General features: G+C 58.6%; 48 protein-coding genes and 1 other RNA gene. 18 read left to right on the forward strand and 31 right to left on the reverse strand.

Annotated elements, in window-relative coordinates; translation table 11 throughout:
* From groEL to CL546_RS06360, 3 genes are all read right to left on the reverse strand, one after another.
* A partial coding sequence (gene groEL, locus CL546_RS06350; protein WP_290493751.1) for a chaperonin GroEL occupies positions 1–885 on the reverse strand: 885 nt, incomplete at its 3' end.
* Between the two features lie 105 nt (positions 886–990).
* A complete protein-coding gene (groES, locus tag CL546_RS06355) occupies positions 991–1,281 on the reverse strand; it encodes a co-chaperone GroES (protein ID WP_063521059.1) in 291 nt (96 codons plus the stop codon).
* Between the two features lie 199 nt (positions 1,282–1,480).
* Positions 1,481–2,182, reverse strand: coding sequence for a HugZ family pyridoxamine 5'-phosphate oxidase (locus CL546_RS06360; RefSeq protein WP_290493752.1), 702 nt, complete (start codon positions 2,180–2,182; stop codon positions 1,481–1,483).
* 119 nt (positions 2,183–2,301) lie between these two features.
* Between CL546_RS06360 and CL546_RS06365 the strand changes: the two genes are divergently transcribed.
* From CL546_RS06365 to CL546_RS06410, 10 genes are all read left to right on the forward strand, one after another.
* Positions 2,302–3,063 (forward strand): SDR family oxidoreductase, encoded by a 762-nt coding sequence (locus tag CL546_RS06365; protein WP_290493753.1) that lies wholly within the window; start codon positions 2,302–2,304, stop codon positions 3,061–3,063.
* 134 nt (positions 3,064–3,197) lie between these two features.
* Complete coding sequence (locus tag CL546_RS06370) at positions 3,198–3,494, forward strand: MGMT family protein (protein WP_290493754.1); 297 nt, start codon at positions 3,198–3,200, stop codon at positions 3,492–3,494.
* A gap of 92 nt (positions 3,495–3,586) precedes the next feature.
* Positions 3,587–5,131, forward strand: coding sequence for an AmpG family muropeptide MFS transporter (locus CL546_RS06375; RefSeq protein WP_290493755.1), 1,545 nt, complete (start codon positions 3,587–3,589; stop codon positions 5,129–5,131).
* Between the two features lie 84 nt (positions 5,132–5,215).
* The gene (locus CL546_RS06380; protein ID WP_290493756.1) at positions 5,216–6,166 is read left to right on the forward strand and encodes a GGDEF domain-containing response regulator; all 951 of its coding nucleotides are present in this window, start codon (positions 5,216–5,218) and stop codon (positions 6,164–6,166) included.
* Positions 6,167–6,241: 75 nt separating this feature from the next.
* Positions 6,242–7,126, forward strand: coding sequence for a ketopantoate reductase family protein (locus CL546_RS06385; RefSeq protein ID WP_290493757.1), 885 nt, complete (start codon positions 6,242–6,244; stop codon positions 7,124–7,126).
* 69 nt (positions 7,127–7,195) lie between these two features.
* Positions 7,196–9,166, forward strand: coding sequence for a TonB-dependent receptor plug domain-containing protein (locus CL546_RS06390; RefSeq protein ID WP_290493758.1), 1,971 nt, complete (start codon positions 7,196–7,198; stop codon positions 9,164–9,166).
* Entirely contained in the window at positions 9,166–9,753 is a 588-nt protein-coding gene (locus tag CL546_RS06395) for a cob(I)yrinic acid a,c-diamide adenosyltransferase (protein WP_290493759.1), read from the forward strand. Before CL546_RS06390 ends, CL546_RS06395 begins: the two co-directional genes overlap by 1 nt.
* A 156-nt stretch (positions 9,754–9,909) precedes the next feature.
* Positions 9,910–11,265 carry an ATP-binding protein gene (locus tag CL546_RS06400; protein ID WP_290493760.1) on the forward strand — a complete coding sequence of 452 codons (1,356 nt, stop codon included), beginning with the start codon at positions 9,910–9,912 and terminating at the stop codon, positions 11,263–11,265.
* On the forward strand, positions 11,262–11,945 hold the full coding sequence (locus tag CL546_RS06405; protein WP_290493761.1) for a response regulator: 684 nt from the start codon (positions 11,262–11,264) through the stop codon (positions 11,943–11,945). Before CL546_RS06400 ends, CL546_RS06405 begins: the two co-directional genes overlap by 4 nt.
* A gap of 302 nt (positions 11,946–12,247) precedes the next feature.
* Positions 12,248–12,556, forward strand: coding sequence for a hypothetical protein (locus tag CL546_RS06410; RefSeq protein WP_290493762.1), 309 nt, complete (start codon positions 12,248–12,250; stop codon positions 12,554–12,556).
* A gap of 83 nt (positions 12,557–12,639) precedes the next feature.
* Here the strand turns inward: CL546_RS06410 and aceF are convergent, their stop codons facing one another.
* The 5 genes from aceF to CL546_RS06435 all read right to left on the reverse strand — a co-directional run bounded on the left by aceF (position 12,640) and on the right by CL546_RS06435 (position 21,156).
* A complete protein-coding gene (gene aceF / locus CL546_RS06415; protein WP_290493763.1) occupies positions 12,640–14,403 on the reverse strand; it encodes a dihydrolipoyllysine-residue acetyltransferase in 1,764 nt (587 codons plus the stop codon).
* A 52-nt stretch (positions 14,404–14,455) separates the two neighbouring features.
* Positions 14,456–17,128: a pyruvate dehydrogenase (acetyl-transferring), homodimeric type gene (gene aceE / locus CL546_RS06420; RefSeq protein WP_290493764.1), complete on the reverse strand. Its 2,673-nt coding sequence runs from the start codon at positions 17,126–17,128 to the stop codon at positions 14,456–14,458.
* Positions 17,129–17,448: 320 nt separating this feature from the next.
* Positions 17,449–18,297, reverse strand: coding sequence for a hypothetical protein (locus CL546_RS06425; RefSeq protein WP_290493765.1), 849 nt, complete (start codon positions 18,295–18,297; stop codon positions 17,449–17,451).
* Complete coding sequence (gene ampD / locus CL546_RS06430) at positions 18,294–18,860, reverse strand: 1,6-anhydro-N-acetylmuramyl-L-alanine amidase AmpD (RefSeq protein WP_290493766.1); 567 nt, start codon at positions 18,858–18,860, stop codon at positions 18,294–18,296. Before ampD ends, CL546_RS06425 begins: the two co-directional genes overlap by 4 nt.
* Before the next feature lie 43 nt (positions 18,861–18,903).
* Entirely contained in the window at positions 18,904–21,156 is a 2,253-nt protein-coding gene (locus CL546_RS06435) for a DUF1631 domain-containing protein (protein ID WP_290493767.1), read from the reverse strand.
* Between the two features lie 232 nt (positions 21,157–21,388).
* Here CL546_RS06435 and CL546_RS06440 point away from each other — a divergent pair, with 232 nt between their 5' ends.
* Entirely contained in the window at positions 21,389–22,726 is a 1,338-nt protein-coding gene (locus CL546_RS06440; RefSeq protein ID WP_290493768.1) for an alanine/glycine:cation symporter family protein, read from the forward strand.
* A 111-nt stretch (positions 22,727–22,837) separates the two neighbouring features.
* Positions 22,838–23,701: a carboxylating nicotinate-nucleotide diphosphorylase gene (gene nadC / locus CL546_RS06445; RefSeq protein WP_290493769.1), complete on the forward strand. Its 864-nt coding sequence runs from the start codon at positions 22,838–22,840 to the stop codon at positions 23,699–23,701.
* Positions 23,702–23,822: 121 nt separating this feature from the next.
* Here the strand turns inward: nadC and CL546_RS06450 are convergent, their stop codons facing one another.
* A complete protein-coding gene (locus CL546_RS06450) occupies positions 23,823–24,302 on the reverse strand; it encodes a pilin (protein ID WP_290493770.1) in 480 nt (159 codons plus the stop codon).
* Between the two features lie 503 nt (positions 24,303–24,805).
* Between CL546_RS06450 and pilB the strand changes: the two genes are divergently transcribed.
* From pilB to CL546_RS06475, 5 genes are all read left to right on the forward strand, one after another.
* Entirely contained in the window at positions 24,806–26,512 is a 1,707-nt protein-coding gene (pilB, locus tag CL546_RS06455) for a type IV-A pilus assembly ATPase PilB (RefSeq protein WP_290493771.1), read from the forward strand.
* Between the two features lie 2 nt (positions 26,513–26,514).
* Complete coding sequence (locus tag CL546_RS06460; RefSeq protein WP_290493772.1) at positions 26,515–27,738, forward strand: type II secretion system F family protein; 1,224 nt, start codon at positions 26,515–26,517, stop codon at positions 27,736–27,738.
* 64 nt (positions 27,739–27,802) lie between these two features.
* Complete coding sequence (locus tag CL546_RS06465; RefSeq protein WP_290493773.1) at positions 27,803–28,612, forward strand: prepilin peptidase; 810 nt, start codon at positions 27,803–27,805, stop codon at positions 28,610–28,612.
* A gap of 88 nt (positions 28,613–28,700) precedes the next feature.
* The gene (gene coaE / locus CL546_RS06470) at positions 28,701–29,294 is read left to right on the forward strand and encodes a dephospho-CoA kinase (RefSeq protein ID WP_366603761.1); all 594 of its coding nucleotides are present in this window, start codon (positions 28,701–28,703) and stop codon (positions 29,292–29,294) included.
* A 159-nt stretch (positions 29,295–29,453) separates the two neighbouring features.
* Positions 29,454–29,654 carry a DNA gyrase inhibitor YacG gene (locus CL546_RS06475; protein ID WP_007150462.1) on the forward strand — a complete coding sequence of 67 codons (201 nt, stop codon included), beginning with the start codon at positions 29,454–29,456 and terminating at the stop codon, positions 29,652–29,654.
* Positions 29,655–29,799: 145 nt separating this feature from the next.
* On the opposite strand, the gene CL546_RS06480 is transcribed toward CL546_RS06475, so the two are convergent.
* The 4 genes from CL546_RS06480 to CL546_RS06495 form a co-directional block, all read right to left on the reverse strand.
* A complete protein-coding gene (locus tag CL546_RS06480) occupies positions 29,800–30,741 on the reverse strand; it encodes a Nudix family hydrolase (RefSeq protein WP_290493774.1) in 942 nt (313 codons plus the stop codon).
* A 203-nt stretch (positions 30,742–30,944) separates the two neighbouring features.
* Positions 30,945–32,147 (reverse strand): bifunctional glutamate N-acetyltransferase/amino-acid acetyltransferase ArgJ, encoded by a 1,203-nt coding sequence (argJ, locus tag CL546_RS06485; RefSeq protein ID WP_290493775.1) that lies wholly within the window; start codon positions 32,145–32,147, stop codon positions 30,945–30,947.
* Between the two features lie 214 nt (positions 32,148–32,361).
* Positions 32,362–35,076 (reverse strand): preprotein translocase subunit SecA, encoded by a 2,715-nt coding sequence (gene secA, locus CL546_RS06490; RefSeq protein WP_290493776.1) that lies wholly within the window; start codon positions 35,074–35,076, stop codon positions 32,362–32,364.
* Between the two features lie 171 nt (positions 35,077–35,247).
* Positions 35,248–36,180 carry a M23 family metallopeptidase gene (locus CL546_RS06495; protein WP_290493777.1) on the reverse strand — a complete coding sequence of 311 codons (933 nt, stop codon included), beginning with the start codon at positions 36,178–36,180 and terminating at the stop codon, positions 35,248–35,250.
* Positions 36,181–36,281: 101 nt separating this feature from the next.
* On the opposite strand from CL546_RS06495, the gene CL546_RS06500 reads away from it, so the two are divergent.
* On the forward strand, positions 36,282–36,725 hold the full coding sequence (locus CL546_RS06500) for a hypothetical protein (protein WP_290493778.1): 444 nt from the start codon (positions 36,282–36,284) through the stop codon (positions 36,723–36,725).
* A 180-nt stretch (positions 36,726–36,905) separates the two neighbouring features.
* Here CL546_RS06500 and lpxC read toward each other — a convergent pair whose 3' ends face one another.
* From lpxC to rnpB, 18 genes are all read right to left on the reverse strand, one after another.
* Positions 36,906–37,820 (reverse strand): UDP-3-O-acyl-N-acetylglucosamine deacetylase, encoded by a 915-nt coding sequence (gene lpxC, locus CL546_RS06505; RefSeq protein WP_290493779.1) that lies wholly within the window; start codon positions 37,818–37,820, stop codon positions 36,906–36,908.
* Between the two features lie 110 nt (positions 37,821–37,930).
* Entirely contained in the window at positions 37,931–39,097 is a 1,167-nt protein-coding gene (ftsZ, locus tag CL546_RS06510) for a cell division protein FtsZ (RefSeq protein ID WP_007150913.1), read from the reverse strand.
* Between the two features lie 146 nt (positions 39,098–39,243).
* Positions 39,244–40,479, reverse strand: a complete 1,236-nt coding sequence (ftsA, locus tag CL546_RS06515) for a cell division protein FtsA (RefSeq protein ID WP_007151175.1) — start codon at positions 40,477–40,479, stop codon at positions 39,244–39,246.
* Positions 40,480–40,492: 13 nt separating this feature from the next.
* Positions 40,493–41,269, reverse strand: coding sequence for a cell division protein FtsQ/DivIB (locus tag CL546_RS06520; RefSeq protein ID WP_290493780.1), 777 nt, complete (start codon positions 41,267–41,269; stop codon positions 40,493–40,495).
* Complete coding sequence (locus CL546_RS06525) at positions 41,262–42,185, reverse strand: D-alanine--D-alanine ligase (protein WP_290493781.1); 924 nt, start codon at positions 42,183–42,185, stop codon at positions 41,262–41,264. Before CL546_RS06525 ends, CL546_RS06520 begins: the two co-directional genes overlap by 8 nt.
* Positions 42,178–43,602 (reverse strand): UDP-N-acetylmuramate--L-alanine ligase, encoded by a 1,425-nt coding sequence (gene murC, locus CL546_RS06530; RefSeq protein ID WP_290493782.1) that lies wholly within the window; start codon positions 43,600–43,602, stop codon positions 42,178–42,180. The genes CL546_RS06525 and murC overlap by 8 nt, the downstream gene beginning before the upstream one ends.
* Positions 43,592–44,665 carry an undecaprenyldiphospho-muramoylpentapeptide beta-N-acetylglucosaminyltransferase gene (gene murG / locus CL546_RS06535; protein ID WP_290493783.1) on the reverse strand — a complete coding sequence of 358 codons (1,074 nt, stop codon included), beginning with the start codon at positions 44,663–44,665 and terminating at the stop codon, positions 43,592–43,594. The genes murC and murG overlap by 11 nt, the downstream gene beginning before the upstream one ends.
* Complete coding sequence (ftsW, locus tag CL546_RS06540; RefSeq protein WP_290493784.1) at positions 44,662–45,819, reverse strand: putative lipid II flippase FtsW; 1,158 nt, start codon at positions 45,817–45,819, stop codon at positions 44,662–44,664. The genes murG and ftsW overlap by 4 nt, the downstream gene beginning before the upstream one ends.
* A complete protein-coding gene (gene murD, locus CL546_RS06545; RefSeq protein ID WP_007148363.1) occupies positions 45,812–47,137 on the reverse strand; it encodes a UDP-N-acetylmuramoyl-L-alanine--D-glutamate ligase in 1,326 nt (441 codons plus the stop codon). The genes ftsW and murD overlap by 8 nt, the downstream gene beginning before the upstream one ends.
* Positions 47,138–47,153: 16 nt before the next feature.
* Entirely contained in the window at positions 47,154–48,236 is a 1,083-nt protein-coding gene (gene mraY, locus CL546_RS06550; RefSeq protein ID WP_007150321.1) for a phospho-N-acetylmuramoyl-pentapeptide-transferase, read from the reverse strand.
* Complete coding sequence (locus tag CL546_RS06555; protein WP_290493785.1) at positions 48,236–49,597, reverse strand: UDP-N-acetylmuramoyl-tripeptide--D-alanyl-D-alanine ligase; 1,362 nt, start codon at positions 49,595–49,597, stop codon at positions 48,236–48,238. The genes mraY and CL546_RS06555 overlap by 1 nt, the downstream gene beginning before the upstream one ends.
* Positions 49,594–51,066, reverse strand: a complete 1,473-nt coding sequence (locus CL546_RS06560) for a UDP-N-acetylmuramoyl-L-alanyl-D-glutamate--2,6-diaminopimelate ligase (RefSeq protein WP_290493786.1) — start codon at positions 51,064–51,066, stop codon at positions 49,594–49,596. Before CL546_RS06560 ends, CL546_RS06555 begins: the two co-directional genes overlap by 4 nt.
* Entirely contained in the window at positions 51,063–52,784 is a 1,722-nt protein-coding gene (locus CL546_RS06565) for a peptidoglycan D,D-transpeptidase FtsI family protein (RefSeq protein ID WP_290493787.1), read from the reverse strand. Before CL546_RS06565 ends, CL546_RS06560 begins: the two co-directional genes overlap by 4 nt.
* Complete coding sequence (gene ftsL / locus CL546_RS06570; protein ID WP_290493788.1) at positions 52,781–53,047, reverse strand: cell division protein FtsL; 267 nt, start codon at positions 53,045–53,047, stop codon at positions 52,781–52,783. The genes CL546_RS06565 and ftsL overlap by 4 nt, the downstream gene beginning before the upstream one ends.
* The gene (rsmH, locus tag CL546_RS06575) at positions 53,047–53,985 is read right to left on the reverse strand and encodes a 16S rRNA (cytosine(1402)-N(4))-methyltransferase RsmH (protein WP_290493789.1); all 939 of its coding nucleotides are present in this window, start codon (positions 53,983–53,985) and stop codon (positions 53,047–53,049) included. Before rsmH ends, ftsL begins: the two co-directional genes overlap by 1 nt.
* Positions 53,985–54,425: a division/cell wall cluster transcriptional repressor MraZ gene (mraZ, locus tag CL546_RS06580; protein ID WP_039926899.1), complete on the reverse strand. Its 441-nt coding sequence runs from the start codon at positions 54,423–54,425 to the stop codon at positions 53,985–53,987. Before mraZ ends, rsmH begins: the two co-directional genes overlap by 1 nt.
* A gap of 356 nt (positions 54,426–54,781) precedes the next feature.
* Positions 54,782–55,570, reverse strand: a complete 789-nt coding sequence (locus CL546_RS06585) for an oxygen-binding di-iron domain-containing protein (RefSeq protein WP_290493790.1) — start codon at positions 55,568–55,570, stop codon at positions 54,782–54,784.
* Positions 55,571–55,724: 154 nt separating this feature from the next.
* Positions 55,725–55,878: RNase P RNA component class A (gene rnpB / locus CL546_RS06590), an RNA gene on the reverse strand; the annotation flags it as partial.

Raw genomic sequence — 55,878 nt, forward strand, 5'->3', positions numbered from 1 at the left:
GGTGAGGATGGCGATGTCCTGCAGCATGGCCTTGCGACGGTCACCGAAGCCCGGCGCTTTCACGGCGGCGCACTTGATGATGCCGCGCATGTTGTTCACCACCAGAGTGGCCAGCGCTTCGCCTTCGATGTCTTCAGCGATGATCAACAGCGGCTTGCCTGCTTTAGCCACGTTTTCCAGGGCCGGCAGCAGTTCACGAATATTGGAGATCTTCTTGTCCACCAACAGGATGTACGGGTCTTCCAGCTCGACCTGCATCTTTTCCTGATTGTTGATGAAGTACGGGCTCAGGTAACCGCGGTCAAACTGCATGCCCTCAACCACGTCCAGCTCGTTCTGCAGGGACTGGCCTTCTTCAACGGTGATAACGCCTTCCTGGCCTACTTTTTCCATGGCCTGGGCAATAATTTCACCAACAGATTTATCGGCGTTGGCGGAGATGGTCCCTACTTGCTCGATGCTCTTGGTGTTGTCACACGGAGTAGACAGCGTCTTCAGCTCTTCCACCACGGCGGCCACGGCCTGGTCGATACCGCGTTTCAGGTCCATGGGGTTCATGCCGGCAGTTACGGACTTGAGGCCTTCGTTGACGAATGCCTGAGCCAGCACGGTGGCAGTGGTGGTACCGTCACCGGCTTCGTCGTTAGCCTTGGATGCCACTTCTTTCACCATCTGGGCACCCATGTTCTCGAACTTGTCTTCCAGTTCGATTTCGCGGGCAACGGAAACGCCATCCTTGGTGATGGACGGAGCGCCGAAGGATTTTTCCAGCACCACGTTACGGCCTTTCGGGCCCAAGGTTACCTTAACGGCGTCGGCCAGAATGTTGACGCCCTTGGCCATACGTTGACGCGCTTCGTCACGGAACAAAATTTCTTTAGCCATGTTTTATATACCTCTGCGATTCTTTACCCAGTGATGGGCTGAATGCCCTTGCGGGCGTTCGATGTCTGTCTAGACCGGAAGAGTTATCCGGGCCGTATTCAGCATTTAGCCTTCAACGACGGCCAGAATTTCGGCTTCGCTCATGATCAGCAGCTCTTCGCCTTCCACCTTCACGGTGGACCCTGCGTATTGGCCAAAGATCACCTTGTCGCCGGCTTTCACATCCAGCGGGCGTACATCACCGTTTTCGGTGATCTTGCCATTGCCGACGGCAATGACTTCGCCACGGGACGGCTTCTCGGCAGCGGAACCGGGCAGCACAATACCGCCAGCGGATTTGGTTTCTTCCTCTTCACGGCGAACCAGCACGCGATCATGCAAAGGACGGATGCTCATTTTTCCTTAAACTCCCAGTTAGTTCTTTTGACACCCAAGTCGGCCACAGCGGCCAAACTCGACAGTCTGAATTAGCACTCTCATGAGTGGAGTGCTAATCATAGTAAGGACGCCAGCACAGTCAACAGGAAATACCGGCCATCACCGAGGCTTCCTGAGTCTGCCTGCTGGCCGTGGAATGGGGTCGTAACGGCGGGATTCAAGGGCGGGCGAGGAAAAAATCCTCTGGAGGAGTACGAGCGAGCATCACCAGGGTGTCACGCACTTGCCCGGCGTCTTCCGCCCGGGCCGGGAACGGTAGCCGACGCAACCGTTCGTCATGCCACAGCCACGCCCCCCAGGGGTCCACCGCCAGCATCTGCGCCCCCTGGCCCGGCGCGCCCAGCAAAGCCAGATAGTGATCAATGGCATCGGCGTGATCGTCATTCATGTGGCCAACCATGGCCTGTTCCCGGGCAAGATCCCAGCCCCACGGTTGCACCAGCGCTTCGGCATTCAACCAGGTGGCCCGGGCAAAACCGGGAATCCAGCGCGCCGTCCCCGGGCGCAGCGCCAGAAAATGGAAATCCAGCAGGAGGTACTCGCGGGCGTGAGGAAACACCTGAAAATACCTTTCGCCCTGTGCCGGTGGTACCGCCACTACCTCACCGGACACAGTCAACCGTGTTGCCGCCTGCCAGTCGCTATGCCGTTGCTCCACCCACACCAGTGATGCCGCCGGGTTAGCGGACAGATTGACGCTATGCGCCGCCAGGGCACTAACCAACATCAACAGTCGTCCCTCATGGTCTGGCACCACATTCACTGCAGACGCAAAAGGCGCGCCCTCAGTGTCCACCGTCGCCAGGGCCGCATGACTGTGCTGATAGATAAATGACTGGGCTTCTGCTTCCTGATGCATGTGGGGTCCTGCTCTCCGTTTCCCGTTTTGCGGCGGGCCTGAGCAATCCGGTCATTGGCCTGCCCGCTGCACCTCACCATAATCCGTTGCAACGTGAACCGACAGTGTAAGGAATCACCATGGAATTGAACCAGAAAGTGATTGTTGTGACCGGCGCCGGCCGTGGCCTGGGCCGTGGCATCGCCACCTTTTTTGCTGGTAAAGGCGCCAGGCTGGCCTGCGTGGACCTGAGCCAGGAAGACCTGGACGCTACCGTGGTTGCCTGTGAAGCTGCCGGCGGCGAAGCCCGCGCCTACCTGGCCAATGTGGCCAAAGAGGAAGAGGTGGAAGCCCTGTTCAACAATGTGGTTGCCGATTTCGGCGCCCTGCACGGCCTGGTCAACAATGCCGGCATTACCCGCGACGGGCTGTTGATCAAGGCTAAAGACGGCGAGCTGGTCAGCAAAATGAGCCTGCAGCAGTGGCAGGCGGTGATCGACGTGAACCTGACCGGGGTATTCCTGTGCGGCCGTGAAGCCGCCGCCAAAATGGTCGAAACCGGCGCCGAGGAAGGCGTGATCGTGAACATTTCCTCCCTGGCCCGCCAGGGCAGCTTCGGCCAGAGCAACTACTCTTCGGCCAAAGCCGCCGTAGCTGCCCTGGCCGAGGTATGGGCAAAAGAACTGGCTCGCTACAACATTCGCACCGGAGCCGTGGCACCGGGCACCATCAACACCGACATGCTGGCCGCCATGAAACCGGAAGCCCGCGATCGTCTGGTACAGGCCGTGCCGCTCAAGCGGCTGGGTGAAGCGGAGCACATTGCCCGCAGCGTGGCGTTTATTTTCGAGACCGACTATTTCACCGGTCGCTGCATCGATATGGACGGCGGGTTGCGGTAACAACGCCTGACGCCCAATGCCGAGCGCATAATGCGGCACCCCAAAGAGGAAATCGGCTGACACCGGTTTCCTCTTTTTATTGTGCTCTGCGTTTTTACTTGCAGCTAGAAGCGAGTCGCTGGAAGCTGCCTGTCATGAATCCTGAATTCCGAGATGCCGTTTACCAGATCGTCGCCGCTATTCCGCCAGGACACGTCAGCAGTTATGGCGCCGTGGCAAAGCAGGCGGGCTTTCCCCGCCATGCCCGTTTTGTTGGCCGGCTGATGAGTCAGCTCCCCAAGGACACCCGCCTGCCCTGGCACCGGGTGTTGCGCTCAGACAGGCGAATAGCCCTGGTCGGTACGCCAGCGGGGGAGGTTCAAATACAGCGATTACGCGACGAAAATGTCCCGGTGCTAAGCGATCGCGTGCCCAAACACTATTTCCTCTAGCAGGCTGTTAGCCAATGAACCTGCATCGCCCCCCGCAAACAAAGTGTCTATGATGAGCCTTTCGCCCATCGGCAATACCCGCTAAGAGTCCTATGCCCCCACAATCGACCAGCTGGCAGCAATCCCTGAAGGCCTTCCTGCACCCCCGCGTGGAAACCATGTTCTTTTACGGGTTTTCGGCGGGCATCCCGCTGCTGCTTATTTTTTCTTCGCTGTCGCTTTGGCTACGCGAAGCTGGCGTAGACCGCTCCACGGTGACCTACTTCAGCTGGGCGGCGCTGGCCTACTCATTCAAGTTTCTCTGGGCGCCGCTCATTGATCGCCTGCCTATTCCCGTCCTGACCCGCTGGCTGGGCCGGCGGCGGGCCTGGTTGCTGGTGGCGCAGCTAGCGGTCGCCGCCGCCATTTTCAGTATCTCCCTGGTCGACCCGACCCAGCCCGGCGCCCTGAATATAATGGCGTTTGCCGTTGTGATGCTGGGCTTCACCGCCGCCACCCAGGATATCGTTATCGACGCCTACCGGATTGAATCCGCCGGGGCCGAACTGCAAGCACTGATGTCCTCGTCCTATATCGCTGGCTACCGAATCGGCATGCTCACTTCCGGGGCCGGCTCTTTAGTACTGGCCAGCTGGCTGGGCTCCACCAGTGAGTCCTACAGCTACGCCGCCTGGCAAAGCACCTATGCCATCATGGCGCTGACCATGCTGGTCGGGGCCATCACCACCCTGATCATTCGCGAACCGGAAAACCACCGGCCCTCCAACGCGCAGTACACCAGTCGTCAGTACCTCAAGTTTCTGACCCTGTTCGTGGTGGGCATCGCCGCCTTTGTGACGGTCTACATATTCACCGCCGAGTCCGCCGCCGCCTTCCGCCAAACACTGACTGACGCAGTGAACAACGGTGCCTTGTCCGGCCTGGTGGTGGAAACCCTGCGTCTGGCCTTGGCGATCATTCTGGTCGCTGCTTTGTTAAAAATGCTGTCTCTGACACCGCTCTATGACAGACAGCTGGTACAGGAAAGTTATATCGACCCGGTGAAGGATTTTTTCCAGCGTTACGGCAAACGCCTGGCCCTGTTGTTGCTGGTGTTCGTGGGGTTTTATCGGGTTTCCGATATTGTGCTGGGGGTGATTTCCAACGTCTTTTTTGAAGACATGGGCTTCACCAAAAACGAAATTGCCGGGGTGGTGAAAACCTTTGGGCTGTTCATGACCATCGCCGGCGGCTTTCTGGGTGGCATTCTGGCCATGCGCCACGGCGTCATCCGGGTACTGTACCTGGGGGCCTTCCTCACCGTGGCCACCAACCTGCTGTTCCTGTGGCTGGCCTATGCGGGCCACGATATCCGTATCCTCTATGCAGTGATCTCCGCCGACAATCTCACCGCCGGCCTGGCCAGCGCCGCTTTTGTGGCCTTCCTGTCGCAGCTCACCAATGTGTCCTTCACGGCGGTGCAGTACGCCATTTTCAGCTCGCTGATGACACTGCTGCCAAAAACCATTGGCGGCTATTCCGGCAGCATGGTGGACAACCTGGGCTACCCGGGCTTCTTCCTGCTGGCCAGCCTGATGGGCGTGCCCGTGCTGGGCCTGATCTACCTGATCCAGCGCCACAGCGCCTTTAAAAACTAACCCCAAACACCGCTCATCGATTACTTTTCAATCAATTCGCAAACCGGCTATAGTGGAGACTTACAAAAAACAACAAGAAATCCGATGACCGTCTCTGAACTCGATATCCTGGTGGTAGACGACGCCCGCTTCTCCGCCGCCGTGGTCAACCGCACTCTGGCCACCGCTGGTTATACCAGCATTCGCCACGCCCACAGCGCCCACGACGCCCTTGGCCAGCTGGCTGAAAAGCCAGCCGATCTGGTGGTGGCCGACTGGTTGATGCCCGGCATGGATGGCCTGGAGCTGACCCGCCGCATTCGTCAGAACGATGAGGCCAACAACCGCTATACCTACGTGTTGCTGCTCACCGCCCGTGAAGGCGTGAACGCCCTGCAGCAAGCGTTCGATCAGGGCGTGGACGATTTCGTTTCCAAATCTGCCATGACCGAACAACTGCAACACCGAGTGATGGCCGCCGACCGCATTATCCAGCGCCACAACCGGGTACAGACCGACTACCAACGCATGCTGACGGTGAACCGCCAGCTCAAACGCCAGGCCCTGATCGACCCTCTCACCGGTTTTGGCAATCGCCAGGACGCCCTGCGCGCGCTGGACAGCACACTCAAACACGCCCAGAAACGCGGCGGCGCCGCCTGCATGCTGCTGATGCGCCTGGAAGATTTCGAGCAACAACAACGCCAGCGCGGCAACAAGGTCATGCAGCAAGGAGTATTGGCTTTTAGTCGCCGACTACGCCAGTCTGTACGTCCCATGGATCACCTGTGTCGCCTGCAACAGGATCACTTTGCGCTGATCACCCATCAGCCGCATTTAAGTCACTGTGATCCCACCAGCTTTCGACGCCTTTACGACAGCCTGAATCACCGCGCCTACCAGACCGCTGCAGGCTTTCTCAGCCTGCAAGTCAGCATTGCCCTGACCGCTTCAGCCGGCGGCAACAGCGCTGACGGCATGCTGGAACAAGCCACCCTGGAACTGGAGCAAGCGCTGGCAGAAAAGCGGATCGTCTCCTCTGCGGCGAGTGCCTGACGCAGCAACCATCCCGAAAGCTCTCGCTGAGAAAAACGCTCCATTTCATGGCTCTCAGGGCTTACCATTCCCGCCATGACTGAATCCCTTCCTCACTGGCACCTGCTCGGCGCCGGCAACATGGGCACCCTGGCGGCCTGGTATCTGACCCGTGCGGGCCATACCGTCAGCGTTGTGACTGACAGCCCTGCGCCTCCCCAGCACAAGACATTGATCTTTGCTGAGCATAATGCCTCCCTGACCCTGCCCTGTGTCAGCCCATCGCAATTTCACAGCACCATTACGCATTTGCTGGTGGCCAGCAAAACGCCTTACACGGAAGCGGCTTTACGCCGGGTAAACGGTCACCTGGACAGCATGACCCTGGTGCTGCGCTTCCAGAATGGCATGGGCGCGCTGGATGGCCGCCTTCCCCCTGGCGCGACTATGCTGGAAGCCATCACCACCAGCGCGGTGAAAGGGCAGTCACCGCAGCACACTATCGTGGCTGAGAACACCACCTGGCTCGGCGGCCTGCCGCAACCCCCGGCATGGTTTGAAGGACTGCAGCGCCACTGGCCCAATCTGTGCTGGGAAGCAGACATTCGCTGGGTGCAGTGGAAAAAACTGGTCGCCAATGCGGTAATCAACCCGCTTACCGCCCTGCACGATGTGCCCAACGGAGCGCTGGTTTCCGACCCGTCCTTGCAACAGCAAGCCCGCGCGCTCTGCGCCGAGGCCGACACACTGCTAACCGCTCTGGATTCCCGCTGGCCCGGCAATTCGTTCTCCGCTGTCCTACAGGTGGCCCGCGATACCGCCGGCAACACCTCATCCATGCGCGCCGACCGGCAGCGCGGCGCCACCACGGAAATCGAGGCCATCAATGGCTGGCTGCTTCGCCAGGCACAACGCCACGGCATGGATCTGCCCAGCCACCGCCGCCTGATCGAGGCCCTGAGCGGCCAGGCGCCCACATAAACGCACAGGCCCTCAGCGGCTGGCTCTGGTAAGCTCCCCTGCGTGCAGACCCCATTGTTCGGAGGATGAATGTCCACTCACCACGCCACTCGCTATCCCGCGCTTTTTTTTCCTGCTGCTGTCAGCCTGTTACTCGCCGCCCCATTGCAGGGGATCGCCGGTGAACCCACTGACACAACAAACACGACGGACGCAGCCAGCGACCGTCATGCCCTGGGCACGGTCAAAGTCAGTGGCGCTCGCAATACCAGCCTGGTCGGCGAACTGCCCACCGGCACAGTGGTGATCGACCGGGAAGCCATCGACAGCCTGCCGGCCACCAATCTCGCGGACCTGCTCGACACCGTGGGCGGCCTGCAAAGCAGTCGCCTGTATGGCATCAACGGCAGTAACGCCAGCGTGGATCTGCTCGGTTTCGGCGCCACCGGCAACCAGAACACCCTGATCTTGCTGAACGGCCGCCGGCTCTCCAACATCGACCTGACCACCCCGGAACTGACCGGCATTCCCCTGGCCGCCATCGAACGCATCGAAGTGCTACCCGGTGCCGGGGCGGCCCTGTACGGCAACGGCGCCGTGGGCGGCGTGGTCAACATCGTCACCCGCCGCAGCTACCGCAACAGCGCCGGGCTGGAAATCAACAGCGGCAGTTACAACAGCCTCGGGGGCAACGGCTACGCCACCGGCAACCACGGCAACCTGAGCGGTGCCGTGGCGCTGAGCACCCTGGACAGCGATGGTTATCGAGACAACAACGCCCTGCGTAACGACAGCGCCTTCGCTGACCTGCGCTACCAGCAGGACGGCGTTGAAGCCTATTTCACCGCCAATGGCACCCGGCAGTCCCAGGGCCTGCCGGGAGGCCGCGATCCCATGGAGTTCAACAATGATCCGCAAGGAGCCGAAACCCCCGACGACGACGCGGAGCAGGAAAGCTACTGGCTGATGCCCGGCCTGCGCATCGCCATGGCCGGCAACACCGCGCTCACTCTGGACGCCAGCCGCCGCCGCCAGACCCAGCAATACCGCTACCCTTCCAGCGGTTTCAACGGCGAGTCAGTGGTGGACAGCTACAGCTTCACTCCCAAGCTGGAAGGCCAGACCGCCACCGGCAGTGCCATGCATAACTGGACACTGGGCGTTGATCTGCACGAATACGATTACACCAGCCGGACCAATTTCGGCGATCGGGAACTGGAGCAAAGCCAGCGCGCCTGGTACCTGCACAACCTGGTCAGCCTGACGCCGAAACTCTCGGTGAGCGCCGGCGCCCGCCAACTGGAGAGCACCCTCAGCGGTGAAGGGGCCGACAAGGACCAGGATGGCGAAATGTACGAGGGCGGCATCCGCTACACCTTCACCGGCAACCTGGCCGTGTTCGCCGGCGCCCAGCGCAGCGTACGCATCGCCAATGTGGATGAACTGTCCCCGTTCAACCCGCCCATCGATCCGCAAACCGGTCACAGCTACACCACCGGCGCCAGCTGGTCTCAGGGCCGGCAGCACTCCACGCTGACCTTCTGGCGCGCCGAGATTGATAACGAAATCGTTTACGACCCCATCGCCTTCGCCAATCGCAATCTGGACGACCGCACCGTGCACAAGGGCGTCAGCATCAACTCCCGCTGGCGGCTGGACAAGGACATCACCTTCACCGCCAACGCCAGCGCCCAGCAAGCCCGTTTTGATGGCGGCCCCTTCAGCGGCAACGACGCCCCCCTGGTGCCCGAACACACCATGGAACTGATTGCCGACTGGCAGGCGCTCGCCTGGCTGTCCGCCCAGATCAGCCACCGCTACGTGGGCGACCGTCATTACGACGGTGACCTGGACAATGCGTACCGCAAACTGGATCACTACCGCACCACCGATCTGCAACTGACAGCCCGCTATCGCAAACTCTATCTCAAAGCTGGTGTCTACAACCTGGAAGACAACGTGAATGCGGACTACGGTAACTACAACCCCGGTAGCAGCAACGCGGTTCTCTACACGTTGCCAGAACGCCATTACCGGGTCGCACTGGGCATGGAGCTGTAATGAGTGATACCAACGGAACCGGAAACCCCGACAAGACCCGTATCAACCGGGTCATCACCCGCACCGGGGATGCAGGCGAAACCGGCCTGGCAGACGGTTCACGGGTGAGCAAGTTTCACCCGCGCATCGTGGTACTGGGCGAGCTGGACGAACTGAACAGCGCCCTGGGCGTGCTGCGCGCCCGAACGCTGGATAGCGATCTGGACGCGGTACTGGGCCTGGTTCAGCAAATGCTGTTCGACATCGGCGGCGAGCTGGCCATTCCCGGCCACCGCGCCATTGATGACCATGACTTGGTGGAAGTGGAATCCCAGGCCGATACCATCAATGCCGAACTCCCCCCACTGAAAGAGTTTGTGCTCCCCGGCGGCCACCCGGATGCCGCCTGGTGCCACCACTGCCGCACCGTGGCACGCCGCCTGGAACGCCACGTTATTGCCTTGCACGAGGCCGACGAAGAGGCGGTTAATCCGGTGAGCCAGGCGTTGATCAATCGACTCTCTGATCTGCTGTTCGTGATGGCCCGGCTCATCAACCTGCGCCACGAACACCCGGAAACCCTGTGGGTACCAAAGGCGGACCGGTAAATGAGTGCCGGACGCCCCATGCTCGACGCCTGACGTAAAAAACACGCTCCAACGGCTTCATGTCCGGCGTAGCCGCATTATGGAAAGATTGTGCAAACCAGCCCACCTCTACCGCTCGCGCGCTACACTGACTGTCCTGACTGACGATGTAGCGCCATGGGCATTCGCAATAAACTGTTTCTGATCTTCCTGGGCACCTTCCTGGTCCTGATTGTGGCGGCCAGCGGGTTCTATTACCTGTCTTTCGTGCGCAGCCTGGATACCTACCTGGACGAACGCCAGCAATCCCAGGTAGAACGGCTGGCCGATCACCTGGGCACGCTCTATCAACAGCAGGGCTCCTGGCAGTTTCTGCGCGACGATCCCCGTCGCTTGAAGCGACTTTACTGGCTGGCCGGTGATCGGGAAGAAGGCAAAGACGACCGCGGCGACCACCGCCACCTGCAACTGCTCGATGCCCGCAAGCGTGTGCTGCTTGGCCCGCCTGCCCCGGAAAAATACCGTGTCGATGTGCCCATTCAGGATAACCACCGCATCGTGGGTTATCTGACTTACCCAGACCAGGAAGCCATTCGCGATAAACTCGACCGCCGTTTCATGGGCCGCCAGCTTCGCTTTGCCCTGTGGATGCTGTGCGTAGGGCTCGGCCTGTCTCTGCTGGTTTCCTGGCTGCTGGCCCGCCACCTGGTGGCACCGATTCTGGCGCTTTCCCGCCATACCGCTGAACTGCAGGAAGGTAACTACGACTCTCGTCTGGCCAGCGACCGCCGGGATGAGCTCGGCACCTTGACCCGTCAGGTTGACCAGTTAGCCGAGCGTCTCGACCAGGGCCAGCAGGCACGGCAACGCTGGTTCTCGGATATCGCCCATGAGCTACGCACCCCGGTGGCGATTCTCCAGGGCGAGCTGGAAGCACTGTGCGATGGCATACGTCCCCTGAATCAGGAAAACCTGAAAGGGCTGGAAAGTGAAGTCGCTCAACTGACCCACCTGATTAACGACTTGCACGACCTGGCGTTGGCCGACGGCGGCAACCTGCGCTATCAGTTCCGCCAGGAAGACTTGAGCAGCCTGGTGGAAGAGGTACTCGACAGTTATCGAGGTGCGTTCGCGCAGCGTGACATCACCTGCAAAATCACTCTTCCCGACCAGGCCGTGATCCAGCAGGATCCCGTGCGGCTGCGCCAGTTACTGGATAACCTGTTCCAGAACAGTCTCAAGTACACCGCCGACGGCGGCGAGTTAGCCGTCTCCCTGAACCAACAGAAAGACGACACCTGGTTGCTGGTGGTGGATGACAGCGCCCCCGGCGTTCCCGACGACGCCCTGCCCAAACTGTTTGATCACCTCTACCGGGTAGAAAGCTCCCGCAACCGCCGTACCGGCGGGGCTGGCCTGGGGCTCGCTATTTGCCTGCGCATTGTTGAGGCCCACGGCGGCACTGTTCATGCAGAGCACAGCCCTCTGGGTGGCGTTCGCATCCTGATATCACTACCGGGAGACACCCAATGAGCCGCATCCTGATCGTGGAAGATGAACCGCGCCTGTCACAGCTGGTGGCGGATTACCTTCATCACGCCCATTACCAGACCGAGCAGACAGACAGCGCCAAGGTCGCCATCACTCTGGCCCGTGAGCAATCCTTTCAGGCCGTGCTGCTGGATTTGATGCTGCCCGACGGAGACGGCATGGAAGTGTGCAAGGCCATCCGCCAGCACAGCAACGTGCCGATCCTCATGGTCACCGCCCGGGTAGATGAAGTGGACCGGCTGCTGGGCCTGGAACTGGGCGCCGATGATTACATCTGCAAACCGTTTAGCCCTCGCGAACTGGTGGCTCGGGTAAAAGCCGTGCTACGCCGCGCCAACCCGGAACCCAGCGGGCAAGCCCATGCATTGCAACTCGATGAAGAACGCTATGAAGCCATCCTCAAACAACCACAGGGCCAGCAGCGCATCGCCCTCACCGCTATCGAATTTGCCCTGCTCGCCACCCTGTCCCGCCAACCCGGCCGCATCTGGTCCCGGGACCAGTTAATGGACGAAATCTATCAAGACCACCGCGTGGTTTCCGACCGCACCATCGACAGCCATATCCGCAAACTGCGCCGCAAACTCAGCGACGGCGACGAACAATCCCATGACTGGATTGGCAGTGTGTACGGCGTGGGGTATAGGTTGGAAACGCCGTAACACCACCGCCTACTTGTAGGAGTTCCCTTCCAGGGGACGAACCTCGCGAAGCGAGGCGCTAGACGGGCGTTCCGCACGATTGATCGCCTTTCGGGGATTCCGTGCTGCGCACGGTTCGTCCCCTGGAAGGGAACTCCTACAGCACAAATCAGGCGTCGTTGCGGTTTTGATTTTCCTTGCAGCCCGTAGCTCGCAGCTAGTAACTGCTTCTTCCACATTTCCTGCATATTCCTTGCACCTTGTTACGCAATACTCTCCCCATCACATTCAAGGACTCAATGGAGTCATAAGGAGAGAGCCCCATGAAAAAAATCGCTATCGTTATTCTTGCCGTTTTTGCCACATCAGCTTTTGCCATGGGTCCCGGTCACCGGGGCGGTGAAAAAATGGTTGAGCACATGACCCAAAAACTGGAATTGACCGACGCGCAAAGCGCCCAGTTGACGACCGTCTTCGAAGAGCAGGGTGAAAAAATGAAAGCCTTGCACGATGAGACACAGGCAAAGATAAACGCGCTACTGACCCCCGAGCAGCAAGAAAAGCTCGCGCAAATGAAGGAAGACCGTAAAGAGCGCCGCGACGACCGCCACGAAAAGCGCAAAGAACGTTAATTCATTAACGCTACACCGCTAACAAAAAGGCCTTCATATGAAGGCCTTTTTAATTTGCGTACGTTGCCTTTTCAGGCCTCTTTTCACAACAACGCCTGGCGCATATCCGTCAACAATCGGCTCAGGTACGTCGTAAACCGCGCCGCCGCTGCACCATCGATGACCCGGTGATCATAGGACAAGCTCATCGGCAGCATCAGTCGCGGCTGGAACTGATTGCCATCCCACACCGGTTGCATATCGGAACGGCTCACGCCAAGAATTGCCACTTCCGGCCAGTTTACAATCGGGGTAAACGCCGTACCGCCAATACCGCCCAAAGACGAAATACTGAAGGTCCCCCCCTTCATGTCGGCAGGTGTCAGTTTGCGGTTACGAGCTTTCTCGGCCAGCTCTCCCATTTCCAGGGCAATCTCCTTGAGGCCTTTCTTGTCCGCATTTTTGATCACCGGCACGACCAGGCCATTGGGCGTATCCACCGCTATACCAATATTGATATAGCCCTTCTCAATCAAGGCTTCCCCACTGTTCTCCAGCGAACTGTTAAAACGAGGATACTCCTTCAGGGCACGGGCGCAGGCAGTCACCAGGAACGCAAGCATGGTGAGCTTGACGCCTTCGCGCTCCAGGCGCTTGTTCTGGCTTTTGCGGAACGCTTCCAGGTCGGTGATATCCGCATTGTCATGCTGCGTCACATGGGGAATGGTCAACCAGGAACGCGTCAAATTCTGAGCAGAGACCTTGCGAAGCTTGTTCAACTCAACCCGCTCGATGTCACCGAACTGACTGAAATCGATTTCCGGCAATTCCACTGCCAACCCACCACCGGCAGGTTGCGGTGCCCCTTCCAACCGCTGCTTCACATAAGCATGCACATCATCTTTGAGAATGCGCTCTTTCGGGCCTGTGGCGGTGACCAGGGATAAATCCACCCCGGTCTCACGGGCCAGCTTGCGCACTGCCGGGCCTGCGTGAACCGGTTTGGACGGGGACCCGCCATTATGAACAGCTTGCGTTCGTGACGGGGAGGCAGATGCTTCTTTCTGCACAGACCTGCCTTGCGGCGGTGCTTCGGATTTTTTGCCTGCTGTCTCTTTTTCTCCGTTCTTTACGCCCTCGGCATCATCGCCTTTGTCACTATCAGATTCTGCCTGCTCTGCTTCTGCCGAGGCTGAACCACCGGCAACAACCAGAGTAATCAGCGCATCACCGGTACCGACCTTGTCTCCGACACTAACGCTGACTGACTCTACCTTGCCGGCCTTCGGAGACGGAATCTCCAGCGACGCCTTGTCCGATTCCACCACTACGATGACTTGTTCTTCATCGAGCTCGTCACCCACAGACACATTCACTTCGATAATTTCAGCGGCATCAATATCTCCAAGATCCGGCACCTTCACCGTTTCCGTACTGCCGCCTGTCTGCTTCTCTGTGTTCTCATCCCTGGCGTTGTCATCCTTGCCGCCGGATGGGGCGTCGTCCGGTGATGCCTTCTCATTTGACGCCTGTTCAGCATCGTTCTTTTCTGTTTTGCTGTCCTTGCTGTCTGCAGGCTCGGATGAGGAAGCCGTCACGCCTTCATCACCCTGCCCACCGTTCTCGCCTTCTTCGGCTTCCAGCTCCATCAGTGCATCGCCTTCCTTGACCCGGTCGCCCACTTTCACACTGATAGCTGCAACTTTTCCGCCCTGCGGCGCGGGCACTTCCACCGTGGCCTTGTCGGACTCAAGCACAATGATAGTGTCTTCGGCGCTAATGGTATCGCCGACTTTCACGCTGATCTCGATGATATCAACAGGATCACTGCTGCCCACATCGGGAACATGAATTTGCGTTTTACTCACACCGTAACTCCTTATAGTGAGATCACTGATCGGTAATCAATGACGGGTGCGATCAATGCATAACCGGATAGGGTTTATCCGTATCAATGCCATACTTTTCGATAGCCTGTTTCACCACTGCAGCGTCAACTTTGCCTTCTTTACGCAAGGCATTCAGAGCTGCCAGCACCACAAAGTAACGGTCGACTTCAAAGAAGTGGCGTAACTTCTGGCGTGAATCACTGCGCCCGAAACCATCAGTGCCCAGCACCGAATACGGGGCTTTCACCCAGGGGCGAATCTGATCCGCAAAGGCGCGCATGTAGTCGGTAGACGCAATCACCGGACCCGCACGACCCTCCAGGCATTTCTCCACCCAGTTCGGTGCGCGATCTTTTTCCGGGTTGAGCATGTCATCACGGTCCATGCGTAGCCCTTCGCGGCGCAGTTCGTTGAAGCTGGTGACACTCCATACATCTGCCGCCACACCGAAGTCTTCACGCAACAGGTCCGCAGCCGCTTCCACTTCACGCAATATGGTACCGCTACCCAATAGCTGAACCCGCGGAGTTTTCTTGGTTTTCGGTTTTCCTTCGCGCAACAAATACATGCCCTTGCGGATACCTTCTTCTGCACCTTCCGGCATGGCACCGTGCATGTAGTTTTCATTCATCAGGGTGAGGTAATAGAACACCTTCTCGTTGTCCTCATACATGCGTCTGAGGCCATCCTGAAGAATCACGGCCAACTCGTAGCTGTAGGTGGGGTCGTAGCTGACACAGTTCGGCACCGTGCCGGCCAGAATATGGCTGTGGCCATCCTGGTGCTGCAGCCCTTCGCCGTTAAGCGTGGTGCGCCCGGCAGTGGCACCCAGCAGGAAGCCCCGTGCTTGTGAGTCCCCTGCCGCCCAGGCCAGGTCGCCCACGCGCTGAAAGCCGAACATGGAGTAATAGATGTAGAACGGGATCAGAGTAAAGTCATGGACGCTGTAGCTAGTGGCCGCGGCCAGCCAGCCGGACATGGCGCCCGCTTCGTTGATACCCTCTTCGAGAATACGGCCTTTCTTGTCCTCCCGGTAATACATAACCTGGCCGGCATCTTCCGGCTCGTACTTCTGACCACCGGACGAATAGATGCCCAACTGGCGAAACAACCCTTCCATGCCAAACGTCCGTGCCTCATCGGGGACAATCGGCACCACGCGCTCACCAATCTGTTTGTCCTTGATCAACGTACTCATCATTCGCACGAAGGCCATGGTGGTGGAAATCTCACGATCACCGCTGCCTTCCAGGAAATTGGCAAACACATCCAGCCCGGGAATGGTCAATTGCTGGCTGGCTTTCTGGCGCCGCACGGGCATATAACCACCCAGCTTGTCGCGCTGCTCTTTCATGTAACGCAGCTCGGCAGAATCTTCTGCCGGGCGGTAATAGGGCACCTCTTCCAGCTGCTCATCGGTGAACGGCATGTCGAAGCGATCGCGGAAATCCTTCAGGCTTTCCAGATCAAGCTTCTTCATCTGGTGGGTCTTGTTGACGGCTTCACCCGCACCCGTGGCATAGCCTTTGACTGTCTTGGCCAGAATCACCGTGGGCCGGCCAGTGTGGTTTACCGCCGCGTGGTACGCCGCGTACACCTTGAACGGATCGTGGCCGCCCCGGTTCAGACGATAGACGTCTTCGTCGCTCATGTGCTCGACGAGTTTCTTCAGTTCCGGGTTCTCGCCAAAGAAATGTTCGCGGGTGTAAGCGCCCCCGTTTTTCTTGTAGGCTTGGTATTCCCCATCCACACACTCTTCCATGCGGCGGCGTAACAGACCTTCGCTGTCTTTTTCCAACAGCGGGTCCCACAGGCGCCCCCACACTACCTTGATCACGTTCCAACCGGCACCGCGGAACACGCCTTCCAGCTCTTGGATGATTTTGCCGTTGCCACGCACCGGGCCATCCAGCCGCTGCAGATTACAGTTCACCACGAACACCAGATTATCCAGCTTCTCGCGGCCGGCCAGAGCCAGTGCGCCCAAGGACTCCGGCTCGTCCATTTCACCGTCACCCAGGAATGCCCAAACCTTGCGGTTGTCCTGCTGGATCAGTTCCCGGTTCTGCAGGTACTTCATGATGTGAGCCTGGTAGATGGCCTGAATCGGCCCCAAACCCATGGATACAGTGGGAAATTGCCAGAAGTCTGGCATTAGCCAGGGATGGGGGTAGGACGACAGCCCCTTGCCATCGACTTCCCGCCGAAAGTTATCCAGTTGCTCTTCGCTAATGCGTCCTTCCAGGTAGGCCCGCGCGTACACGCCTGGCGCCGAGTGCCCCTGAAAGAACACCAGGTCACCCTCGTTCTCGTCACTGGGAGCACGGAAGAAATGGTTGAACCCCACATCATAAAGCGTGGCAGATGAGGCAAAAGAGGCAATGTGCCCACCCAACTCATCGTCGTTATCCATGTTGGCCCGCATCACTGTGGCCAGCGCATTCCAGCGCACCAATGAACGAATACGCCGCTCCATGAACATATCACCGGGGATAGCCGCTTCGTCCTTGGGAGGGATGGTATTGAGATAGGGGGTGTTGAGATGGGTGCGATAAACGCCCTGTTCCTGGGCTTCGTTGGTGATGGCATCAAGTAACCAGGCTGCTCGCTCCGGCCCCTCGCGCTCGACAACCGACTCCAGGGCTTCGAGCCATTCCCGGGTTTCTGCGGGATCAACGTCATCAAAAAAACTGCGTTTTTGCATGGGCATGCGTCCTTTTTCGCGTTGCCTTGCGCCGCTGCAGGATCACTGCAACGGCGCTGAAATAAGCCCAAGGGTGGCTGGGCTTGAGACCTGTGGTCTCACGGCACCGGCGGCTGGGGGCATTTCTGCCAATATCCCCGGTGTTCGTTAATACTAGCGCCGTAGACCGGTTGGCGGTCAAGTTGGCCAGTGACGAAAAAAATCAGCCGACACAATATGTTGGCCATTTTTTTCGTTTGTATCGTTATATTGAGCCCTGTGCCAGAGAATGGAAATTCGACCAACGTCGGCTATCTAGAACTCCTCTCCCACGCTTTAACTCATACCAACATGATCCACAGCGCCGCCATAATCAGCCAGATGGCCACGCAGCGCAGCAACAGACCCTGCAACCCCTCCAGATGGTCCATAGCGGTGTGCAAGGTTGCGGGGCTGGCGTCATGATTTTCTTCCTGTGCCACATTGGCCACGGACAGCAACAACGAGGGTGACGACCGCAGCTGCCACCAGGCGCCGCGCATGCGTTTCATGACTGCAGTAAAATCCCCCGCCAGCGACATACTAACAATAAGCAACTGACGAGCAGGCAAACTCAGCCAATCATCCAGCGTTTGCTGCCAACCGAGGGATTCTGATTCGCGGCAATGGCGCCGCTGACGCTGTAGCCAGGCATGGTTCATGACCACCAGAAACGCGGCCCCAAATCCCAGCAGCACTAGCCAGAAAATCGCCACGAACAAACGCTCCTCCCGGGACAGAATCTGCTCGTTCAATTGCTGGTGGTAGGCCGGGTCACCGGGCACGCCATTAACGGAAAACTCGTCCGTGGCCAGGGCGGCAAACCCCTCCGGGTCATTCATGCGACCGCGCACCAGCAGCTCATCCACATGCCGGAATTCACTATGGCTGCCCAGCAACCATAAAAGCAGCAATGTGCCCAGACCCAGCACCAGTAACTGGCCCCAGAAGCCGGACAACCAGCACGCTCCCCAGGCGATCAGCACAGCGGGCAGCAAGACCGCTACCCACCACACCCGGTTCGATTGGCCGATACGGCTGCCACAGCGCTGCAGCCACCGCTGGTGGCGCTCTTCACCGGCTAACAGGGGCGACCAACCAGCATCCACCCGGCGCAGACCCATCACAATGATCAACACAATAAACTTCATGCCGTTTCCTCCCTGAAATCGGCCAATTGTTCACGGTAACGGCACCAATCAAACGCCGGGCCGGGATCGGTTTTCCTGCCCGGCGCGATATGTTCATGGCCAGTAATACGGGCATCGGTAATAGCGGGATAATGGCGCTGCAGGAGCCGCGTTAACGCAGTAAGGGTGGCGTACTGTGCGCTTTCGTAGGCAATGGTATCGGCACCTTCCAGCTCAATGCCAAGGGAGAAATCATTGCAGTTTTCACGCCCCTGAAACGCGGAGACGCCCGCATGCCAGGCACGTTTGTCACACGGCACAAACTGCAACAGGCTGCCATCGCGGAGAATCAGAAAATGCGATGACACCGTTAACTGGTGGATGGTTTCAAAATAGGGATGATCTGCCGGGTTCAGGCAGTTTTGAAAGAACGCTTCGATATAGCCTCCACCAAACTGGCTCGGCGGCAGGCTGATGTTATGAATCACCAGCAGCGAAATATCCGCCGGATCAGGGCGCTCGTTAAAATTGGGGGATGGGCACCATTGCGCCTGGTCGACACGATGTCCGGAAAGGGTAAGCACCCGCGCAAGCTCCTTTTGCCTGCGCCGGGGCAGCGGTTGCAGGCTAGTGCTGCACGTTGTTGCCCTGCATACGACGCAGATCGCCAATAACTGCTTCCAGAGCCCGGTCAAACAGGGCTCCCTCTTCAATGAGTTTAACAGTCCCGTTATGCAGGGCAACGGCCAAGGTGTAAGCAGAAAACTCCTGCACCTTGATGCCGCGGCGGTTGGTGAACACCATTTTCACCCCGGCACGGATGTTGGCCGCCAGCTTGGCGCGACGCGGCTCACCGTCGTCCTGAATTTCAATCCACTGTCCCGGCGCCAGTTGGCTGCATTTCTTCACCAGGAAATGATTCTCCGGCAATTCCGGCACCGTTTCCGGCTGGGCCGGTTCGGCGGGCTGCTCTGGCTCCACCGCCACCCGCTCCGTCTGCAGGCCCTTGAGCAACTGCTGATGCACATCACGGAATTTAACCAGCAGCTGCTTGGTTTCCACCGCATCGTAGTTAATCTGGCTGAGACCACTGTGCAAGGTCTTCAGCAGTTTCGGGCTGAGATCCTTGAGCTTCTCAAGGGCCGCCTGTTCCCGGTGTTCCAGTACACTCCAGACCACCGCATCGACCACCTTCACCTGCTGCTGCCACAATCCGCTATCATCGCCTTCGCGCAGCCAGGTCAAGTACAACACCTGTTGCCAGCCCTGGCGCAGCAGACGCACGACCACATCAGGCAGCTGCCGCCCGGCCATGCGCTTATCCAGCACCGCCACCACTTCGCTGCGGGCTTGCTCGGCACGAGCCTTGCCCTCTTCTGCCTCGCGAACCCGCTGTTCCACACGATCGGAGCGGCTTTTCTGATTATCGAAGAAGTGCTGAAATTCCTGTAACAGCGAGGAAAACAGGCTTGCATCATCTTCGTAGTCATCAATGATGCGGTGCACTGCCTGGTTAATCCGCTGGTACAGATCGTCCTGAATACCCTGCTGCGGATCCCATTGGCTACCGGCCCGGGCCAGCATGTTCAGCAATAGGCGAGCTTCATGATTGTCGTTGCTAAAGAAGGTTTTATCGATGATCGCTACTTTCAGCAGCGGGATCTGCAGGCGGCCAATCAGCGCCTTGATTTCCGAGGGCAGCCCTTCGTCATCCAGAATGAAATCGAACAGCAGGGCCACCAGATTGATGACATCATCATCAGCCTGATCCAGAGCATGGATGGCCTCGCCGTGCTCATTGTCCAGCAACTCGGACAGGTCGGTTTTCAGATCGGCGCGGTCTTCGCCTTCATCCTCACCGAGGCTACGCTCTACCCGCTGCAGACGGTTCAAAACGCCGAGCAGATCATCAGAACTGACCTGATGCACAGACGCCGCGTTCGCCACCGGCGCGCCATTCATATAAGGCACACCGTTCTGCATAACGGCCATGGCCGCCTCGCTGGCTGCGCCCGGCGCGCCGCCGGACGCCCCCCCACCCGGGCCACCCTGCATGCCACGCATGGTTACCAGCAATTCCTGCAGCAAACCGAACATCTGATCGTTGCTCGGGCCGCCGGCATTCCCCGCCGTCGGTATCACACTGTCAGCGCTCTGGCTTGCCAGTGAGCGGGAACCGGGCTTGCGGGCCGGAGCGATAGGCGCAGACTTCATTTCCGGCAGCACCCCGGCATCAATCAGCACCTTGTTGGCTTCACTGACCAGATAACCGGTTTCCGCCATCACTTCCCGCTCGAACAGCTTGAGGATGATCAGACGGGCCTTGATATCCAACGACAGCTTTTCCAGCCCTTCGCTGAAGCAGGCCACCAGCTGGCGGGGTTCCAACGGGTTGTTGTGTTCATTCACTTCCCGTTTGCTTTCAAACAGGTATTCGATGCGGTGACAGAGGACCTTCAGCTGCTCGTTACAGCCATTTCGAGCCCGGCGGGCCATGTTGTCCAGCGCCACCGAGGTTTCCAGCTCATCCTCGTTAACCAGCGTCAGGGAATCCAGATCTACCGGCGTTTTTTCCAGTGTCTCGGTTTCCGGGGGCCGCGCCAGGATCAGAAATTGATGATTAATGGCCTGTTTGAAGCTGCCCACCAGTCCAGCACGCTGAATGCGCAGCTCGCGCATGGCCTCGAAATAGCGCTCTCGCTCGCTATCAGTTTCCTTCTCGGCCAAGTCAAAGAGCTTGTCATCGGCACCATCCAACATATCCCCGAGGTAGGCAGCGCTGAGGGACAAGTAACGCGCACACACCTTCTCAAGCGGCCGCGGCATACTGCCTGGCGTTGCTTTCCCGGAAACCGGCTTTAGCTGTGTGACCTTGGACATTGCTCCCCCGGCAGGCGAACCCGCGACAGGCTGGGTGAAATACATCAAAAACAGGGTGTGTATGGCACCAACGTTTTAATACTTTAATACGCTACCATGCATCAAGAGTAAGAATTTTGAACTAGTTGGCACTGACAGAATAGTGTGCGAGCACTCACAAACAAAACGCCCCACTTTCCCTACCCCGGAAATTCCCCTAGCCTAAGGCCTTTCGGGGCATTGGACGATAGCCATGGAACAGACGGTAACCATACTCAAACAGATTAGTGGTCTTCTGTGGGGATGGCCGGCGCTGATTCTCATCGCCGGCACAGGCATTTATCTCACCCTCATTCTCGGCTTCCTGCCCTTGCGCCAGCTGGGTTTCGGTTTCCGGCAAATGCTGGGGCCACAGCGCGGGGTGGGCACCATCGGTGCCGGCGCCGCCCTCGCCACGTCACTGTCTGCCACCATTGGTACCGGTAATATTGTAGGCGTAGCCACCGCCATTCACTCCGGTGGCCCTGGTGCCCTGGTCTGGATGTGGCTGATCGCCCTGGTGGGCATGGCGACCAAATACGCAGAAGCGGTCCTCGCCGTCCATTTCCGGGAAAAAGATGCCGCCGGGCAATACGTGGGCGGCCCCATGTATTACATCAAAAACGGCCTGGGCAAGAACTGGCACTGGCTGGCCATCGCCTTTGCCGTCTTCGGCATGATTGCCGGCTTCGGGATTGGTAACAGCGTCCAGGCCAACTCCGTGGCTCACGGACTCAATGACAGCTTTGGTCTGCCACCCTGGATCACCGGCGTCACTCTGGCGGTCCTGGTGGGCATGGTGGTGCTGGGCGGCATGAAACGGATCGCCACCGTGGCGACCTTTATTGTGCCCTTTATGGCACTAGCCTATCTGCTGGCAGGCCTGGTGGTTCTGGCGGATCACGCCAGCGCCATTCCCGATGCTCTGGCCCTGTGTTTTGAAGGGGCCTTCAGCGGCACCGCCGCCGCCGGTGGTTTTGCCGGGGCGCTGGTGAAAGAAGCCATCCGCTTCGGTATGGCCCGGGGGATCTTCTCCAACGAAGCCGGCCTGGGCAGCGCCCCCATCGCCCACGCCTCCGCCAACACGGACCATCCAGCACGGCAAGGCTCCATCGCCATGCTCGGCACCTTCATCGACACCATTATTGTCTGCTCCGTTACCGGCTTGGCGATTGTATCAACCGGCGTGTGGGACAGCGGCGTCAAAGGCGCTCCGCTCTCCGCCATGGCGTTTTCATCCACCTTCGGCGGTGTCGGCAACATCATCGTGGCCTGTAGTCTGGCCGTGTTTGCCTTTACCACCTTGCTGGGCTGGAGCCTGTACAGCGAGCGCTGCACCCAGTTCCTGTTCGGTAACAAGGCAATCATGCCATTCCGGATCATCTGGGTACTGGCCGTGCCGTTGGGCGCCATTGTCAGCCTGAACTTCGTCTGGGCGCTGGCCGACATCATGAATATCCTGATGGCCGTGCCAAACCTGATCGCTCTGTTATTATTGTCCCCCATTGTGGTTCGGCTGAGCCGAGAGTTCTTCGCCAACCGCCCGGATTAACTCCTGACGGTTGACGGCTACAGCCGTCAACCGCCACTGTCACGCCCCACCGCCGTCAGCATTCAATGAGTGCGCGCGGGGCCGCGACCTGTAACCGTATTCAGAGATCCCATGACCTTCAGCGCCAACCTGCCCGACTATATTCGTGACGACATCACCCGCAATGTGACCTTTGCTCTGGAAGAAGATATCCGCGATGGCGATATCACCGCCCAGCTCATCGACGCGGACAGCCGCAGCACTGCCACCATCATTACCCGCGAAGACACGGTCATGTGCGGCACGCCATGGGCCGACGAAGTGTTTCAGCAGTTGGGCGACGTGGACGTTGAGTGGCATGTTCAGGATGGCGACCGCCTCACAGCCGATACCACTTTATGCACCCTGCGCGGCAACACCCGCAAGATACTCACCGGCGAGCGCACCGCCCTGAATTTCCTGCAAACCCTGATGGGCACCGCCACCACCGCCCGCCGCTACGCGGATGCCGTGGCCGGCAGCAACGTCACCATTCTGGACACTCGAAAAACCCTACCCGGCCTGCGCGCCGGCCAGAAATACGCTGTACTCTGCGGCGGCTGCCAAAACCACCGCATCGGCCTCTACGACGCCTTCCTGATCAAGGAAAACCATGTCACCGCCTGCCGCGGCATCACCCCGGCAATTGAAAGGGCACGGGCGTTGGCGCCGGACAAGAAAATCATCGTGGAAGTGGAAACCCTGGCAGAACTGGGGGAAGCGGCTGCACTTAAGCCGGATCAGATTATGCTGGATAATTTCAGTGTGGAAATGTTGAAAGAAGCGGCCGGGATGCCGATTGAATCGGCGCTGGAAGTGTCGGGTAATTTGACCGTGGGTAATGCAGGTGGACTACCCAAAAGCCGGCACTGGTTTTTATCTTCCGGGGCGCTGACAAAGCATGTTCAGGCGGCCGATCTATCATTGCGACTTAGCGCTGAAGATAGAGAAGGGTAACAGCTATTAGTCACCATCAGCGCCAGACACAACAGCACAAGATAATATCAAAAAACCCGGCAAAAGCCGGGTTTTTTGTCAATCCATCGAAGCTACTCTCATAACTTCTATCGATCGTAGTTTACACTCGGCACTCAGCCGGCAGGTACTTAGCTTCAATAGTCGTCGGAGCACCTGCAGCCTGGGTACAAACCCACTCAACAGAGCCCGTAGAATTAGCATTAGAAATGGCGGCACCACCAATCTGAGGAACCATGGCCAACACGTTGTCACCGCCAAGCTGGGCGATACCAGCAAGAGTCACAGTGATAGCGCCAGTAGCACCATCGACAGCAATCGCAGTAATGCGATTAGTCGTCAGGGCCGCTTGATCATTGGCAATTTCAGTGGCATAGGCATTAACACCATTCATGCCGCCATTCGCAAACATTTCGGTCACCCCTGTACGCACGGCGCTCGCAGCGATCATACCTTCAGACACTTGGGCGCGCACTGTGTAATCTTGATAAGCAGGCAGCGCTACAGCAGCCAAAATACCAATGATCGCCACAACGATCATCAATTCGATAAGGGTGAAACCCTGCTGGATTTGCTTCTTCATTTTGATTTCTCCAATCATTGGCAAATTTTTTTGAACCCACCCTAGGCGAGCATCTGTGTGCTTTCAAAGCATGGAGCGTGCCAACCTGATCCTATTGAAGAAATTTTATTGGAAACGGGCTATTTCAAGCGCTCATGGAGATTAAAAACACCAGATAACCAACCGCCGAAGCTCCACCCTGTGACATGGAATGCCACCTCATGACACTCCATGTCACCCATGGCGCCAACAACTGACACCTCCCCCAACCCATTCGCATTGCTGTTGATAATCGTAACCAATGCCATGCACACCAACGATGACCGATACAAGCCCCGTCCGTTTTGGTTTCGGCCCTATGCCCCCGCTCCATACGATCAGGCGAATTGCAGGAGTAGGTGAGAAATCGGAGGCAAGGTACTGATTTTGCGACATCTGGCCTTTCCAGCCACGGGCACACACGGTATGTTAGGAAAAAAGTGTTGGGCGCACCGACCAGACTAAGCATAAACAAGCAGGTTGCCATGACTAGCCAAACCGCCTCATTCAGCGGCTTACCGCACCGATTGATACAACAGGGCCTGTTAGACGCTGACAGCGCTGAGCAAATTCTACAGCAGGCTCGCCAAGAGAAAACCAGCTTGGTACGACAAATTGTTGCCAGCGGCAAACTCACCGCCCGACAGGTAGCCTGCGCCGTGGCGGAAGAGTTCGGGGATCCGATTCTCGACTTGAGTAGCTTTCAGCGCGACAGTCTGATCAAGGATCTGGTGGACCCCAAGTTAATCAACAAACACCATGTATTGCCCCTCTATCGGCGAGGTAGCCGCCTGTTTGTGGCCGTATCAGATCCCACCAACCTTCCCGCCCTGGAAGAAATTCGTTTTAACACCGGCCTAAACGTTGAGACAGTGATTGTCGAAGAGGACAAATTAACACTGTGGATCGACGCGGTAGAGTCTGAGACTGAAGGCGACGCCTTTGGCGATCTGGATGACGGGCTGGATAACCTGGACATCGGCGAAGGAGAAGAGAAGAAGGACGAGACTCAATCCGGCGCAGATGACGCGCCGATTGTTCGCTTCGTCAACAAGCTTCTTCTTGATGCTATTAAGGGAGGAGCATCCGACTTGCACTTCGAGCCCTATGAGAAGACCTACCGGGTACGTTTTCGCCAGGACGGTATTCTGCAAACCGTATCGAAGCCGCCCATCAATATCGCCAGTAAGCTCTCTGCCCGCCTGAAAGTGATGTCACGGCTGGATATCTCCGAGCGCCGAGTGCCTCAGGACGGTCGTATCAAGCTGAAAATTTCCAAGACCCGGGCCATCGACTTCCGGGTTAACACCTGCCCCACGCTATTTGGCGAAAAAATAGTATTGCGTATCCTGGACCCGGAATCCGCCAAGATGGGCATTGAGGCACTGGGGTACGAAGATGACCAGAAACAAATGTACTTGGATGCCCTGCACAAACCCCAAGGCATGATCCTTGTCACAGGCCCTACCGGCTCGGGAAAAACCGTTTCGCTGTATACCGGAGTCAATATCCTCAATACGCCGGAGCTCAATATCTCCACAGCGGAAGATCCGGTGGAAATCAACTTGGAGGGTGTAAACCAGGTTAACGTCAATCCGAAGCAAGGCATGAACTTCTCATCGGCACTGCGCGCCTTCCTCCGTCAGGACCCTGACGTGATTCTGGTGGGGGAAATTCGAGACCTTGAAACCGCTGAAATTGCCGTGAAAGCCGCTCAGACCGGGCACCTTGTACTTTCCACTCTGCACACCAACAGCGCGCCGGAAACCCTGACCCGCCTTCGCAACATGGGGGTACCCTCCTTCAATATTGCCACCTCGGTATTGTTGATTATTGCCCAGCGCCTGGCACGTCGCCTGTGCGAACACTGCAAAACGGCCGTGGATATCCCCAAACAATCGCTGCTTGAGATGGGTTTCACGGAAGATGACATCACTAGCGGGTTTACTGTGTACGGACCGGAAGGGTGTGATAAATGCAAGAACGGCTACAAAGGCCGCGTAGGGGTCTATGAGGTGGTCAAAATCACTGACGGCATCGCACGCATTATTATGGAAGAGGGGAACTCCATTGAAATTGCCGACCAGTGCCAAAAAGAGGGCTTTAACGACCTTCACCGCTCCGGCCTGGTAAAAGCAATGCAGGGAGTTACCAGCCTGGAAGAAATTAACCGTGTCACCAGCGGACATTAATTATGGCGACTAAAGCAGCACAACAAAAATCAGCTACTTTTACCTATGAAGGCCTGGACCGCCAGGGAAAAAAGGTTAAAGGGGAAACCTCTGGGAAAGGCGCCGCTCTGGTTCGTGCAGAACTGCGCAAGCAAGGCATTAATGCAAAAAAAGTAGCCAAAAAGCGGGAAATAAATCTGGGCGGAAAGAAAAAAATAAAGCCCATGGATATCGCTATTTTTACCCGCCAAATGGCCACAATGATGAAAGCGGGCGTACCGCTAGTGCAAGCGTTCGAGATTGTTGCAGATGGCTTGGACAACCCATCGATGAAGGACGTGGTCCTAAAAATCAAGGCGGACGTGGAAGGCGGTAATAACTTTGCCGGGGCACTACAAAAGCATCCACTACTTTTTGATGATCTATATTGCAGCCTGGTGGACGCCGGCGAGCAATCAGGCGCACTAGAAACCATGCTGGATCGAGTCGCACTGTACAAAGAAAAAAGTGAAGCCCTGAAGCAAAAAATCAAAAAAGCAATGAAATACCCCATCGCCGTCATTTGTGTTGCGATTATTGTCACCGCTATTCTTTTGATTAAAGTAGTACCAACATTTAAAGAACTTTTTGATGGCTTTGGTGCTGAATTGCCAGCATTTACTCAGTTCGTTATTGGCTTATCTGAAGCGCTTCAAGCCAACTTTTTTGTAATCATGGTATCACTAATCGTATTCGGCATTGCCGTCAGTGAAACACGCAAGCGGTCTGAGGCTTTCAGGAATTGGATTGACCGTACTTTGTTGAAGCTACCTATTATTGGAGACATTACCTTCAAAAGCACTATCGCTCGCTATGCCCGAACTCTGTCTACTACCTTTGCCGCCGGGGTTCCATTGATTGACGCTCTGGATGCCTGCGCCGGCGCTACCGGCAACGTGGTGTATAGAAAGGCTGTACTGCAGGTAAAAGAAGACGTTTCCACCGGCCAACAACTTCAGTTTGCCATGCGCAGCACTGGTGTTTTTCCGTCAATGGCGCTGCAAATGACCGCCATTGGCGAAGAATCCGGCGCACTCGATGCCATGCTGGAAAAAGTCGCCATCTACTACGAAGATGAAGTAGATAATGCTGTCGACGGCCTGACCAGTATGATGGAGCCTCTAATTATGGCCGTGCTAGGTGTTCTCATCGGCGGCCTGATTATCGCCATGTACCTTCCCATCTTCCAGCTGGGGGCAGTGGTATAACGTGTCCGAAACACTCAACCTCCTCTCTTCCAGCCCGACCCTCGTGGTCGGGCTTTGTGCTGTTATGGGGCTGCTGGTAGGCAGTTTTTTGAACGTGGCCATTCACCGCTTGCCATTGATGATGGAGCGGAGCTGGAAGCAGGAAGCCCGTGAAATTCTGGACCTACCAGCTGAAAAAGATGATGGCATTTTCAACCTGGTGACACCGCGCTCGCGCTGCCCGAAATGCAGCCATGCGATCAGCTGGTATGAAAACATTCCCGTGTTTAGCTGGCTGGCCCTGCGCGGCAAGTGCAAGGGCTGCAAAACGCCAATCAGCAAGCGCTACCCCATTATCGAACTTGTCAGCGGTGTGCTCGCCGGGCTCTGTGCCTGGCATTTCGGGTATGGTCCCTGGCTGATGTTTACGCTTTTTGCCACCTGGGTGCTGTTGGCCGCCGCCATGATTGACGCTGACACTACCCTGCTGCCGGACAGCCTGAACTACTGGTTGCTGTGGGCAGGCTTGTTGGCGGCCGTTATGGGCGTATCGCCGGTTTCATTGAGCGATGCGGTGATCGGCGCCATGGCCGGGTATCTTTCGCTGTGGAGTGTTTACTGGCTGTTCAAGCTGATCACCGGAAAAGAAGGCATGGGCTACGGCGATTTCAAGCTGCTGGCCGCGCTGGGGGCCTGGGTCGGCTGGCAATATCTGCCAGTGATTATTCTTTTATCATCGGTGGTCGGGCTGGTCTTCGCGATCGCCATGATGATGTTCAGCGGCGAAAAACGCACGCAAATCCCTTTCGGCCCCTATCTGGCCACGGCCGGGTGGATTGCCCTGCTCTGGGGCGATACTATCGTCAGCTCGTATCTGGGTATGTTTAAACTTTGATTACGCAAACACGCCCCACGCTAAACGCAGGCGCGCCAACAGGCACCGCGTGATGCGTGTCGCGTGATGCATGCAAGCGGAATTCATCATGTTTGTTGTTGGCCTCACCGGTGGCATTGGTAGCGGCAAGACCGCTGCCACGGATTATCTTGCTCAACAGGGCATCACCATCGTGGATGCGGATCTTGCATCACGCGTGGTGGTTGAGCCCGGGCAACCCGCCTTACTCACCATCGCCGAGCATTTTGGCCAGCATGTCATCGCCGACGACGGTGCACTGGATCGGCGGGCACTCCGCGAGATCGTGTTTGCTGACCCGGACGCACTAAAAACTCTCGAAGGGATTACCCACCCTGCCATAGGTGCCGAACTTCGCCGGCAGATCGAGGCGAGCCAATCCCCCTATACCGTTCTGGTCTCCCCTTTGCTGCTGGAAACATCGCAAAAAAACTTGGTAGATCGCATTCTGGTCATTGATGCCTCTGCAGAATTGCAGGTAGAGCGCACCATGGCACGAGATCAGGTGCCAGAAGCACAGGTTGCGGCGATCATGAAAGCGCAGCTGGCACGTAGCAAGCGACTGGATCAAGCGGATGATGTAGTGGAAAATCACGGTTCTTTGGATGCGCTTCACGAACAACTGCAGGTGCTGCATGAGCACTACCTGGCATTGGCAAAATGAATGTCGGGTTACGCCGCTCCGCGGCTCTCTGTGCCCCAGGGTGAACACGACCTACAGCTATCTACTTTTGTAGGTCAGATTAGCCTAAAGGCGTAATCCGACATCAGAACATTTTCACCCCACAATCCCCCGTTAATGGATGGATACGCGTACCCAATCATGACTGACAAAAGCCCGGCCAAGAAAGCCACCCAAACTTACCCCTGCCCACAGTGCAAAAGCCTCACTCGCTGGGACAACAATCCCTGGCGGCCGTTTTGTAGTGAACGCTGCAAGTTGATTGATCTCGGGGACTGGGCGACAGAGCGCCACGCAATTCCGGGGGATGACGATGCGCCCGGAGACTTTGAAGAGTTTTAGTAAGCGTTCAACGCAACGGATGAAGTAAAACTCTGCGTTGTTGTCATTCGGATTGCAGAATGTCGGGTTACGCCTCTTCGCCGCTCTCTGTGCCCTAGGCTGAACACGACCTACGCGACAAGAGGCCTGTTTCAGAGAACGCTAATCACGGCCAGAAGGCGCGGATACCCGCCACGCCCACCGCGCCGTGATCACGGGCATTAGCCAAATCCTCCGGCGCGACGCAGCCCAGTGCATAACAGGCAAGCGGCGCTCCCTTCATTAGCAACTCCGCTTGCGGCCAGCCCAATGCAGGCTTACCCGGGTGCGTGGGGGTAGGCAGGACAGGTGAAATCAGTGCCATATCCAGGCCCAGATTGCCCGCCTTATCCCGGGCCGCCTGATCATGCACCGCCGCACTGATGACCCCGTCGAATGCGGGACGCTCATCCAGCTGGGCCAGCGATCTGCCCGGAAAATGCAGGGCAAAAACGCCCAGCGCTTTTGCTGTCGCCACACTCTGCGTATCTTCAGCCCGCAACCAGACTTTTACGCCGCGTTGCTGACATTGCGCCACAACCGCTGCCACCTCGGCATGACCACTCCACTGCCGCAAATACAGCCCTTGCCGCTCCCCGTTCAACCGATCAATTCCGGTCAACAACTCGTGAAGAGTGAGATCTTCCGGCGCGATCACTAACTGCTCAGGCAGCTGCATGGCATTCACCACCGGCTGATTGGCCGCCGGGAAACGCAGGTCCGCCAACTCATCCGGGAAAAACCACTGCACCCGCTGCCCTTCCCGCCCTTCCGGCTCTCCCTGCCAGACGCGAACATCACGAAAATGCAGGGTCACGTGGAGATCATCGTACTGGTGGGCAATCGTCATAAAAGGGGCGGACTCCGCCCCTGCCATACCAAGCTCTTCTTCCAGCTCGCGAGCCAATGCTTCGCTCAACGCTTCACCCTGCTCCACCTTGCCACCGGGGAATTCCCAGCGCCCACCCTGATGCTTATTGTCGGGGCGCTTGCTAAGACAAATACGGCCATCTTCGCCTCGGATGATGGCGGCGACGACGGTAATGGCGGGGGTAGATTCGGTAGTCATGGGCGCCTTGTTCTTGTCAGATTCCTGACCTGAGAGATAAGCCAGCCAGAGTAACGAGAAATGATTTTTGAAAACCTGAAAAGCAAATCGGTTTTGCCTTTCGTAACTCGTAACTCGTAACTCGTGTCAATCGCTTGCAGGCAAGCCCCCACAGCAGAGCTTGCCCGGCGTGTTGCGTGCAGCCTGATGCATGAAGCGGCTTTTTAGGTCCGATACTCCGCATTGATTTTCACGTAGTCATAACTGAAGTCGCAGGTCCACACGGTGCACTGGGCATCCCCGGATGCCAGATCCGCGCGAATGGTAATTTCGGGTTTGGCCATCACAGCCGCGCCTTGTGCTTCCTCGTAGCTATCCGCTACACCGCCCTGTTCTACCAACGGCAAATCACCCAGCCAAACACTGACTTTATCCACATCCAGCGCCGCAATCGGCGCCCGGCCAATGGCAGCCAAAATACGGCCCCAATTCGGGTCCGAGGCAAACAGCGCCGTTTTCACCAGGGGGGAATGGGCAATGGTTTCAGCCACCGCTCGTGCGTCGCTTTCGCTGGCGGCTCCGGTTACGGTAATTTCCACAAACTTGGTGGCCCCTTCACCATCGCGTACCAGTGCCTGGGCCAGTTCAGTGAAGACCTCCTCCAGCGCCCGATACAACAGCTGGCTATGATCATCCAGCGCGGTAATCTCATCCATTTCGGCCTGAGCCGTGCTGATCAACATGCAGGCATCATTGGTGGAGGTATCCCCGTCCACCGTCACCCGGTTGAAGGATTTATCCGCCAGGGCTCTCACCCACTCATCCAGCAGAGACTTGGCAATCGGGGCGTCGGTGGCGATAAAACCAAGCATGGTAGCCATGTTCGGTTTGATCATGCCGGAGCCTTTAGACATCCCTGTAATCGTCACTGGTACACCATCCATTTCTACCCGCCGACTGGTGAGCTTGGGGTAGGTATCGGTGGTCATGATGCCTTCCGACGCCCGCCCCCAGTGATGGGTATCCAGTGCATCCAACGCCTTGGGCAAACCGGAGGCAAAGGCATCCAGCGGAAATTGTTCCCCGATAACACCAGTAGAATACGGCAAGATTTCATCCGCATCGCAGCCTGCCGCTTTCGCCAGCAGCTCACAGCTGGCGAGGCAGTTTTCCAGGCCTTTTTTGCCGGTGCCGGCATTGGCGTAGCCGGTGTTGATCATCAGGTAGCGTGGCGTAGTGGCAGCCAAACGGGACTTGGCTACCTGTACTGGCGCAGCACAGAAACGGTTAAGGGTGAACACACCGCTGACACGGCTACCCTGGGCCAGCTCCAGCACTACCAAATCCTTGCGATTGGCTTTCTTGATCCCGGCTTCCACGGCGGCAAGCCGCACGCCGGGAACTGGCAACCACTCTGACTGTGTCATCACGTTTTCCTGCTATCCATGTATTGAAAGCTTGCTATGAAACAAGCGGCCTGCCAAGCGTGGCGCAGAGCTGCTCCCGGGTTGTTTGTCGGATTACGCCTTACAGGCTAATTCGACCTACAAATTAAAGCGACAAGCCCAAACAAAGAAAGCACCGGCTTTGCCGGTGCTTTTGGTTTTCCTTGCCGTTTGAAGCTCGTCGCTAGCAGCTGCTTTATTCAATCTTACCGTGACACTGCTTGTACTTCTTGCCGGAACCACAAGGGCAAGGCTCATTACGCCCAACTTTACGGCCATCCCGGACCACCGTCTTGGGCTGCTCGCCCTGCTGACGGGGCTGGGCGTCGCCGTCAGTGCCCGGCTCGGCCACGGCCTGCATCTTCATTTTTTCCGCCTGCACGCGCGCTTCTTCCTCGCGCTGCTGCTCAAGGCGTTCCACCTCGTCGTCGCGACGCACCTGGAAGCTGTGCAGCACACGAATCAGTTCGTGCTGGATCTGGTTAAGCAGGCCCTGGAATAACTCGAACGCTTCTTTCTTGTATTCCTGCTTGGGGTTTTTCTGGGCGTAGCCACGCAGATGAATACCCTGGCGCAGGTGGTCCATGCTCGCCAAATGTTCTTTCCAGTGGCGGTCCAGAATTTGCAGCATCAGGTGCTTCTCGATCTTGCGCAAATCTTCGGTACCGATCTCGCCTTCTTTACGCTGGTAATCCTCGTCCATGCGCTCGACCAGCTTTTCGGTCAGGCCCTCGATGTGCAGCTGATTGTCTTCGTTGAGCCACTGGCCAATCGGTGCATGGCACTGGAATTCCGCATCCAGGGTTTTCTCAAGACCCGGGATATCCCACTGATCTTCCACAGAGCCCGGCGCCATATAATCGTGAACCACTTCTGTCACCACGTCGCGACGAATCCCTTTCACGGAATTCACCAGATCCTCGGCTTCCAGAATCTGGTCACGCTGACCGTAGATGACCTGGCGCTGGTCGTTGGCCACGTCATCGTATTCCAGCAAGTTCTTGCGGATATCAAAGTTGCGCCCTTCCACCTTGCGCTGGGCATTCTCAATGGCACGGGTTACCCAGCGATGCTCGATGGCCTCACCATTTTCCAGGCCCAGAGAGCGCATCAGGTTACGGATCTTGTCTGATGCGAAGATGCGCATCAGATCATCTTCCATGGACAGGAAGAAACGGGTGTAACCCGGATCCCCCTGACGACCGGCACGACCGCGCAGCTGATTATCGATACGGCGGGACTCATGGCGCTCGGTACCGATAATGTGCAAACCGCCGGCTTCCATGACGGTATCGTGGTTCGCCTGCCACTCGGCACGGATTTTCTCCGCTTCTGCCTCGGACGGGGTGTCCATGTGCTTGATCTGCTCTTCGGGATTACCGCCGAGCACGATATCCGTCCCCCGACCCGCCATGTTGGTGGCAATGGTAACCGCTCTCGGCCGCCCGGCCTGGGCAATAATTTGGGCTTCGCGCTGGTGGAACTTGGCGTTCAGTACCTCGTGAGCGATCTTGTCCTGCTTCAAACGCTTGGACAGATACTCGGATGCTTCAATGGTTGCCGTACCCACCAGCACCGGCGCGCCCTTGGCCACCGCCTCGGTCACTTCCTTGACGATAGCGTCGAATTTTTCCTGCAGGCTCAGGTACACCAGATCATTGGCGTCAATCCGCACCATGGGTTTATTAGTGGGGACCACAACCACATCCATGCCGTAAATCTGGCGGAATTCCAATGCCTCGGTGTCCGCAGTACCGGTCATGCCGGACAGCTTGTTATACAGACGGAAATAATTCTGGAAGGTGGTAGAAGCCAGCGTCTGGTTTTCCTGCTGGATATTTAGCCCTTCCTTCGCCTCGATGGCCTGGTGAATACCTTCGGACCAGCGACGCCCCGGCATGGTACGACCAGTGTGTTCATCTACGATCACAATCTGGTCGTTCTGTACGATGTAGTCCCGGTCGATATGGAACAGGGCATGGGCTTTCAGCGCCGCATGCACATGGTGGAGCAGCGCCAGATTATGGGCTGCGTACAGGCTTTCACCCTGCTCCAGCAACTGGTTGCTGACCAGTAGCGCTTCAATCTTCTGATGACCCGCCTCGGTCAGTTCAACCTGGCGCTGCTTTTCGTCAACAAAATAATCACCCTCACTCTCTTCCGTCTCTTTTTCCAGCTGCGGCATCAACTGGTTCACCGCCTGGTACAGCTCGGAAGAGTCCGCCGCCGGGCCGGAAATAATCAGTGGCGTTCTCGCTTCATCGATAAGGATGGAATCCACCTCATCGACGATGGCGTAGTTCAATCCGCGCTGAACCCGGTCTTCCAGGCGGAACGCCATGTTGTCACGCAGATAATCGAAACCGTATTCGTTGTTGGTTCCGTAGGTAATATCCGAGGCATACGCGGCACGTTTCTGCTCGGTGGGCTGTTGAGACAGAATAATGCCCACAGACAAGCCCAGGAATTCATACAGCGGGCGCATCCAGTTGGCATCACGCTCAGCAAGGTAGTCATTCACGGTGACCACATGCACGCCTTCACCGGAAAGCGCATTGAGATACGCCGGCAGCGTTGCCGTCAGGGTTTTACCTTCACCGGTACGCATCTCGGAGATGCGACCTTCATGCAGGGAGATCCCACCCATCATCTGCACGTCGAAATGGCGCATCCCCATCACCCGGGTAGAGGCTTCGCGGACTACCGCAAAGGCTTCGGGCAACAATTCATCCAGGGTTTTGCCATCTTTAAAGGCCTGCCGGAAAGCGATCGTCTTGTGCTGCAGGTCGCCATCGGTAAGCTGCCCCATCGCTTCTGCGTGGCTATTAATGGCGTCGACCAGCTTTGCCATTCGCTTGATTTCACGATCATTCTTGGTGCCGATGATTTTTTTTACGATGGTACCCAGCATAAAACTTCCGGTTCAGTAAAAGTCAGGACAAACAGCCCGATGGCGGCAAGGTTATTCCCCGCAAGGTGAGCCATTCTAAACACAATAGGATTGAGAGATAAGGTGGTATTCGCCGTAATCAAGGCCCGACAACGAAAAACGGCCCCATCGGGCCGTTTTGCATTTTCAGTTTTAGCGACGGGCGCGGTAAATATAAGGCTGCGGGTTCACTTGAGCGCCGTTCTTGAGCACTTCGTAGTGCACATGCGGGCCCGTGGAGCGGCCGGAGCTCCCCACCTTGCCCACAACATCACCGGTTCGAACAATTTCACCCGGCTCAACCAGCAACTCCTTGGCGTGCCCATAACGGGTGGACAAACCGTTACCGTGGTTGATCTCAACCATTTTGCCGTAGCCGGAACGCTCACCGGAATAAGTCACGACGCCGGCACCGGTGGCCACAATCGGCGTGCCCTCTTTGCCCGCGAAGTCTACCCCCTTATGCCAGGCCACGCGGCCAGAAAAAGGATCCGAACGGCGGCCAAAACGGCTGGACATCCAGCCCTTGGTCAGAGGGCGGCCAGACAGGTAGGTCTGATCTTCCAATTGTTTATCAGCCAGAAGATCTTCCAAGATATCCAGCTGCCGCTCACGGCGCTCCAGTGTGGCCGTCATTTGATCCAGCGCGCCCATAAAGGAAGGCAGCTCATAGCTGGCCCCTTCTTCTGGCGATTCCGGGCCACCGACACCGGGCACACTGCTGAAATCGAATTCGTCACCGCCGATATCGGCCACTTCCACCAGCCGCTCACCCAGTGCATCCAGACGAACCAGCCGGGCCTGGGCCTGGGCCAGCTTGAGCGTCAAAGCCCGAAACTGCTCTTGGCTCTGCTGATCCAGCTGGGAAAGGACCTGCTGCTGCTGTTCCAGCTGACCTGCGAAACGCTCCGTCATCACCGGAGTAAATTCAGGCTGACCGCCCACTCGATAGGCCAGAAGATAGGCGCTAACGCCAATAATCGCGGGAAACACCACCAACGCCACAGCCAATAACCAGGGCCAATGGCGAGGAACGGGCAGTGTGCGCGAATGGCCGCGCTTGCTGTTAAGGACTATGATGTTCATAAGATTTCGTAACGCACCGGCTAAAAGTCAGTCAATTCAAAATGTTACGCAATTTTTTATAAATTTTTTTTACAATCTGCAGGCTAGTCTAAGTAAAACTCATGAGCAAGACAACGTCGCCCAAAGCCCTTCTCGCCCTGCTAAGCGGTCACCCCGCTTTGTCAGCCCTGGCGAAAGAAGCCCGGAAGACCCCTGCCCAGGAGCAAAATGACCCCTTGCATTGCCTGCCCCCGGCCCTGCGTGAGCGAGTCACCCTGGTAGAAGACCAGCATCGCTGGCTGGCCATCGCGGAAACCAGTGCTACCGCGCAACTGCTACGCTTCCATCTCCCGAAACTGCAGCAGGCCATGCCTGGGCAACAAATCAAGATCGTGGTGGGCGGCAAGCGCCAACCCATGTCAAGCAATAACCATGCCAGTAAGCCGGCAGGGCCGCATTTGGCCCAGGAAAGCGCTCGACACATCGAAGCTGTGGCCGAAGCCATTGAGGATGACGCGCTAAAAGCGTCATTGCAGCGGCTCGCAAGCCGCGGTGAACCCGATTGAGGAACGCTAACCGTTCTATCTCTCCACCCTTGAAACGAAAAGCCACCTGACTGCGGGAGACAGCCAGGTGGCCAACAGGGCTTCGACGTACAGCCGAATCGCTTCGGCCAGAGTCAGCCATCCTTCCGGGTCATCCTGACCCGAAGCGGCCAACCACTTTCTTTACGACTTTGCCGCCACTTATTCTGCTGCCAGAACAGGGCGCATATAGGACACAGGCGCATCGGTGGCATCTTCAAATGTCACCACCTCGTAGGAATCCTCCTGACGGAGAATTTCCCGCAACAGCGCATTGTTGAGTGCATGGCCGGATTTGTGGCCGATGAACTCGCCAATCAGGCTGTGGCCTAGCAGATACAGGTCGCCAATGGCATCCAGCATCTTGTGTTTGACGAACTCGTCGTCATAACGCAGGCCGTCTTCGTTGAGGATACGATACTCGTCCACCACGATGGCGTTATCCACGCTGCCACCCAGGGCCAGGTTCTGGCTGCGCAGAAACTCAATATCGCGCATAAAGCCAAAGGTCCGGGCACGGGCCACTTCTTTCACGAACGAGGTCGTGGAGAAGTCGATACTGGCCAGCTGGTTACGATCTTCAAACACCGGGTGATCGAATTCGATGGAAAAAGTCACCTTAAAGCCGTCAAAAGGCACGAATGTCGCCGTTTTGTCGCCTTCACGCACCGTCACTTCTTTCTTGATGCGGATGAACTTCTTGGCGGCCTCCTGCTCCTTGATACCGGCAGATTGCAACAGGAAGACGAACGGACCGGCACTGCCATCCATGATCGGCATTTCCGGGGCGGACAACTCCACAAAGGCGTTATCAATCCCCAGGCCCGCCATGGCGGACAGGAAGTGCTCTACCGTACCCACTTTCACGCCATCCTGAACCAGCGTGGAAGAAAGGGTGGTTTCGCCCACCGCGTCCGCGGCAGCCTTGATCTCCACCACCGGGTCCAGGTCCACACGCCGGAACACGATACCGGTATTCACCGGTGCCGGGCGCACGGTCATGTAGACCTTTTCGCCGGTGTGAAGCCCTACGCCAGTGGCGCGGATCACGTTTTTTAGCGTTCGTTGTCTGATCATCAGTCTGTCACACAGCTGCGGGTACCCTTGAGGATACCGCTTTCCTCAACACAAAATTAGGGCGCGATTATACTGGAACACCCCGATTTTGCACCAATCTCGCCAGACCGTTAGTCGGCCTGGCGGCGCAGGAAGGTCGGAATATCAATGAAATCCAGATCTTCTGCGGTGCTTACTGCCTGCTGGCCACGGCCACCGGCAGCCTGCTGGGCGGCGCGTTTACGCTCCACAGCCGGGCGATCCAGGTCGCTGTAGTCCACCCGTCCGTCTGCCGCGACAGGGGTCTGACGGCCACGTACCACTTTTAGTTCCTGTGCCGCCGCGCCCAGGCCAGTGGCTACCACGGTAACACTGATGCTTTCGCCCATATCCGGGTCGATAGCGGTACCGATGATCACGTTGGCATCATCACTGGCCAGCTCGCTGACGATATCACCCACTTCAGAGAACTCATCCAGAGCGATGGACTCGTTAGCCGTGATATTGATCAGGATACCCCGCGCGCCGCGCAGATCCACATCTTCCAGCAGCGGGCTGGAGATAGCCGCCTGGGCCGCTTCTGCCGCCCGGCCTTCGCCGCTGGCAGTACCGGTACCCATCATGGCAGTACCCATTTCGCTCATCACGGTGCGCACGTCAGCGAAATCCACGTTGATCATGCCGGGTCGAACGATCAGGTCCGCAATCCCTTTCACCGCGCCCTGCAGCACTTCATTGGCCGCCTTGAAGGCGTCCAGCAGGCTGGTGGAGCCACCGAGAACCGCTTGCAGCTTCTCGTTGGGGATGGTGATCAGGGAGTGAACGTGCTCTTTCAGCTCTTCAATCCCTTGCTGGGCAGAGCGCATGCGCTTTTTGCCTTCGAAGGGGAACGGCTTGGTGACCACGGCCACGGTCAGGATGCCCAGTTCCTTGGCAATTTCAGCCACAACCGGCGCGGCACCGGTACCCGTGCCACCGCCCATGCCGGCGGTCACGAAGACCATATCTGCACCATCCAGCAGCTCGGCGATGCGATCGCGATCTTCCTGAGCGGACTGACGGCCGATTTCCGGGTTTGCGCCGGCACCCAGCCCCTTGGTCACCTGGCTACCCAGCTGAATCACGGTCTTGGATGAGGCATTACGCAGGGCTTGGGCGTCGGTGTTGGCGCAGATGAAATCCACCCCTTCCACACCGGAACGCACCATGTGATCCACGGCGTTACCGCCGCCACCACCGACACCTACCACTTTGATTACCGCACCATGCGGTACGCTGTCTTCCAGTTTGAATTGCATGGTTGATCTCCCGTTGTTGCTTCCCTGTTTACTACTCATTACGTCGAAGTGTTCCGGTCATCTTGCCGCGGCCCGGAACCACCGCTTGCGCTCAATTTGACGCTTCCCGCGTGTTGCCTGATGCGTGAAGCGCGCTGCGACTCTTGTTAAAAATTGCCTTTGAACCAGCTCTTGATACGCTCTAGCCAGTCCAGCTCACCCCCGCCGGCCTGGGCCTTGGCGCTGGTGCCTTCCTTCTCCATGCGCTGGCCATACAACAGCAGCCCCACGGAGGTGGAATAAATCGGGTTCTTCACCACGTCGATCAGCCCGGAAATGCCCTGTGGCGCGCCCAGGCGCACCGGCATATGGAAGATTTCCTCGGCCAGATCCACGGCCCCTTCGATCTTCGAGGAACCACCGGTGAGCACGATGCCACCGGGAATCAGATCCTCGAAACCGGAGCGGCGAATTTCTGCCTGCACCAGGGTGAACAGCTCGTCGTAACGGGGCTCCACCACCTCCGCCAGGTTCTGGCGGCTGAGGGTGCGCGGCGGGCGGTCGCCCACGCTGGGCACCTTGATGGTCTCGTCCGCGCCGGCCAGCTGGGTCAGGGCGCAGGCGTACTTGATCTTGATTTCATCCGCATGTTGCTTGGGCGTGCGCAGAGCCATGGCGATATCGTTGGTCACCTGGTCCCCGGCGATGGGAATGTTGGCCGTGTGACGAATGGCGCCTTCGGTGAAGATGGCGATATCCGTGGTACCACCGCCGATATCCACGATGCAGACACCCAGTTCACGCTCGTCTTCAGTAAGCACGGCGTGAGCACTCGCTAACTGCTCAAGGATGACGTCATCGACTTCCAGGTTGCAGCGCCGCACGCATTTCTCGATGTTCTGCACCGCATTCACCGCACAGGTCACCAGATGCACCTTGGCTTCCAGGCGCACCCCGCTCATACCGATGGGCTCGCGCACCCCTTCCTGGTTGTCCACCACATATTCCTGTGGCAGCACGTGCAGGGTTTTCTGGTCCGCCGGAATGGCCACCGCCTGAGCGGCGTCGATCACCCGGTCAATATCCGCCTGAGCCACTTCCCGGTCACGAATGGCGACGATGCCGTGGGAATTGAGGCTGCGCACATGGGAGCCGGCGATGCCGGCGTACACCGTGTGGATATGGCAGCCCGCCATCAGTTCGGCTTCTTCCACTGCGCGCTGAATGGAACGCACGGTGGCTTCGATATCCACCACCACGCCCTTTTTCATGCCCCGTGACGGTTGCGAGCCCAGCCCGACGATTTCCAAGGTGCCATCGGCTGCTGTCTGGCCGACGATGGCAACCACCTTGGAGGTGCCAATATCGAGTCCGACAATCATGTTTTCTGTTGCTGTCGCCATGTCACCTTTTCTCCTAACTTTGCTGCTCGCGCCAGGTCACTGCCATGCCGTCCGCATAACGCAGATCGACCCGAGCCACCTGGCGGCTATCCGTGCTCAGCACGCCACGATAAAGCCGCACAAAACGGCGTAATTTGGTGGTGTAATGCTCACGGTCAACCACCAGTTCCATGTCGTTATTCAGCGTCAGGCGCGCGGTCAGGCGCGCGTTGACGTCCATACTGCGAATGGTCAGATCCACATCCGCCAGCGTTTTGCCCATGCTGTGGTAGAAGCCCATGACTTCCTCCAGCCGCTGCTCCGGGCCACTCAGATGGGGCAGATCGGTCAAATCGTACTGCTTCAGTGCCTTGAACGGCTGACCGCTATCCGACACCAGAACTGCCTCGTTCCACACTGCCACCGGGTGACGTTCTTCCACCGTCAGCACCACGGTATCGGGCCACTGGCGGCGTACTGAGACCTCTTCCACCCAGCTCAGCCCTTGTGACTGCTGGTAAATATCCTCCAGCGGCACCGAGAAATAATTTTCTTCGCGCACCAGCGCCGCCAAGGCTGTCTGGATTTGCTGCTGACGGCGCACATCGGTCACACCATCTACGCCCACCTTGCGGATCGGGTAGCCATCCAGCGCCGCAGGCAAGTAGATCACCGCCAGCAAAATGACCAAGGCCACCGAGCTCACCAGCATCCACGGCACTGCTGTTGCCACCCGCTCGCGCAGGGGAACACCGGCCTTTTTTACCGGCTTGCGGCGGGCGCCACGCGGCGCGGGGGCGTTTCTAGCCACGACCCCGTTCCAGTGCGTCCAGCAGGATTTCACCCACCAGCACATCAAAATCACGACCAGTGGCTTTCGCCGCCATGGGCACCAGGGAGTGGTCGGTCATGCCGGGCACCGTATTCACTTCCAGCAACTGCCACTGGCCCTGCGCATCGCGCATCACATCGACCCGACCCCAGCCACGGCAACCGGCAACCCGGAACGCCGTCAGCGCCAGCTGCCGCAGCGCCTGCTCATCAGCATCATCCAGCCCCGCCGGGCACAGGTATTCGGTGCTGTCGGACTGGTACTTGGCTTCAAAGTCATAAAACGCATGGGGCGTTTGCAGGCGGATGGCCGGCAAGGCTTCATCGCCCAGCACCGCTACGGTGTATTCCGGGCCGCTGACCCAGGCTTCCACCAGCACGTCCTGATCAAATTTTTCTGCGGCCACCAGCGCCTCGGCCAGCTCTTCAGCGTTATCCGCCTTGGCCATACCGATGGAGGAGCCTTCATGGGCCGGCTTCACGATGACCGGGAACCCCAGGTCCGCCTCATCGCGGCCGGACACATAAAATGCCGGGGTCGGCAAACCGGCCCCTTTCCACAATTGCTTGGTGCGCACCTTGTCCATGCCAATGGCAGATGCCATCACCCCGGACCCGGTGTAAGGAATGTCCAGATGCTCCAGCACACCCTGAATCACGCCGTCTTCGCCGCCGCGACCGTGCAGGGCAATAAAAGCGGCATCAAACCCTTTCAGGGTCTCTACGCTCTTGTCCGCCGGGTCGACCAGCTCTGCGATCAGGCCCAGATTGCGCAGACCCTGATGCACCGCCGCACCGCTTTTCAGTGACACCGGACGCTCTGCGGATTTACCGCCAGCCAGCACTGCCACACGGCCCACCCGGCTCAAACGTTGTTTCAATGCACGCTTATCCATGGTTGCCTCCCTGAGCGGCCAACTGCTTGGCAATGGTGCCGACGTTACCGGCACCCTGCGTAACGAGAAGGTCACCGTCCTGAAGCTGGTTAGCCAACAGCGCCGGCAGCTTGTCCGGGTCGTCCACAAACACCGGCTCCAGGCCACGCTTACGCAGACTGCGACACAATGCCCGGGCGTCCGCACCGGGAATCGGATCTTCGCCGGCGGCGTACACTTCCAGCATCAGCAACACGTCCACCCCGGAGAGCACTTCCACGAAGTCCTCGTACAAGTCCTGGGTGCGGGTGTAACGGTGCGGCTGGAACAGCATGGCCAGGCGCCGATCCGGCCAGCCGTCGCGAATGGCCGCAATGGTGGCGGCCACTTCACGGGGGTGGTGGCCATAGTCGTCCACCAGCGTCGCGCTGCCGCCTTCGAAGTGGTACTCGCCCTGCACATCAAAGCGACGCCCCACCCCGGTAAAGTTATTCAGGCCACGGATAATGGCTTCATCGTCTGCGCCTTCATCCGCGGACACCGCGATGGCAGCCAAGGCGTTCAAGACGTTATGGCGACCCGGCATGTTCAGGGACACTTCCAGTGGCTCGCCTTCGGCACGCACTACCCGGAAATGGGTCACCATGCCGTCCTGGCGCACGTTCTCGGCACGCAGGTCTGCATCCTCGCTGAAGCCGTAGCGGATCACCTGACGGTTGACCCGGGGCAGCAACTTGCGCACCACCGGATCATCCACACACATCACCGCCACACCGTAGAACGGCAGGTTGTGGAGAAACTCGATAAAGGTATTTTCCAGCTGGGCGAAGTCACCGCCGTAGGTGTGCATGTGGTCCGCATCGATATTGGTGACGATGGCACTCATGGGCTGCAGGTGCAGGAAGCTGGCATCGGATTCATCCGCTTCCGCCACCAGATAACGACTCTGCCCCAGACGGGCATTGGTGCCAGCGCTATTCAGGCGCCCACCAATCACAAAGGTCGGATCCAGTCCGGCCTCAGCCATGATCGCCGCGGTCAGCGATGTCGTGGTGGTCTTGCCATGGGTTCCGGCCACAGCAATGCCATGACGAAAACGCATCAGCTCCGCCAGCATCTGGGCACGCGGTACCACCGGAATACGCCGCTCATGGGCCGCCGCCACTTCCAGGTTTTCGGTATTCACCGCCGTGGAGGTCACCACCACATCTGCGCCATCAATATTCTCAGCACGGTGGCCAATCTCCACCCGCACACCCAGGCTACGCAGGCGCTCCACCACCGGCGATTCCTTGATGTCGCTGCCACTGATGGCATAGCCCTGGTTGGCCAGCACTTCCGCAATGCCGCACATGCCCACACCGCCGATACCCACGAAATGGATACCGCGAATGCGGCGCATCTCCGGCACCGTATGAATCATGTCGTTATCGGCCATTGGCCACCTCCTCACACAGCATGGCGGCGCGCTCAGCGCTATCCGCCATCGCCTGCTCACGGGCCCGCTCGGCGATTTGCGCCAGCAGGCCGCGCTCTGCAACCGGTTTCAGGGTGCCGGCAAGGCTTGCCGCACCCAGGTCCCGCTGGGGCAACAGCAGCGCGGCTCCGCGCTCTGACAACCAACGGGCATTCAATGTCTGGTGGTCGTCCACTGCGCTGGGCAGGGGCACAAACATGGCGGCCACACCTGCCGCCGCCACTTCTGCCACGGTCAGTGCACCAGCCCGGCAGATCACCAGATCCGCCCAGCCGTAGGCTTCCGCCATGTCATCGATAAACTCGCTCACCTGTGCCTGCAGCCCCAGCGCCTGATAAATCGGCGCGGCTTCCGCAGTACGCCCGGCGCCACACTGATGACGCACCTGTATATCGCGCCCCAGCACCGCCAACAGCAGCTCGGGCAAATCCTGGTTCAGCACCAAGGCCCCCTGGCTGCCGCCCAGTACCAGTACCCGCAAGCCGCCCTGATGTTGGGCATAGCGGCGAGCCGGCTCATCCAGGGCGGTAATTTCCGGGCGCACCGGGTTGCCCACCCAGCAGGCCTGCGGATTACCAAAGGCACCCTGAAACCCTTCCAGGGTCACCGTGGCAAGACGGGACAACAGGCGATTGGTCAGCCCGGGAACCGCATTCTGCTCATGGACCACCACCGGCACCTTGCACAGCTTGGCTGCCAGTCCGCCGGGGCCGCTGGCAAACCCGCCAAAGCCCACCGCCAGCACCGGCTGACGGGCACGGATCAACTGGCGTGCCTGCAAGACAGCGCGCAACAGATTGAAAGGGGCGGTCAGCTTGCGCTTGAGGCCACCACCGCGCAGACGGGATACGGACAGCTCGGCAATCTCGTAGCCGTACTGGCGCACCAGCTTGCCTTCCATGCCGTTTTCAGCGCCCAGCCAGAGGATCTCGAAGCCCCGCGCACGCAGCTGGTCGGCCACGGCCAGCGCCGGGAACACATGCCCGCCGGTACCACCCGCCATAATCAGGACAGTGCGACTCATCGTGCTGCCCTCCCTCTGGCTTTCAGGTGATCGGCTTCCGCCCCGGCGCGCAGGATCAGCCCCACCATGGCGGCAGAAATCAGCAAGGAAGAGCCGCCGTAACTGATAAACGGCAGGGTCAAACCTTTGGTGGGCAACAGACCCATGTTCACGCCCAGGTTGATAAAGGCCTGGGAACAAAATACAAACGCGCAGCCATAAACCAGGTAGGCGTGATACAACAGCCCTCGCTCTTCCAAACGGTGGCCGACGCGAAACACCCGCCAGCCCAGCAAAATAAAGCCACTGATCAGTGCCACATTGCCGAGCAGGCCCAACTCTTCAGACATCACCGCATAAACAAAATCTGTATGCGCTTCCGGCAGATAAAACAGTTTCTGCACGCTGTTGCCCAAGCCCACGCCCAGCCAGTGACCACGGCCAAAGGCGATCAGACTCTGGGTAAGCTGATAACCGGAACCAAACTGGTCTGCCCAGGGGTCCGTGAAGGTCATCAGTCGCGCCACCCGGTAGGGCTCGGCAAAGGCCACCAGCCCACCCAATGCCACCGCGATCAAACCGATCAGCAAGAAGCGCAGGGTCGGCACGCCGGACAGGAACAACATGCCCATGGCGGTAATGCCCAGCACCACCACTGCACCGAAGTCCGGTTCCAGCAACAGCAGCAGCATCAACACACCCAACAAGCCCAGCGGCAGCAGGAAGGCTTTCCATTCGGTTTCCAGCGCCGCCTTGCGTTGTGCGACATAGCCAGCCATGTAAAGCACAAAGCACAGCTTGACGATTTCCGAAGCTTGAATCGTCAGGCCTGGCAAGGCGATCCAGCGGGTGGAGCCATTCACCGTTCGCCCCAGCCCGGGAATAAACACCATCACCAATACCACCAGGGCCACTGGCAACATCACAAAACGCAAACGCTCCAGCAACGCCAGCGGCACCGCGTAATAGACAAAGGTGCCAACACCCAGCCCCAGCGCCAGATAAATGCCATGGCGCATGGCGTAATAGAAGGGGTCACCCAGGCGCGTTTCTGCAATCTGCAAACTGGCGGAAGACACCATCACCAAGCCAGCCAGCGACAACAGAATCGCGGTCCACAGCAACGGCTGGTCAATACCGGTGCGATCCACCTTCAGGATCATGCGCTCAGTCATGGCACACCTCCCGGGCACGGGCAGTAAAGTCATCGCCGCGGGCAGCAAAGCCGCTAAACATGTCGAATGACGCACAGGCCGGCGACAACAACACCGCGTCACCCGGCTGTGCCAGCGCATGGGCACGGGCAACGGCTGCGGCCATGTCAGCCACCAGTTCGCAAGGAGCAGCCGACATGCCCTGAGCCACGGTATTGCGGTCTTCGCCCATCAACAGGGCGGCACGCAAATATTGCCGTGCCGGCTCGGCCAGCGGGGAAAAATCCTGCCCTTTACCCTGGCCGCCCGCCACCAAAATGACTTTGCCCTCAATGCTTTCACCGATACCGGTGAGCGCAGCTAGCGTGGCGCCCACATTGGTGGCCTTGGAATCGTTGAACCAGCGTACGCCTCCGGCTTCCGCCACCAGCTGACAACGGTGGGGCAGACCGGTAAACGCTTTCACCGTGGCCAGTGCCTTGTCGCGATTCAGGGACAGCGCATCGCTGATCGCCAGTACCGAGAGAATGTTCATGGCATTGTGGTGGCCGGTCAGCGCCAGCTCAGACAGCGACAGCAACGGCTCGCCCCGGCACAGCAGTTGGCCGTTTTCGCTATCCAGACGGTAATCCGCTTCCGGGTGGGCACCAAAACTGATCTGCCGCGCCACGGTGGCCGGCGGACGGGTAGCCAGATCATCGCGGTTCCAGACCGCCACCTGACAGCCGTCGTAAACACGCTGCTTGGCGGCCAGGTAATCCGCAAAGCTGGCATAGCGGTCCAGATGGTCCTGGGACACATTGAGAATCGTGGCCACTTCTGCACTCAGGCTGTAAGTGGTTTCCAGCTGGAAGCTGGACAATTCCAACACATACAAGCGGGCCTGATCGTCCAGCAATTCCAGCGCCGCCACACCTAGGTTGCCGCCGATGCCCGGGTTCATCCCACAGGCATCTGCTACCTGACCCAGCAGGGTTGTCACTGTGCTCTTGGCGTTGGAGCCGGTGATCGCCACCAGCGGCTCGCTGGCCGCACGGGCGAACAGCTCAATGTCGCCAATCACTTCTTTGCCATCCACGACCTGCTCGGCGATGGCCGGGGTGGATACCGCCACACCCGGGCTCACGATCAGGCGGCGGGCCTTGCCCATCCAGCCTTTTTTGAAGCTACCGGTGTGAACTTTCAGGTCCGGAAATTCAGCGCACAGGGCATCCAGCCCGGCCGGCTCAGCACGGGTGTCAATGGCGCGCACGGGCATCCCCTGATCCGTTAGATAACGGATCACGGAGCGGCCTGTTACACCCAGACCAATGACCAGATCAAACCCGTCTTTCGCCATAAATTGACTCAATCCCCTATCGGATTTTCAGGGTCGCCAGACCCACCAGTACGAGAATTACGGTGATAATCCAGAACCGCACAATGATCTTCGGCTCCGGCCACCCCTTCAGTTCAAAATGGTGATGAATGGGGGCCATGCGGAAAATCCGCCGACCGGTGAGCTTGTACGAGCCCACCTGCAACATCACCGATACCGTTTCCATCACGAACACACCGCCCATGATGAAAAGCACAATTTCCTGGCGCACGATTACCGCCATCACGCCCAGCACCGCCCCCAGAGACAGCGCGCCCACATCGCCCATAAACACCTGGGCGGGATACGCGTTGAACCACAGAAACCCGAGGCCGGCACCACACAGTGCAGCGGAAATAATCACCAGCTCACCCGCACCGGCCACGTAGGGAATCTGCAAATACGTTGCAAACTCGGTATGGCCGCCAGCGTAGGCAAAAATACCCAAAGCGCCCCCCACCAACACGGTGGGCATGATGGCCAGGCCATCCAGTCCGTCAGTCAGGTTCACCGCGTTGCTGGTGCCGTTAATCACAAAATAGGTAAGCACGATGTAGAACCAACCCATGTTGATGGCCACGCTCTTGAAGAAGGGCACGATCAACTGCGTTTCCACCGGGCTTTGCGCGGTGAAGAACAAGGCACAACCGGCACCAAGCGCACCCACCGACAACCACAGGTATTTCCAGCGGGCGGGCAAGCCGCGCGGGTTCTTTTCCACCACCTTGCGCCAGTCATCCACCCAGCCCACGGCGCCGAAAATAAACAGCACACCCAGGGTGATCCACACAAACCGGTTTTCCAGATCGCCCCACAACAGGGTGGAGATCACAATGGCCACCAGAATCAACGCGCCGCCCATGGTGGGGGTACCCGCCTTGCTCAGGTGGCTCTTCGGGCCGTCATCACGAATAGCCTGGCCCACCTGCTTTTCCTGCAGTTTGCGAATCATGATCGGGCCGACCCAGAACGCGATAAACAGCGCCGTCAGCACACTCAAGATGCCGCGCAGGGTGATGTACTGCACCACCAGAAAACCGCTGTGGTATTGCGCCAGATATTCCGCCAGCCAAAGCAGCATCAGTGTGCCCCCCCTGTGTGTGTGCGTTCCTGTGTAAGCCGCTGCACCACCGCTTCCATACCGGCGCTACGGGATCCTTTCACCAACACCGTGCCGCCTTCTGCCAGCACCGGGGCACTCCAGCTCGCCGCCTGTTGATAGTCCTCGGCAATTTTTGCTGCATCGCCATAACCCCGTGCGGCGGCCGCTGCACCGGTCATGGCAACCAAACCGGAAAGCCCGGCCTGACGAGCGTATTCACCCAGTTCCTCTACCAGCGAATCGGCCTGCGGGCCCAACTCGCCCATGGCGCCCAGCACCAGCATTTGTGGTGCAGGCTGCGCGGCCAGCCAGTCGATGGCGGCGCGCACTGAACCCGGGTTGGCGTTGTAGGTGTCATCAACCACGGCGCCGGCACCGGCGGCCTGGATATGCATTCGTCCGGGAACCGGTTTCAGTGCTGCCAGACGCGGCAACACCTGAGGCAGATTTGCGCCCAAGGCTCGCACCGCCGCGCAGGCCATCAAGGCATTACTCACCTGATGCGCGCCGGGCAGCGGTACCGTCACGGTTTCGCCCAGCGGCTGAAGCACAAACTCCGCGCGATCGCGATGCAGGGTGATGTTTTCGGCGTACAGGTCAGCACCGTTTCGCGTGCTTTCATCCATGCTCACCCGCACCACCGTCAAACCCGCGGCACGGGCTTTTTCGGCAAAGAAATCCGCGAAGCTGTCATCATTGTTGATGATCGCCTGACCACCCGGCGTGCAGCCGCCAAAGATTTCCGCCTTGGCGTCGGCAATGCCCTGCATGGAACCAAAGCCTTCCAGGTGCGCGCCGGTCACGTTAGTGACCAGCACCACCTGCGGGCGCGTCAGCGAACTGGTCCAGGCGATTTCGCCCGGCGCATTGGCACCCAGTTCGATCACCGCGTAACGGTGCTCTGCACGCAAACGCAACAGAGTCAGCGGTACGCCCACGTCATTATTGAAGTTGCCATGGGTGGCCAGGGTACCGTCACCCAGCATGGCCGCCGCCATTTCCTTCACCGTGGTTTTGCCGGCATTGCCGGTGACCGCCAGGCGGGGCAAATCGAACTGGGCGGCATAACCGCCAGCAAGACGGCCCAGGCCTTCACGGCTATCGGCAACGCGCACCGCGCTCTCGAAGCAGTCCTGCTCACGCTCCACCAGGGCCGCAATGGCGCCACCGGTTTTGGCCGAGGCCAGAAAATCATGGGCGTCAAAACGGTCGCCGCGCAAAGCAGCAAACAGGCAGCCCGGTTCGATGGCTCGGGTATCGGTGGCCACGGCATTGACCTTCAGGTCTTCACCCTGCAAGGCACCACCGGTCCACTCAGCGATTTGTGACAGCCACATCATTGCGCACCTCCCCGGGCGTTTAACGCCTTGCGGGCCAGGTCGCGATCATCACTGGGGTAACGCACGCCATCCACTTCCTGATAATCCTCGTGGCCCTTGCCAGCGAGCAGAATTACATCGCCGTCACTGGCCGCTTGCACGGTTTCCATTACCGCCTGGGCACGTTCAACAATGACCTGCACCGACGCCGGGTCAGTAAGGCCTGAGCGCATGTCGTCGATAATCTTTTGCGGGTCTTCGCTGCGCGGGTTATCGCTGGTCAGCACTACCCGGTCGGCGCCGCGCTCGGCGACTGCCGCCATCTGCGGGCGCTTACCGGTGTCCCGGTCTCCGCCACACCCTACGATGCAGAACAATCGGCCATGGAAATGAGCACGGCACGCCTGCAAGGCTTTTTCCAGCCCATCCGGGGTGTGGGCATAATCAACGATCACGGTGGGACAGCCTGTTTGCTGTACCGGTTCCATGCGACCGGGCACCGGTGTTACCGTCGCCAGCGCACCGCCCAGCGAAGCAGTGCTGATGCCCTGACCGTGCAAAATCCCGGCAACGGCCATCACATTGCTGAGGTTAAAACGACCAAACAGCGGCAGCGTGACCGTCAGAGGGTCACCGCCCACGGCCAGTTCGGCACGCATACCGTCGGCGGTAAAGGTGACAGCGGCACAGCGCACGGTGGCCCCCGGCTGATCGCCGAAGGTGACACAGCGCACCCCGTCGGCCAGGCAGCCGATCAACGAATACGCCACTGGATCATCGCAATTGATCACCGCCAGCTTGACTCCGTCGCGGGTGAACAACACGGATTTGGCTGCCAGGTAAGCTTCCATGTCCCCGTGGTAGTCCAGGTGATCCCGACTCAAATTGCTGAACACCGCCACTGGCACCGGCGTGGAACCAAGGCGGTGCTGATCCAGCGCATGGGATGACACTTCCATGGCCACACAATCTGCGCCCGCATCACGGACCCGGGCCAGACCGGCCTGCAGGGTAATCGGATCCGGCGTGGTGTGACCGGTAATTTGTTCGCTACCTTTCAGCCCCAGGCCCAGGGTGCCGACCAGGGCACAACGGTGGCCCAAGGCATTGAGTGCATCGCGCAGGAACCAGGTAATGCTGGTTTTGCCGTTGGTGCCGGTCACGCCCACCACATTCATGGCCGCACCGGGCTCGCCATACCAGCGCGCCGCTAGCGTACCCACGCGACGCCCCAGCCCCGGCAGCGCCACACAGGGCACCGCCTGGTCCTGCTGAATCTCAAACGTGTCTGCCTCCGCCAACACCGCCACCGCACCAGCGGCAATCGCCTGACTAACAAACTGGCGACCATCGCTGGCCACGCCCGGCACGGCCAAAAACAGATCACCGGGGGCAACGTTGCGGCTATCGAGCTGTAGCCCTGAAAGCACAACACCCGCCGCAGAAGCTGGCAGGGTGACATCGGGTAGCAGTTGCTGGAGGGTCATCATGAGCGATCCTCCGCATCCGGGCCGCCGGCCAGCAGCCCGTCGGGCTTGTCCGGTGGCACATGCAGTGAGCGCAACACGCCACCCATGATGTTGGAGAACGCCGGCGCCGCGACCAGCCCCCCGTAATAGGCCTTTCCGCCCGGATCATCGATTACCACCACGGTGACAATGCGCGGATCCGTTGCCGGGGCCAACCCGGCGAACAAACCGATGTAATTGTCATCGGCATAACCGCCGGCCATCACCTTGTGCACCGTGCCGGTCTTGCCCGCCACCTGATAGCCCGGCACCTGTGCACGGCGCGCAGTGCCCACACGGCTGACCACGGTTTCCAGCATCTGAACCAACTGTCGAGCCGTGCCCTTGCCGATCACCTGCTCACCCTGCGGCAGACCATCCACCTTTTTCAGGGTCAACGGCACTTTGACGCCATCGTTGGCGATCACGGCATAGGCCTGGGCCAGCTGCACCGCAGACACACTCAGGCCGTAGCCATAGGACAATGCCGCCCGCTCCACATCACGCCACTTGCTGCGCAGCGGCAGCAAGCCGTTGCTCTCACCGGGGAAAGCAATATGGGTGGACTGGCCAAAACCGAAACGCTCCAGGTACCCCGGCAAGGCCAGCGGATCCATGGCCAGCGCCAGCTTGCTGGTGCCCACGTTGGAGCTTTTGGTCAGCACCGTGGTGATATCGATGACACCATAATCACGGTGATCGCGAATGGTTTTGCTGCCCACCCGCAAGGTCCCCGGGTGGGTATTGATAGTGGTGGACGGTGTCACCATGCCCATTTCCAGGGCCGCCGCCACGGTAAACGGCTTCATGGTGGAACCCGGCTCGAACAGGTCCGTCACGGCCCGATTACGCAGCGCACCAGTATCCAGATTGCCGCGATTGTTGGGGTTGTAGGCCGGCTGATTGACCATGGCCAACACTTCCCCGGTGCGCACATCCAGCACTACCGCACTGCCACCCTTGGCCTTGAATTTCTGCACCGCGCCGAGTAACTCCCGGTAGGCCAGGTATTGCAGGCGCAGGTCGATGCTCAGGGTGACATCTTCACCGGGTTCTGCCGGCTCCAGCACCTCGATATCCTGAATTACCCGGCCCAGCAGATCGCGCACCACTTTCTTGCGCCCGGAATGGCCGGACAGATGGTCTTCCATGGACAGTTCAATGCCTTCCTGCCCCTGATCATCAATATTGGTAAAGCCCACCACATGGCTGGCCACTTCGCCGGCCGGGTAATAACGACGGTACTCTGTCAGCGAATAAACGCCGGGCACATTCAGATTCAACACCGTCTTGGCCGCTTCCGGGGCCAAGCCACGCTCCAGGTAGATAAACTCGCGGGATTCATGCCGGCGGACTTTGCGGGCAAACGCTTTCGGGTCGATCACCGGGTTGCCAGCCAGGCGACCCCACTGATCCTGATGCTCCATGGCTTCGCGGGGATTCACCCACAATGTCACCACCGGCGTGCTCACCGCCAGCGGCTTGCCGGCACGGTCCCGGATCACACCACGGTGCGCAGCCAGCGGCTCCACACGCAGGTTACGAATGTCGCCCTGGTGCGCCAGAAAATCATGCTGAATAACCTGCAGATCCACCGCCCGAACCAACAACAGACAGGCACACACCGCCCAGAAGCCCAGCACAAAGCGCCAGCGCATCGGGTGATTCGGTTGCCGTGTCTTGCGGGCCTGCTTCTTCATGGCCGGATCAGCACTCTCTCATCGGTCTTGGGTAATTTCATGCCCAGCTTTTCCCTGGCCAGGCGCTCCACCCGGGCATAGCTGCCCCAGGTGCTGTGCTCCAGCAACAACTGACTCCACTGGCTTTCCAGGCGAGTCTGGCGCTGCTGCAAGCGTTGACTTTCATCGGTGAAACGGCGCGCCTGATGCACGCTGTAACTGACCGCCAGCGCGGACATAACCACCAGCACCACCAGGATGCGAATCATCCACGGGGCCACCATCAGGCCACCTTCTCCGCGACGCGCAGCACCGCACTGCGCGAACGCACATTCACTTTCAATTCCGCTTTACTGGCATGCAGGGCTTTGCCCACTGGCTCCAGCCGCTGAGGCATTTCATCGCCCAACGGCAAACCGCCACGCCCCTTCGGCGCCCGGCCGGAATGGTCACGAATAAACAGTTTCACGATCCGGTCTTCCAAAGAATGGAAGCTGATAATGGCGAGACGCCCGCCGATGGCGAGCGTCTCGAGGGACTGTTCCAGCACTTGATCCAGCGCATCCAGTTCCCCGTTTATATGTATCCGCAACGCCTGAAAGCTGCGCGTGGCCGGATGCTTGCCCTTCTCGTTACGCCCCAGCACGGACTCAATCAAATTGGCCAGCTGCAAGGTGCGAGTAATCGGCTGCTCTTTGCGGGTTTCGCAAATGCGCTTGGCAATCCAGCGGGACTTTCGCTCCTCGCCGTAGCGATACAGCACATTGGCGATGTCTTTTTCCGCCGCGCGAGCCAACCACTGCGCCACGCTCTCGCCCTGGGTCGGGTCCATGCGCATATCCAGCGGCCCATCGCGGAGAAAACTGAAGCCGCGCGCCGCATCGTCCAGCTGTGGCGAGGACACTCCCAGATCCAGCAACAAACCATCAATGGGCCGGCCGGCTTGCTCCACCACTTCTGGCAGACAATCAAAACGGTTGGCGACCATATGAAAGCGGCTGTCGCTGGCTGCGAGTTCCTGCCCGGCGGCAATGGCTTGCGGATCACGATCAATGCCGGTCAGGCGACCGCTGTCGCCAAGGCGCGCGAGCAAGGCACGGCTATGGCCACCGCGACCAAAGGTGCCGTCCACATAAAAGCCTTCGCTCTGGCTGAACCACATATCCAGCACCTCTTCCAGCATGACCGGCTGGTGTGCGTACTGCGTGTCTTCGCTCGTCATCAGAACGACAGCTCCTGCACACTTTCCGGCAAGGCTGCCGGATCCAGGGTGCCATCCACGTCGGACCAGCTTTCCTCTTTCCAGATCTCGAATCGGTGCATCTGACCGATCAGCATGGCGCGTTTTTCCAGGCTGATGGCCGCCCGCAACTCCGGCGGCACCAGAAGACGGCCATTGCTGTCCATCTCAATTTCAGCAGCCTGACCCAGGAAGCGTCGCTTGAGCTGGCGCACCTGCGGGTTGGAATCACGCTGCTCGGACAGCTTCTTGGCGGTATCCATGAATTCGGCACGTGGATAAAGCGCCAGGCAGTCGTCGAACGGGTGCAACGTAAGCACAAGCTGGCCGCCGCACGTGTCGATTAACGACGCACGGTACCGGGTCGGCATGGTTAGCCGCCCTTTGGCATCCAGATTGAGTGCTGCGCTCCCAGTAAACACTGGCCGTCCTCTTGCTCTTGGTTATGCGGTTCCTTCCCAGGGCCTTTCGCCCCACTTCGTGACACCTGTCACGACGGAATTCCCACTTTTTCCCACTTTTCACCACATTGAGACACTCTAGGGCCACTGCAAAGCCCAAGTCAAGCGTGACGACATGGGGAAACGTAAAAGAATTTCCAAATAAATCAGACTGTTAGCAGGCTATTTGAGCAGAAAAGAGGGAGCCGGGAAGCGATAAACGGAAGGAGTTCCGTGACGAATCAGAGCGCTGGGACGCGCAGGTGAGAAAGCACTTTAAGTGTTAGACAGATTAGTTATTAATATTTTTATTTATATATCACTATTCGCGAAATGCATTACCAATCTGCAGAGGGAAGCCGATAGTTACCGCTATCCAGCAAGTCCACGCCGCACTCCAGCTGGGCCAACCAGTCAAGAAACCGCCCCACATTGTCGCCCTGAAAGTACCCGCCATGCTGGGGCACAATCATCCGCGGCGCGAGCTTGCGCACCATCGCCACCCACAGCCGACAGGCTCGATTGCTGGCCATGTAGCGGCGATGAAACCCCTGCATGCTGTGGCAATGATCCGCAAAGTTATCCACGCACCCTTCTTCCCCGCCCAGGCTGGCGCCCACATCGCCGGAAAAAAGGATACCGCTGAGCGGATCATAGAAGCTGAAGTTGCCCACGGAATGCAGAAAATGCGCCGGCAACACCCACAGCTCGGTACCGGCAAACGGCAACATCTTGCCTTCGTCGGCGATACCCAGAATCCGCGCCTGCAGTTGCTCCCCCATCTTGCCGGTGACATAGGACGATGCCAGGTGCGGCAAAAAGCGGGACCACAAACGACTGACCACCACCTGGCAGCGGGTATGCATTAACCAACGCGGCAGCGATGCAATGATGTCCGGATCCTGGTGGGACGCCAGGATATACTCTAGGCCGTCCAGATTAACGCGACGACTGAGCGCAATTGTCAAAGGGGTGTAGGTCAGGTCGCCACCGGGGTCGATCAGCGCGGCCCGGTCGTTATGGCGGATACAGAACTGGTTGGCCTGCACGCCCTCGCCCACCACCAGGTCAGCAAAGCGCAGAACCTCATGGCCATTTTCACTGAAGAGGGTATCCACCTGTGCCATGCCGAGCTCCGAACTGCGTGAGCGGGCAAGCCTAGCGGCGCACGATTATTGAATCATGACCCAGGTCAACAAGGAGAGCGATTGCGAAAAACAAACAACGAGACACGAAGCCCTTTCAGGTCATCGCACTCGTCGCTTGCGTCGCATATGGAAAAAGGTGGACCGGTCGATAAGCCGGGTTCTGTCGTGGACAGTCATTCATCTCGGGTTTGCGTCGCCACAAACCTCTAGCAACCTACCCGGATCCAGCGCGGGCCACGCCAACGGATCCCTATTTGGTCTTGCTCCGGGTGGGGTTTACCCTGCCA

This window comes from Alcanivorax sp. (assembly GCF_002726155.1).
In the GTDB taxonomy this organism is placed as follows: domain Bacteria; phylum Pseudomonadota; class Gammaproteobacteria; order Pseudomonadales; family Alcanivoracaceae; genus Alcanivorax.

Bases quoted from the DNA above. Each gene is read 5' to 3' on its own strand.
- CL546_RS06375 (WP_290493755.1), top strand. From the start codon at position 3,587: ATGCCCCCACAATCGACCAGCTGGCAGCAATCCCTGAAGGCCTTCCTG.
- CL546_RS06395 (WP_290493759.1), top strand. From the start codon at position 9,166: ATGAGTGATACCAACGGAACCGGAAACCCCGACAAGACCCGTATCAAC.
- CL546_RS06565 (WP_290493787.1), bottom strand. From the start codon at position 52,784: ATGAAGAAGCAGGCCCGCAAGACACGGCAACCGAATCACCCGATGCGC.
- CL546_RS06560 (WP_290493786.1), bottom strand. From the start codon at position 51,066: ATGATGACCCTCCAGCAACTGCTACCCGATGTCACCCTGCCAGCTTCT.
- argJ (WP_290493775.1), bottom strand. From the start codon at position 32,147: ATGACACAGTCAGAGTGGTTGCCAGTTCCCGGCGTGCGGCTTGCCGCC.
- CL546_RS06390 (WP_290493758.1), top strand. From the start codon at position 7,196: ATGTCCACTCACCACGCCACTCGCTATCCCGCGCTTTTTTTTCCTGCT.
- CL546_RS06555 (WP_290493785.1), bottom strand. From the start codon at position 49,597: ATGATGTGGCTGTCACAAATCGCTGAGTGGACCGGTGGTGCCTTGCAG.
- CL546_RS06435 (WP_290493767.1), bottom strand. From the start codon at position 21,156: ATGTCCAAGGTCACACAGCTAAAGCCGGTTTCCGGGAAAGCAACGCCA.
- CL546_RS06410 (WP_290493762.1), top strand. From the start codon at position 12,248: ATGAAAAAAATCGCTATCGTTATTCTTGCCGTTTTTGCCACATCAGCT.
- nadC (WP_290493769.1), top strand. From the start codon at position 22,838: ATGACCTTCAGCGCCAACCTGCCCGACTATATTCGTGACGACATCACC.
- CL546_RS06585 (WP_290493790.1), bottom strand. From the start codon at position 55,570: ATGGCACAGGTGGATACCCTCTTCAGTGAAAATGGCCATGAGGTTCTG.
- CL546_RS06440 (WP_290493768.1), top strand. From the start codon at position 21,389: ATGGAACAGACGGTAACCATACTCAAACAGATTAGTGGTCTTCTGTGG.
- coaE (WP_366603761.1), top strand. From the start codon at position 28,701: ATGTTTGTTGTTGGCCTCACCGGTGGCATTGGTAGCGGCAAGACCGCT.
- murG (WP_290493783.1), bottom strand. From the start codon at position 44,665: ATGAGTCGCACTGTCCTGATTATGGCGGGTGGTACCGGCGGGCATGTG.
- CL546_RS06480 (WP_290493774.1), bottom strand. From the start codon at position 30,741: ATGACTACCGAATCTACCCCCGCCATTACCGTCGTCGCCGCCATCATC.
- CL546_RS06460 (WP_290493772.1), top strand. From the start codon at position 26,515: ATGGCGACTAAAGCAGCACAACAAAAATCAGCTACTTTTACCTATGAA.
- CL546_RS06370 (WP_290493754.1), top strand. From the start codon at position 3,198: ATGAATCCTGAATTCCGAGATGCCGTTTACCAGATCGTCGCCGCTATT.
- CL546_RS06450 (WP_290493770.1), bottom strand. From the start codon at position 24,302: ATGAAGAAGCAAATCCAGCAGGGTTTCACCCTTATCGAATTGATGATC.
- murD (WP_007148363.1), bottom strand. From the start codon at position 47,137: ATGGCGAAAGACGGGTTTGATCTGGTCATTGGTCTGGGTGTAACAGGC.
- CL546_RS06365 (WP_290493753.1), top strand. From the start codon at position 2,302: ATGGAATTGAACCAGAAAGTGATTGTTGTGACCGGCGCCGGCCGTGGC.
- pilB (WP_290493771.1), top strand. From the start codon at position 24,806: ATGACTAGCCAAACCGCCTCATTCAGCGGCTTACCGCACCGATTGATA.
- ftsL (WP_290493788.1), bottom strand. From the start codon at position 53,047: ATGGTGGCCCCGTGGATGATTCGCATCCTGGTGGTGCTGGTGGTTATG.
- aceE (WP_290493764.1), bottom strand. From the start codon at position 17,128: ATGCAAAAACGCAGTTTTTTTGATGACGTTGATCCCGCAGAAACCCGG.
- secA (WP_290493776.1), bottom strand. From the start codon at position 35,076: ATGCTGGGTACCATCGTAAAAAAAATCATCGGCACCAAGAATGATCGT.
- CL546_RS06405 (WP_290493761.1), top strand. From the start codon at position 11,262: ATGAGCCGCATCCTGATCGTGGAAGATGAACCGCGCCTGTCACAGCTG.
- CL546_RS06495 (WP_290493777.1), bottom strand. From the start codon at position 36,180: ATGAACATCATAGTCCTTAACAGCAAGCGCGGCCATTCGCGCACACTG.
- rsmH (WP_290493789.1), bottom strand. From the start codon at position 53,985: ATGACGAGCGAAGACACGCAGTACGCACACCAGCCGGTCATGCTGGAA.
- CL546_RS06380 (WP_290493756.1), top strand. From the start codon at position 5,216: ATGACCGTCTCTGAACTCGATATCCTGGTGGTAGACGACGCCCGCTTC.
- murC (WP_290493782.1), bottom strand. From the start codon at position 43,602: ATGGCCGATAACGACATGATTCATACGGTGCCGGAGATGCGCCGCATT.
- ftsW (WP_290493784.1), bottom strand. From the start codon at position 45,819: ATGACTGAGCGCATGATCCTGAAGGTGGATCGCACCGGTATTGACCAG.
- groES (WP_063521059.1), bottom strand. From the start codon at position 1,281: ATGAGCATCCGTCCTTTGCATGATCGCGTGCTGGTTCGCCGTGAAGAG.
- CL546_RS06385 (WP_290493757.1), top strand. From the start codon at position 6,242: ATGACTGAATCCCTTCCTCACTGGCACCTGCTCGGCGCCGGCAACATG.
- CL546_RS06525 (WP_290493781.1), bottom strand. From the start codon at position 42,185: ATGGATAAGCGTGCATTGAAACAACGTTTGAGCCGGGTGGGCCGTGTG.
- CL546_RS06500 (WP_290493778.1), top strand. From the start codon at position 36,282: ATGAGCAAGACAACGTCGCCCAAAGCCCTTCTCGCCCTGCTAAGCGGT.
- CL546_RS06400 (WP_290493760.1), top strand. From the start codon at position 9,910: ATGGGCATTCGCAATAAACTGTTTCTGATCTTCCTGGGCACCTTCCTG.
- CL546_RS06360 (WP_290493752.1), bottom strand. From the start codon at position 2,182: ATGCATCAGGAAGCAGAAGCCCAGTCATTTATCTATCAGCACAGTCAT.
- CL546_RS06425 (WP_290493765.1), bottom strand. From the start codon at position 18,297: ATGAAGTTTATTGTGTTGATCATTGTGATGGGTCTGCGCCGGGTGGAT.
- ftsZ (WP_007150913.1), bottom strand. From the start codon at position 39,097: ATGCAATTCAAACTGGAAGACAGCGTACCGCATGGTGCGGTAATCAAA.
- mraY (WP_007150321.1), bottom strand. From the start codon at position 48,236: ATGCTGCTTTGGCTGGCGGAATATCTGGCGCAATACCACAGCGGTTTT.
- CL546_RS06465 (WP_290493773.1), top strand. From the start codon at position 27,803: ATGGGGCTGCTGGTAGGCAGTTTTTTGAACGTGGCCATTCACCGCTTG.
- CL546_RS06475 (WP_007150462.1), top strand. From the start codon at position 29,454: ATGACTGACAAAAGCCCGGCCAAGAAAGCCACCCAAACTTACCCCTGC.
- lpxC (WP_290493779.1), bottom strand. From the start codon at position 37,820: ATGATCAGACAACGAACGCTAAAAAACGTGATCCGCGCCACTGGCGTA.
- ftsA (WP_007151175.1), bottom strand. From the start codon at position 40,479: ATGGCGACAGCAACAGAAAACATGATTGTCGGACTCGATATTGGCACC.